Raw genomic sequence first — 46,297 nt, forward strand, 5'->3', positions numbered from 1 at the left:
CCCCGGCCGCGAGGCAAACCCACGGTGTTTTTCATAGATTAGACCCATGAAAAACAAAACTATTTGTTGCACTTCGATTTTGAAAGTACACATAAAGCCCTCGAATACGGAACATACGTCCGAGCCATTACGCTTCAAGGAAATGTCCTTCGGTGGTATGCAACCCTTGAAAAAGCGGTTGCGCAGTTCCAATCCTCCTGCATTATTACGAAAGCCGATGGCATAATATCGTTTGCCATGCACACGGTATCGGACCTCCTCGCAGTTGGGTATGGCAACGTGGGCATTGATTCCTCGTTCTTCCAGATAACCCAGCAGTCTTCTATTGAATAAGGGACGCTTCCAAATATCCTCAAAGACGGGTTCTTTCTCCACTTTTCTTTGCGGTTGCTCCAAAGCAGGTAGCGGACACGCTCCGCTCTTTGCAATGAAAGCTGCCCGCAGGAGAAAATCACCGCTTCCGATAAACTCTCCCGCCAAGTCGAAGATGTCGCCCCCTTTGCCGATTCCAAAGTCGAACCATACGTTTTTATTCGTATCGACCTTGAACGAGGGTGTCCGTTCCGTGCGGTAAGGGGCATTGTACCAAAGAATGTCGCCTTTTTGCTTTTTGGGCTGAATCCCCATTGCGTTCAGGAAGCCCGCAATGGGGATTTCTCTCATCTGTTGCACGTCCATCAGTCCAGCATGATTTTCAGCCCGACACCGTACTGCGTATGGAAACGTCCCGTAGAGCCTCCCCACAGGCAACGCTCCCTGCCATAGAGCAGTAACACGAATCTGTCCGTCAGATAGGTCTCCGTCTGCAAGGTAACGGCACCACCGTAGATAAAGCCGTCCTTATTGCGCAGCGTCGAGCCGTCAAAGAGCCGTTTCTCTCCGCCATTGACCGTCTCATAACCCGCCAAAGCGGAAATGCCTGCGGAGAGGAAGAAGGTCTTGCTGCCGTCCGAAAGCACACCAAAGAAGAAACCTCCCTCGCCCGTGAACTGCTCCGTAGGAATACCGCTTTCCCGATAGGGTTCGTATCTACGGAGATACTCCGCCCCGAACACCCATTGGTGTCCGCCTTTCGTGTAGGTGGCAAGCGCAGCCCCGAACGAGTATCCTGTCTCATTCTTTGAGGAAGCGGAATAAAAACCGTCCGCCATGCCTGCGGTCAGGCGTATGCCCTTCATCTTGGGCAGACAGCGTTGGGCGTGTGCCTGCCCTGCAAGGAGGGCAAGCATCACGATAAACAGGAAAAACAGATACTTTCTCATACTACTTCACTTTGAGTTCGTCAATTACTCTTGCACGCACAAGGTCTTCATTCTCCACGACAAAGGATTGGTGTCTTCCTCCGTTCTTCTCGTGCATCTCCACAATGAGATGCTTGTCGTCGGGGATGGTGAACTTCTGAAGCGTGAACACCGTGCGGCCGCTCTTCTGTCCCGGCACACAGGTAACATAGTTGTAGGCACGCAGCGGAAGCAGCACCTGCTCCTGCATGGCGGTCTGCTTGGCGACCTTCTTGTCCACGATCTTGAAAGTGATGAAGTCGATGTCGAACGGTACGTTGGACTTGTTGCGCAGTTCCGTATGGAAGTATAGCAGTCCGTTGTGCGAGTACACCCCCTTGAGCAGGTACTGAATACCGAAGGACTTGCTGCCGATGTGCTTCACCGTCCGCCTGTCCTCCTTGTGAATGGATTTCATGATGAGCCTTACCAGCATCGGGCTTTCGCTTCCGAGTTCCTTGAGATAGACCTCCATCGCGTTGTTCGGACGGTTTACGCCCGAACCGTCGTGGATGAAGTCCGCCATTTCCACATTCAGAAGCAACGGCTCATTGGCATACTTGACATTGAAGGTGTAAAATGCCCCGTCTTCGGTGATGACGCTCATGTTCGTCTCCTCACGGAAGTCCTTGACCGTCGCTTTCACACGGATAACGTTTTCCGCTCCGTCCGCCTTTCCCGCAATGAGATTGGGCGAACCCAAATCGACATAGCGCACGGCAGACGGAAAGATGATGTGCACCGTCTTGTCGTAGGTGATTTCCAAGCCGTGGGGCGGTATCATCCGCTCGAAGGCAATCTTTCGGGTCAGCCCCTGATAGAGGTCTCCGCTTGAAGTCGTTTCCTGTGCGTTGGCACAGATTGCGCCCAGCATCAGGGCGATGGCTAAAACTGTTCTTTTCATTTTTACTTTGGATTAAAGTGGTGAATAATAAATATGAATTACTTGTTTTCCGGTTGATAGAGCAATACCTTATAGCCTGCCTTCAAATGCACCTTGACGGTACGCATTTTCTTGGCGAAATACTGACTCGTTCCCTGTATCAGTCCCTTGCCGAGATCGGAGGCAAGCTGTGCCCCCGCATCGGTGGAGATGTTCACGCTGCTGCCTACGGACGTTCCCATGTTTGCGGCAATCTCCTTGGCGGCACTGCGCTCCATCGAGCCGGGAATGAATATCCCCGCCTGTCCGTCCGTGTCATAGACCGACAGCTCTACGGGTAGGATGTTCCCGCGATATTCCAGTGAGGTAATGAGTACGTTCAGACGTTCGCCCTGTACCTTTGCCACGCCGACGACAAGGGCATTACGCGGTATCTCCCTGTTTGACACCTGTATCGGTTCCAAGAGACGGAAACGCACTGTCTGACCTTCCATAACCGTCTGGTTGTTATGCACACAGGCTGAGATGGTGTTTCTCTCCGTCTGTGAGGCTGTCCCGATAGCAGTTTGAAATAGGAAATTTCTCTCCTTGACATATTCGGAGCGGAAAGTCGAGTCGCTCATCGGCTGCGCCAGAGCCGACACCACTTGCTCGCTCACAGGGGCAACGGGAAAAGCTGTCGCCTTGCCGTTTCGAGTGGTTGCAACCGCTTTCCTTTCGGAAGCCGTCTCCCCATCCGAAAGCAATGCCTTACTTGACAATTGCTGTCCACCGCCCGACGGCATATACTTTGCCGCCAACTGATAGGACTTTTCGAGCAGAGCCATCTGGTCGTTTACAGTTATGGCAGGCGACTGCTGTTCACTGCTTATGCGGGCTTCTAACTCTGTCAATCGGGCACGCAGTTCCTCTTTTTCAGGGTCTTCTCTCGGTGCCTCATAGAAACTGCCGAGCGTGCGGTTGATGTCTTGATAGGCGGATGCAGAGGCGTGGAATCCGGCTTGCGAAGCAGCGGTGTGAGAGCCGAAGCCGTTATCTCTTTCTGATGCGTCTGCCTTCAAAGCCAACTCTTCGGAACTCTGTGCCGGTTGTCCTCCTGTCATTTCACCGAACATGGAACTGAGGCTTTGCATCGCCTGACTTCGTTCCTGTTCCTTCTGTTCCATTATCTCCTTCTCGTAGGCTTTCTTCTTGTCACCGATCAGTTCGGCTGCCATCGGGTCGGGCACTTCCGTGTTGAAGCCCTTTACCTGTTTCTCCTCTTCTTTCTTCGAAGGAGCAAAGATGAGCCACATGGAGCCTGCAAAAAGCAGGAACATCAGGGGATAAATGACAAACTTCTTTCGCCTTTGTCTCTCTTCCTCCGTCAGCTCAGGTGAGGTGCTCGTATCGGAGGTTGTCTTTCTTTTGAATGGGTACATAATCGTAATACTTTAATAGGTTGATACTGTCGTTGGGATAGAGCCGCCTTACTTCTGGGGCTTCTATATGCTTGATTATCGGTAGCGATTCCTCTTCGGAGTGTCCGTCACAGAAGATGCGATACAAACCGTTGAAGAAAACATAGTTGGCAAGGATGGCGAAAAAGAGAAGCATCGTCAGGACGACACACAGCCTCAGATGAGTGGGGATGCGTCCGCACAGGCGACGGAGTCTTGCCTCCGCTCCCTCTTGCATCATTCGGAACAGACTTTTCTTTTTCATCGCTTACGGGTACTGATGTCCTTGTTCTCCACTATCTCGAATCCCTCGATATTGAATCCGTTCGGATTGTCGTCGCTGCGGCTCGTATTCAGCAGGCGGCAGATGGTGACGAGACTGCGCTCGGTCACGTTGGTGGCACGGATAATCATTTGTCGGGCATACGTCCGTACCGCATAGGGATAGCGGTCGAAGTCGCAAAGCACGCTGTCCACCTGCACGACCTGATTGATGTTTCCCGCCACGATACGGTTGTAATACCCTTTCTCGGAGAAATCCCGATAATAGTTGTAGGCACTCTTGTCCGCCAAGAGCAGCGCACGGGAGATATTCCCCTCAATGGCACTCTTGTCAGGCGAAAGGGTGAAGAACAACTCATGGAAGCGGCGCACGTGCTCTTTTGCCTCAGCAGGTCTGTTCTGCGACAGATCCTGCGACAGGGCGAGCATCAGCGACTTGCCGCCATCCAACACATAGATTTTCTGCCTCTGGGCTTCGGCAAAGGAGTAGGCACTCCATACCGAATAGCCCGCAAGGGCAGCACACAGGCAGATGACGACCAAGGTAAAGAGGCGTATCTGTCTGAAACTTGTTTCGATATTCTTTAATGACTTAAATTCCATAGTTTTTTAGTTTTGTTCCGATGGTTCGGATGATTGGTTTCCTCCCCGATGAAATAATTTCCCGGCTATCTCTCTTCCCTTGCTCCCTGCATAGTTCATCATGTTTCGTGCGTGTCCTCCGGCGAAACCGCCAATGGCTCCACCTACGGCACCTGCGATACCGGCGCCCTTTGCTGCAGCAAGTCCCACGTTCTTGCCGTAGTTACCTGCACCTCCTGCCTGTATCACCCAGCCCGCAACGGTCGGAATGGTAAAGTAACCGATAATACCGATAATCATGAAGACAAGGTACACGCCGTTCGAGGCATCTATCGTGTAGGTAGGGTCGTTTTGCAACTGTGTGATGTCGTGCTTGAGCATCAGTTCCTGTATCTTGGCCAGCATCGAGCTGAACAAGTCCGCCACCGGCAGCCACAGATAGATGGAGATATACCTCGTAAACCACTGCGTGAGGGTACTCTGAAAACCGTCCCACACGGAGATGGCAAAGGCTATCGGTCCCAAGATGGAGAGGACAATCAGGAAGAATGTCCGAAGCGTGTCAATAAGCAGAGCGGCAGCGGCGAAAAGCAGTTCTAAAAGTTCCCGCACCATATTGCGAATCGATTTCTTCAGATTATACATACCTCGCTCCACATACATCCCCGCCATCGTTGCCATGTCCGAGGGAGCGATACCGAGTTCATCCAGTTTCTTGTCGAACTCCTCGTTGCTGACCAAATAGGCTGTTTCGGGATTTTTCACCATCGCCTCGTACTCCAGCTTGTCCCGTAACTTGCGGTATTCGTCCAAGCTGAAGGTCTGCTTTTCGAGCATCTTGTGTGTACCCTGTACAATGGGACTGAGCACTCCGTTGATGGTGTCCAAGACCATCGGGAAAAAGAGGATACAGAGACCGAGCGCAAACGGACGGAGCAACGGATAGACGTCAATGGGTTCGGCACGGGCAAGCGTCTGCCATACCCGAAGTGCCACATAGAAGAGTGCGCCCAAGCCCGCAATGCCTTTGGCGACGCCTATCATGTCGCCGCACATCGGCATCATCTCCGTATAAAGAGTACGGAGAACTTGGTGCAGGTTGTCAAATTCCGCTCCCATACCTACCAATACCTTTCGTTATCCGTTCCATAGAGCGAGAGCACCCGGTCGGTGTCCTGCTGTTTCTTGGCTCTGAGATAGCTCACGGAGATGTTCTTGTTCGTGTAGTAACGCACGAGATTGCGGTAGTCCCGTACCTCCTTGTAGCAGCGATCCACCACGTCCATACGCTCCTTGTCGGTCATCTTCAGCGTGGTGATGTTCACCACCTGCTTCAGTTCCTTGAGCAGGTTGTTGCTTTCTCCGAGCAGTTTGGTATAGCCGTTGGCGATGGCAACCAGCTCCTCCGGGCGGAAGTTCGGGTCGGAGAGCATCTTTTTGTAGTTGTTCACATAGATGTCGGAGATTTCCCCGACCATCAGGATGGTCTCTTTCACCCGTTGGGCATCCCGCACGAGGTCGTTCACCTTTTTCAGGGCATCGTAGTACTTCTTGCTCTCATTATAGAGTTTCTCCACCTCCTTGAAGTTGTCGAGCGTGTTTTTGACCGTCTTGGAGGTCTGCACGATCTCCTTGGTCGTGTTGATGATGCTCTGTGCAAGGTTGGTAGGGTCAGTGACTACCCATTGAGCGTGTGCGTTGCCTGCCAAGAGGCAACCGCACGTGATAAGCATTAAAATTCTCTTTCTCATTTTACGTTGGATTTTAGTGTGATTATTCTTTACTATTCTTCTTCGGCGAGCTGCCTGACGGCAAGCTCCATGTTTCCGCCGAGTTGCCCGGCACGGGCGAGCACGCGCATCTTCTCGGTCTCTTCTGTCGTGTAGGTAAGGTATTCGGCTTTCGACACTTCGGTGGCATAGACGGCGGACTGCACGCCACCGAGTCCGATCCACACCTCCTTGTACGACCGTGTGGCATCGTTGCTCTGGTTGATGGAGAGTATCTGTCCCCGTTCCTTGTCCGTCAATCCCAAGAGTGCCTGTATCTGATCGAACTTGTTCATGTACTTGCGCTGGTCAAGCAGTATCTTGCAGTCGGAATTGTTGATGATGGACTCCTTGACTACGGGAGAGGAGATGATGTCGTCCACCTCCTGTGTCACCACGACCGCCTCGCCGAAGAACTTTCTTACCGTCTTGTAGAGGTATTTTATATACCCTGCCATATTCGCAGACGCAATAGCCTTCCAAGCCTCTTCGATAAGGATGACCTTCCGTATTCCTTTCAATCGTCGCATCTTGTTGATGAACAGCTCCATAATGATGATGGTCGTGATGGGGAATAGGATGGGATGATCCTTTATCGCATCAATCTCGAAGACGATAAAGCGGGCGTTAAGCAGGTCAAGCTGCTTGTCCGAGTTCAGCAGATAGTCGTACTCTCCACCCTTGTAGTACGGCTCCAGCACGTTGAGAAAATTGGCCAAGTCAAAATCCTTTTCCCTGACTTTTTTCTCACGAAGCAGAGCCGAGTAATCGGTGGTGAGGTATTCGTAAAAGCTGTTGAACGAGGGTACGATGCCGTCGTCCGTCTTGATGCGCTCGATAAAGAGCGACACGGCATTGGAGAGGGCGACCTCCTCCGAACGGGTGGCAGGCTCGTTGTCCTTTTTCCAGAGGGTCAGCAGCAGGGTTTTGATGCTCTCCCGCTTCTCCACATCGAATACCTTATCCGTCGTATAGAACGGATTGAAGCTGATGGGACTCTCATCGGAATAGGTGAAGTAGACCCCATCCTCGCCCTGTGTCTTGTGGCGTATCATCTCGCACAAGCCCTGATAGCTGTTTCCCGTGTCCACCAATACGATATGGGTGTTCTGTTCCCAGTACTGCCTCAAGAGGTGGTTGGTGAAGAACGACTTGCCTGAACCTGAAGGACCCAAGATGAACTTGTTTCGGTTCGTGATGATGCCTTGCTTCATCGGCAGGTCAGAAATATCCAAATGAATCGGCTTGCCGCTACGGTCTGCCATCTTGATGCCGAACGGCGAGAGTGAATCACGGTAGTTGGTCTCCTCGTTGAAAAAGCAGACCGCCTGCTCGATGAACGTGTAAAAGCTTTCTTCCGCGGGGAAGTCGGCTTCATTGCCGGGAATGCCCGCCCAAAAGAGCGTCGGCACATCTACCGTGTTGTGTCGTGGCTTGCACTCCATCAGTGCGAGCTGGCTGCCCACGTCGTTGCGAATACGGCAGAGTTCCTCCTCGTCCTCGCTCCACGCCAAGACATTGCAATGGCAGCGGACAGAGGTAAGCCCGAAGCTGTGCGCCTCGTTCAGGTACTCGTCGATCCATTGCTTGTTGATTTGATTGGAGCGGCTGTAACGGGAGAGCGAGTGCATGTTCCGTGCGTTCTTCTCGAAGCGTTGCAGGTTCTCCGCACTGTCATCAATCAGCACATACTGGTTGTAGATATGGCTGCACGGCAACAACAGCCCCACGGGAGCGGCAAAGGAAAGGCGGCAGTCGCTGCGGTCGGTGGAGAGACGTTCGTAACGCATATCCGTACCTACCAGTCCGGGCAGGTCTTCCGTATCGGAGAGGGTATGCAGGCAGAGTCGTTTGTCGCCGATACGCATCCGGTCGGCTCTCAGGTCGATGTCCTCCAAGACCGTCGTGTCGGAAAGGGAGAGCGAGAAATACTTCTCTATCAGTCCCGGTTTTTCCTCCGTGCCGACAATTTCTTCGTCCGTCAATCGAGTAAGGTGGACAAAACCGCTTTCGTTCATAATCCGCTCAAACTGCTCGGTCGCTTCGATGAACTTGCGGGCGGTATCCCTGTCTCGTACCTCCTTGGGGATGATGTGCCCACGGCAGAGCGTGGAAAAATTACTCTGCTGCCGGCTACGGTTCTTGGTCGTCTTGGTCAGGAACAGGTAGCAGGCGTGGTTCAGGAAGGGTCGCTCGTTGAAGTGTCGCTCGAAACTGCGGGAGAGGAAACTCATATTCTCCTTCTGCAAGTCAGGACGATAGTCCTCCTTGACAAACCAGTCCTGCTTGTGTACGACACTGTAGGTCGGCAAGACCTTGATAGCCTTCACCCAAGCCGAGTGGATGGCGGCATACTCCGCGCTCGTTACCGTATAGAGTTCTGGCAAGTCCACACGGAAGGCGACCGTGATGTCGGCATCCTTTGAGAGGATGCAGCTCTCTTCGACGGCAAGCAGCGGGAAGCGGTTCTCCAGCGTGGTGGCTTTCAGTACGTTTCTCATTCTTTGTCCTCCTTTCCTTTGTTCGTTCTTTTACGCTCTCTCCTCTTTCGTCTCGGCAGCTCCTTGTGTCGCAGCAGACGGGGAATGCGTCGTCGGTTGATGAGGTAGCGGGGATGGCTGTGCAGCGCGGAACGCTTCATCAGCCCGTGTTCCCCGTACTTCCTGTTCAGGGAGAAGGTCTGCCACACCAGAACGGATGCGGCAGTCCCTCCGAAGCCGATACAGATCCATTGATTGACACCCGCCATGTAGAGGATGACAAACAGCACGAAAAGGGCGAGCAGCCCTCCTGCGAAGATGAACAGGTATTGGCTTTTGAGTCCCTGAAACTCTACCGAGCGGCCGATTCCCTTGTTGATGGGATAGGTCTCCATAGGCTTAGAGGAAGAAACTACGAAGAATGGTGGCTGCCACGATGAGGAAAATACATGCCCCGAACCAGCTTGCGGCGGTCTTCGAGGTGTCGGGATCGCCGGACGAGAACTTTGAGTAGACCTTTACCCCTCCGATAAGTCCCACGACCGCACCGATGGCATAAATGAGTTTCGTGGCAGGGTCGAAATAACTCGTCACCATGTTGGTGGCTTGGTTGATGCCCGACAAGCCGTTGCCTTGGGCAAAGGCAGAGGAAATGGAAAGCAGCAGGACGGCTGCGATTAGAAAATGTCTTTTGGTCATAAATCTTTGTTTTGTGCCGAGAGGATTGGATAGGTCCTCCCGACGGATGAATACTGTTGTTACTTTCGGATGTTAGTGGTGGCTCTTTTAGGGTCAGCCGTACTCTTTTTCTTTCATTGCCTGTTGTATTAAAGGGTTCATACTATTGGGTCAAGACCGTTCGGAAGAGACGTTATGCCTTTTCGCCGCTGTAAAGTTCCTCGAAACGGGCACGGACGATTTCATCGATCGTGGCCGAGCGTTTCGCGTCGCTTCGGAGCGTTTCCATCAGGTGAGTTCCTTCCAATTCTTTCAGCGTATCGCCGGTCCTCTGTCGCTCTGCTTCGGTATGGGCGTGGCGGTGAATGACCGACAAGGCTTCCAGTACCCGTTCAAAATCAATTCCCGTGGCATATTCGCTTTCTCCCTGTATGGGAAGTTCCTCGTCCTCCTCTTCAAAGGGTGGAGAATCGGAGGACTCATACGTTAAAGGAATCTCATCTATGTCGGGCTGTTCATCCGGATCTTCCGATGGATCTTGTCCGTTTTCAGGAGCAAAAGTAGAAGCCTTTTTTGCTTCTGCCTCACCTTTTGGATAACTGCGTACTTGTGGCTTCGAGTGGCTGAGCTTGAAGCGACTTTTACCGATGATTTCAGCGTCACTGACCGTTTGGCAAGGCTTTTTCTTAATTGCTCTGTTCTTTCTTTTTCCTCGTTCATACAAGAGAAAAAGCAGCAGCCACAAAAGGTAGAGCAAGAGAAGGACAAGGACTATTCGGAACATAGGCGCTGCAGGATTTCGTGAAGTTCATCGCCCAACCCGTTGCATAGCTGACTCAACTTTCCTCCGTGAGGAGGGAAGAGGGTACATACTCCTCTTTTGCGTTCGGAAAGGAAAGGACGATACAAACGGGAGTGGCTCAATGAAGTCTGCATCAGCAAAGCTCCTGTTTCATCGGCAAGGGTGCGACAGCGTTCATCGGCATCCTCGCATTCCCAAGCCTGTATCATATTGCGGAGCAGGTAAAGTTCACGGATATTGCCCTTGCCCATCGTCAGTATCTGTTCTCCCAAGATGTCGATGAAATGGCGGACAGCTTCCATATCCATCGGACTGCCCGTAACGGGAAAGACGACGGCATCCATTGCTGAAAGCAGCTCTACTGTTCCTTCGGTACGCATCAATGGAGGGAGGTCGAAGAGGATGCAGCGAGGAGGATTGTCCGCACAGTGTCGCTCCACCCTGTTCAGGGCTTCCCGCACCGGAGTACAGATAATCGGATAAGGGGCATAGGCTGTCCGATGTTTCAGGCGCATCAGCCTTTGAGGATTCAGTTCTTCCGACTCTTGCTGCCGCAGACGGGCAATTGTATAGACGGGATGGTTGCAATCCACGACGACATCGTATCCTCTGTGGTAATGCAGAATGCTTGCGGCAAGTACCGTAAGCGAGGTTTTGCCGACACCTCCCTTGAGGGAAGCGATGGCGAGATAGATGGGGTTACTCATACTTTCTCTTTGCTTTGAGTGGGTGAATACTATGTCTTGATAAATCGTTTGTAATCGAAGTTACCTGACTGAACCTCTTTCGGAGCTTCTTCGGCAACGCGCTCCAGCAGTTCGCGGACACGTTCTCCTGCCGCTTTCTTAATCGCTTGGAACATCGGGGAGTCATGTATCTTATAGATGGTTTCGGCGGCTTTCGCGGCTTCTTCTATCGGAGCATTCTTACAGGAGAGGACACTGCCCATTTGTTGCAATTCTTCTGCTGTGATGCTTTCCGAAAGGGAGTGGCTTTCACCTTGGACTTCCACCAGTACAGATTCCTCTTCTTCGGGAATAGTTGGAGAGGTCGCTTCGGGCACTTCTGTTTCAGGACTCTGTTTTTGTTGTTGAGCTTCTTCAATGGGCAATTCAGCTAAAAGGACATTCTCCTCTCGGGAGGATTCCTTTTGGGGGATGCGGATGGTAACAACGACTTTCCCCTTGCCTCGTTCCCTGAAAAAGAGTTGCAAGTCACGGTAGAGTCTCACGGCACTCCGATAGCGTCCGTACAGGAAGCAGGCGATCTGCACGCTGCCGAGATAGGCTAAGCCTACCGACAGCAGAATAAAGATGACCTGCTTCATCGCTCGAAACGTTTACGGAACTGTTGCTCGAACAAGGCATCTATCTCATCGCGATGGGTGTCAAGATGATGACGGATGATGTTGTCGATGTAGGCGGAGAGAGGCAGGCTGTTGCCTGTGATTGTGCCCACGATGCAGGCAATCTCATCCTTGATCTGTTGGGAAACATAGACGGACACTCCCTTTTCCATGATATGCCGTTTCAGGAAGGTCTCCTCGTAATCGTTTGTTTCCGGTTTTTGCTTTTCCTTTCCTGTTTCCGAACGCTCTATCAGCGTGGTGGAATTACGGATAGTCACCTTGGAGGATACACTCTTGTTTTCCATGCGGGCTGTCTGCCCTGCATTCTGTCTTACGTTTTGCTTTTTCATCTTACAATAGTTTTTTGAATTTGAGTTCATTTAATCTGTTTATTTCGTCCTTATAGACTTCAAAGTGATGGAGGATGATGTTCTCGACATAGATACCGATGGTCATCTCCCTGTTTTTCATCGACATGACTATCTCTGCCAGCTTTTCCTGCAATTCTCTGGCGACATAGATGGTCTTACGGTCTTTCAGGTCGTTGCGGTAGATGAACAGGGATTCATAGTCTCCCTTCGGTATTCTGCGACGTGCACGGGAAAGAGGTCGTTTCACCTCCTCGGAAAGTTCTCTCTCTTCCTCCTGAGTTTCTTCGACAGACTCCTTTTCCTCGCAAGAAGCAGAGGGGGAACCCTCTTTCCGTCTCATGGGAATGCCCTGCGAGATCAGCTCCCTGATAGCATCAGGGTTTATTTTTTCTTTATGCTTCTCTGCCATACGCTTCCGGTTTTACAATGGACAGGATTTCTTCCACAAGTTCTTTCAGACGGCTGCCTCTGAGCAGCGTGCGGGAGGCGGGAAAGATGGTCGAACGGAAGAGGGTCGTACCCTCATCCATGATCTCCTTTTTGTAGCGGGTCGTGTTGGGGACTGCCGTCTTTAGGATGGGAAGTCCCAACTCGGCAATGACTTTCTCATACATCGCATAGAGGGGTGTTTTCTCTCTGCCGTCCACCATGTTCCAGAAGAGGAAAATCCCCTTGTTATCCGTATCCGCATTGTCAGTGACCGCCTGCTTGATAACGGCTGAAAAGCTCAGCGTGCTTTCCAAGGAGATACGGTCGGAAGAGATAGGCGTGAAGATGTAGTCCATCCCGGCAAGCGTGTCGATGACGCCCCTCGTGTTGATGGTACCCGGCAAATCGAAAAACACGAAATCTGTTTCCGATTCATTGTGTTCCAGATAATCCTGTACGACGCCTATGGCTTCGTCCGAGGTCGTACAAAGGATGTTGTAGGTAGGCTTTTGAAGCCGGGAGAATTGGGCGACCGCCAATTCCTGTAGCGAGCTGTTTGTTTCCAAGCCTTTGGCATCCCGTTTTCTCATCTCGTTGATGCTGAACTGCGGGTAGTCGCAATCCACGACAAGGACATTGTATCCGCAGACATAGTGCAGATAGCTTGCCGTCAGGACCGTAAAGGTCGTTTTGCCGACGCCTCCCTTCTGGGTGGAGAAGGCGATAAAAACAGGTTTCTTTTTCATTGTCTTTTAGAGTTTTGTTCTACATATGCTTCATCACGGGAATCTGCCCGTGTCAGTTGATTCATTCCAATACCGGTCTCCTCATCCGTTCGGATGTCCCGACGTTCGGGGAACTCTGTTTGTGCAGAGGGATATGTGCCGATGATGACGGCTGTCCCCGCCTGCATAAAAAGTGGAGTTGTCCATCCCTTCATTCAGGAATCCTATCGCGGATTTCCCTCTGCCTGCGTCAGGACAATTGTACCGTCGTTCGCAGATACATCCCTTCGATTGCATTGTCGAAGTTCCATACGTATTCGCTGTACATACCCTCGAAAAGGAACGCATCCCAATCAGGGACTTTTGCGATGGCGGACATCTTCGATTTGCTCTTCGACGGGGCAAATATAGATGCCTTCAAAGCTCTTTTCCCACCCTTTTTGCTAACTGCGTACTTGTGGCTCCGATTTGCGTATTTGTGGCTCCGTAAGAGGTAAGTGATTTAGGCACAAGGCTTAGTAACTTTGCACCCAAGCGGTAAACCGAAGTTTTCGAGGCATGAAGCGTTCTTTCTTGAGAGATTGGACTTCCGTCCTTTGCGGACGGATTTATTTGCGTCGAAGCAAATAGCAAGATATGTCCTGCGTTACTCGAAATAAATTCGGTAACTCAGAACTCTTGCTCTTGCAGAGGGCTGAAAAAACTCCGAAGTCGTTTTTTCTTGGAAGAGAGAATGCCTTGTCTTGAATGCCGGTGATGCCGTGAAACATTAAAATCCAAAGTAAAATGACAAAGAGACATGTGGGGAGACCCCTTAAAAGAGAGAGAGCAAGCCATTGCTGTATGGTTCGGTTTACGGACACGGAGTTTGCGCGTTTCCTGACGCTTTATGAACAGTCAGGAGTCCCGAAAAAAGCGCTTTTCATCAAAGCAAGGGTCTTTGATGAGACTTTCCGGGTGATAAAAGTAGACCGTTCACTGCTCGATTATTACCAAAAACTGACGAATTTGTACGGGCAGTTTCGCAGTGTTGGAGTGAATTATAACCAAACTGTAGTCGCTTTGAAGAGTAATTTCACCGAGAAAAAAGCCTTCGCCATGCTTGCCCAATTGGAGAAACTAACACTCGAATTGGCAGCCATCGGAGGTGAAATCGTACAACTCACCCGTGAATTTCAGGAAAAATGGTCGCAAAGATAAACTATGGAAGCTCCCTTTACGGCGCGTTGGCGTACAACGGAGAGAAGGTAAACGAAGGTGTCGCGAAGATTTTGGAGACCAACAAAGTGTTCTCTCCGGCTGATGGAACACACGATATATCCGCCTGTATACAGGACTTTATGGCATATATGCCAAGTCATGTCCTTACTAAAAAACCGGTTATACACATCTCCTTGAATCCGCATCCCGATGACACCCTTACCGATGAGCAGTTCTCTGCCATCGCACGGGAGTATATCGAAAAGATGGGCTACGCTAATCAACCCTTTATCGTTTATAAGCACGAGGACATAGACAGGCATCACCTGCATATTGTCACCTTAGCCGTCGATGAACGGGGAAAGAAGATTAACGACGGGAATAATTTCTATACCAGCACCCGTATTCTCAAAGAACTGGAACAGAAATTCGGTTTAATTCCTGCACAAATGCGGAAGGAAAAAGAAGCATTTTGGCTGAAAAAAGTCTGCTACGGCGACGGAGAGAATCTTAAAAAACAACTCGCTTCGGTTATCAAACCGGCAGCGAAGTTCTACCATTGTCCGAGCTTCAAAGAATACCGAGCCTTACTCTCCACCTATAATATATGCGTGGAGGAGGTCAAGGGGGAGGTAAACGGAAAGACTTATATGGGACTTCTCTACTTTGCCACGGATAACAAGGGGAATAAAGTCGGGAAAGTGTTCAAATCCTCTCTCTTTGGGAAGTCTGTCGGATATGAAGCCCTGCAAAACAGGTTCAAGGCTTCAAAGGAGAAACTGAAAGAAAAGCATCTTGCTCCCAAGACCAAAGCGGTCGTAGTCGGAGCATTGAGGCGTTCTGCTACGAAAGAGGATTTTCGGGCGAACCTCCATCGCAAGGGTGTTGATGTACTCTTCCGAGAGAACGAGGAAGGTCGGCTTTACGGCATCACCTTCATAGACCACAACAACGGCTGTGTGGTCAATGGCTCACGATTAGGCAAGGAACTTTCAGCAAACGCCGTTGCCGAATGGTTCTCTTGTCCGCATCCCGAACTGTCTACTCCTATACAGCAGAGTGAGAAAGGCAGTATTCCCCAAACTCAGACTTCGGACGGAGATTCCGTCTTGGGCGGTTTACTTGACCTGCCCTTGGAGACACACGGAACAGATTGGGAGGAAGAACAGTTCCGCAGACGGATGCAGCGTAAGAAAAGAAAACAACGTAAACTCTAAAAAACAGAAAGATTATGTCACAACAAGAAGACGATTTGAGGGCACTGGCGAAAATCATGGATTTTCTGCGTGCCGTAAGTATTATATTGGTAGTAGCCCACCTCTATTGGTATTGCTATGAAGCGATACGGTTATGGGGAATGAATATCGGTGTGGTGGATAGGATTCTGATGAACTTCCACTGCACAGCGGGACTATTTGGTAATATGCTTTACACCAAACTCTTTGCATTGGTACTGATGGGGCTTTCCTGTCTGGGCACGAAGGGCGTTAAAGAGGAGCATATCACGTGGTCGAAAATATGGGTATTTATGGGCATTGGCTTTGTCTTTTTCTTCCTCAATTGGTGGATACTTGCCTTGCCACTACCCATTGAAGCCAATGCAGCGCTCTACACCTTTACGATAACCATAGGGTATGTATGTCTGCTGATGGCGGGACTCTACATGAGCCGCCTCTTGAAGAACAACCTGATGGAGGATGTCTTCAATCAGGAGAACGAATCCTTTATGCAAGAAACAAGGCTCTTGGAAAACGAGTACTCGGTCAACCTTCCGACTCGTTTCTATTACCGAAAAAAGTGGAATAAAGGATGGATAAATGTGGTCAATCCTTTCCGTGCGGTATCCGTCTTAGGAACACCAGGCAGCGGTAAGTCCTATGCCATCATCAATAATTTCATCAAACAGCAAATTGAAAAAGGTTTTGCCATCTACTGCTACGACTTCAAGTATCCCGACCTCTCCACGATTGTTTACAACCATCTGCTGCATCACTCGGAAGGATATAAGGTCAAACCGAAGTTTTACGTGATCAACTTCGACGACCCTCGTCGGTCGCACCGCTGCAATCCGATACACCCCGATTTCATGAGCGACATTTCAGATGCCTACGAGTCGGCGTACACCATCATGCTCAACCTCAACAAGACGTGGGTGCAGAAACAAGGAGATTTCTTTGTGGAGTCGCCAATCGTACTCTTTGCCGCTATCATTTGGTATCTCCGCATTTTCGAGGGAGGAAAATATTGTACCTTTCCGCACGCTATTGAGTTTCTCTGCCGTAAGTATGAAGACATTTTCCCAATACTGACTTCTTATCCCGAATTGGAGAATTACCTTTCTCCTTTTATGGACGCTTGGCTCGGAGGGGCGGCTGACCAGTTGCAAGGGCAGATAGCCTCCGCCAAGATACCCTTGTCAAGGATGATCAGTCCGCAGCTCTATTGGATTATGACAGGAGATGATTTCACACTCGACATCAATAATCCCAAGGAGCCTAAAATCCTATGCGTAGGAAACAATCCCGACAGGCAGAATATCTACGGAGCAGCATTGGGATTGTATAATTCGCGTATCGTCAAGCTCATCAATAAGAAAGGGATGCTGAAAAGTTCTGTGCTCATTGACGAGCTGCCTACCATATACTTCAAAGGGCTTGACAATCTGATCGCCACCGCGCGAAGCAACAAGGTGGCGGTATGCTTGGGCTTTCAGGACTTCTCCCAGTTGAAGCGGGATTATGGCGACAAGGAGGCTGCCGTGGTGATGAATACCGTCGGAAACATCTTCTCCGGTCAGGTCGTCGGAGAAACGGCAAAAACCTTATCGGAGCGTTTCGGCAAGGTGCTTCAGAAACGGCAGAGCATGAGCATCACCCGCAATGACAAGACGACCTCCATATCTACGCAGATGGACAGCCTTATACCACAGAGCAAGATTTCCACGCTCACGCAGGGTATGTTCGTGGGAGCAGTTGCCGACAATTTCTCAGAACGTATCGAGCAGAAGATATTCCACTGTGAGATTGTGGTGGACAATGCAAAGGTGGCAAAGGAAACAGCCGCCTACCGACCGATACCCATTCTGACGGACTTCACAAATGAAAACGGAGAGGATATGATGGAGCAGGAAATCAAGGCGAATTATGAACGGGTAAAGACGGAGGTGCGGGAAATCGTGGAACGGGAGTTGCAACGGATTTCCGACGACCCGGAACTCTCCAAACTACTCAATACCAAGAAATAATGGCTGTTTTTCTTGGCTCTAAGGCTGGATTTTCGTACTTTTGAACACACAAAATGATGACACTATGAATTGTTTTAATCATACCCAAAAACCGGCGGTAGCCCAGTGTTCCGATTGCGGAAAGGGGCTGTGTCCCGAATGTGCGGAAAGGTATCAGCCGATACTCTGTACACCTTGTTTTCAGAAGAGGAAACGCAGTGAAATTTGGCGTAGCATCTTTAGCCTGTTGTTTCTCATCGCTTTGTTTTCCATAGGTTTCAAGTGGAACTTTTTGGCAACCAAAGGTTTTGAGGATATGAGATGGATGTCCGGATATGTGCTGATGGCGATATGGTCGGGCTATCTCTTCGTGGAGAAGTTCATTCCCTATAAGATGGTTGCTGGAACAAATGGACAGTGGATTGTTTACTATATTGTCAAACTGCTCCTCTTTGTCGTCATAGGAGTCTTCACCGCACCTTTCACCTGCCTGTGGGCAGTGTTCAGGGTAATAAAGGCTTTTCGGTAAGAGATGGTAATTCTCCAACTATTAGTTGGAGAATTACGAATCAACATTTTATGGACAGAATGAAAAACTTATAGAAAAATTTTGGCGGATAAAAAGAAATGCTTACCTTTGCATCAGATTATCGCCCTTAGGTGGAAAAGACTAAGGCTCGCCACTTCAGAAATGGGGTGGCTTATTTTTTTATATGGAAGTTATGGAAACAAAAGAAAAGCAAAGAGTTATCGTCTATATCGATGGATTCAACTTTTACTATGGACTGAAATCGACCACACGATGGCGGAAATATTATTGGCTTGACATTGTTAAATTATTTGAGAGTTTCATGCGACCCAATCAGGAATTGATTGCAGTAAAATACTTCTCTGCCAGACCTGATGATATAGAACAAAGCCGACGGCAGAATGCTTTTTTTCAGGCGAATAAAGAGAATCCGAAATTTCGTTTGATCTTGGGCAAATATCTAAAAAAAGAGATTACCTGCTTCAAGTGTGGGAATGTAATACATACTCACGAGGAAAAAGAAACAGACGTGAGAATTGCAACACAAATTGTTGCAGACGCCTATCAGAAAAACTGTGATGTGGCTATTGTCGTTTCTGCTGACAGCGACATGATTCCGGCAATTGAACTTGCGACACAGGCACGGCAGAAAGTGTTCGTGTATTTTCCTCCCAATCAGTATTCAAGCAACTTGGCTTCAATGGGTATCGGACAACCGACGCAATTGAAGCGTTACGAAAATCGGTTTCGCCAAAGTCTTTTACCTGATACCATCCATCTTGCCGTTTCTGACTATGACTTACAGATACCAGAAAAGTGGAAAGCGTATCAATAACAAGCAAAGTATAAGAACAAATTCTGCGACTATTGGTTGCAGAAAACGATGTAAAAAGGGAGACGCGGAACAATTCGGCGTCCCCCTTTTGCTTTAATATGAGGATTTACCGCTTCTTGAACTTGCCGCCTTTCAGGTCGCTCTCCACCATACGCTTGTTAAGTTTCTCTCGAAGTTCATCAAGGAAATAGGTACGGCTGTCATGCTTGCGACGCTTCATGTTCATATAGACATTGTAGCAGTTCTTGATTTCTATACCAAAGATTTAAGAAAAGGCGTCTGCCAATTCCTCCACTCCGATTTCTCCATCGTTGATACAGTCACAGGTGTCAAGGGCATAGAGTAGTTCCACTAAATCTACTACTTCGTCTGTCCAGCGAAACTTCTTGGCAGGAATGAGGGGAACGGTAGGTAAAACTCCCTGCATCCGCATATTCAACAGTTCCAGTTCTGTATCAATGACAGACAATAGCTCTGCCACATTTTTCCCCCGCCCTATCCGATGAGGGTTTATCTTGCAGAGATTGCAATCGGAAACGGGTATAACGAAGAATACGGAGTATAAAAATGTTATCGTTCTCTTCCGTGTTCAATTTAATGATCTCTTTTATCAAGTTATCAGTTGCATTCCGCTGCTCGTCAGCGGACGATTCATTCGAAGAGAGTACTCTGAATGAAAATGTCTTAACTAATCTTTCCATATGCATTCGATTTTGAATTGTTGATTGGTATATAGCAAAGTCAACTATCATGTCATGAGCCTTTTGTAGAAATCTTCTTTGTAAGTATTGCCGATACCGATTTCATATTTTCCGATGAATACGTCGTTGGTGTCGAACGATTCTATTTTCTCTAAGTTCACAACATAGGATTTGTTGATGCGGAAGAAAACAGACGGAGGCAGAAGTTCATGGATAGTGCGCAGGTACATCTTGGTAATGATGCGTCGATTTTCTGTTTGTATGATTACATAATCCTTTAAGCCTTCTATAAAGAGGATGTCGTCATATCTGATTTTGAAATATCTACGCTCTGATTTCACGAAGAAGAAATCCACATCTGCCTCCACACTTTCTTTCTCTGCATTGATGAGTAGGGTGTGATAGGCAGAAACCTTTTCCACTGCTTTACGGAAACGTTCTTCCTCGATGGGTTTGACGAGGTAATCGGTAGCGTTTACCTCATAGCTGTCCAATGCGTATTCTGAATAGGCTGTGGTAAAAACGACAAGTGTTTGTTGTGGGATTTTACGGGCAAAATCAAGCCCGTTTGTTCCAGGCATCTCGATATCAAGGAATATTAAATCCACAGGATTATCTTTTATGTATTCAGTCGCAGATTCTGCAGACTCAAAATTGCCGACAAGTTCCAGCATTGGACTCTTGCGTACCAACCTTTCCAATCCTTCTCGGGCGATAGGTTCATCATCGACGATAATACATTTTATAGGTTCACACATAAGCATACAGTATATTTATTTTCTTCTTCCGTAATGGATAAGGTATAAGACTTTCCGAATAGCAATTCTAGTCTCCGTTTGATGTTTTTCAACCCCAAACCTCCGTAATGATTCGATGTACGAGAAGCGGCCTTGGTGTTTTCGCACTGGAAGTGCAGTTGGTTTCCGAATGCGGCAAACGTGATGTGTATGTTTGTCTTTCCTTTGACTTCAACACTATGCTTGACCGCGTTTTCTACAAAGGGAATAAATAGTAATGGATATATAGATATATCTTCCACCACGCCCTCTGTCTTGATTTCGTAATACAAGTTTCCGTGACGTGTACTTTCCAGTTCCAAATAGTCATGCAAGAAGGAAATTTCATTCCGTATCAGAACTTTTTCTTGCGAGGATTCGGACAACTGATAGGCCAACAAATTTTCAAGCCGGGAAAGAATGGCATATGCCAGTTGTGGTTCTTGCTCTGCTTTAATGTTGGCATTATTGAGCGTGTTGAAAAGAAAGTGCGGATTTATCTGGCTTTTCAGTTGTTGCAATTCTGCTTCTGCCGTCGTCTTTTCCAATTCCGATACTCGACGGCTGTTTTCAGCCCAGCAACGAAACAGTGGTACTACTGAAGTAGAGGCTATCGTCAATCCCAACAATAACATATTTCCTGCGATATTGAAACAAAGAGAGGTCAGCCTGTAACTTTTGGGAACATCGTACAGGGTGTTTTGCACCAGTATGATAAAAAGCATCAACAGAAATACGCACAAACCGATTGAAGCGAAATATCCTGACAACTTATTGCGCAACAGGAAACGAGGAACCAGCAGGCGGGCGTTGGTATATACGGTGCAGGTGAAGACAATGAAATATGCCATCCATTCGTAAAACCTTGCATTCGTGAGCCGTTCGTGTACACTGCCAGTGTTATAGACCATTTCCATTGTCAAGACAACTATAATGCAAAGTAAAAGCAGGTTTCCCATTCTATGGAATCCTCCTGTTTGGATTTGTGTTCCAATCTTTTTATTTATCTCTTTCAATAATGCCATTCGATTCTTTATGTTTATTAATTCCCAAAAACTTTATCGAAAAATTTCTTGGAAAGCTTAGGAACTTTTCAAACTCGTTTTGTGTGAAGCGTTTTCTGGTCTTCTTGAGATGGTAAAAATGCGCTTACCCGTTTTGGGAGGATTGCTATTGTTTGTACAGGTACAGACAAGCGTGTCGGCGCATATTTCAATCTCAATTTCCATTCGGTCTTTTCCCGGTGAATTGAATAGATGTTCTTCTACAAACGATAGTAACGTCAATGGAGGAATAAAACAAATACCAGTCCTCATTTGGCAAGAGAGTGTGAAATCGGTGAGAGCCCCGCACTTCTTTTCCAAATTCAGGTAGTCTTTAAGGATTTTAATTTCGGAATTGAGTGGTACAACCGGATTGCTGCAATCGTATAGGCGATAGCGTACAATCCGGCTCAGTGTCAATAATAGCGGAGATACTTCCGGAGGTTCGGTCAGGCATAGTGCAGTTGCTTTTTTCAATTTAGCCAAAAGAAATTCCGATCCGATATTGTTTCTCAAATTTTCCAACTCAACGGTTAGTCTGCGAGTTCCGATTTGTTCCTCCATCTCTGTCATCTGAATCCAATGTTTGTAAAAGACGATTACAGTAATACTCGTCACCGACAATGCCAGTACCGAGAAATCGGAGAAGAAATCGACTGCTTTATTGCGTCCGTCAGAAAAAAAAGAATATGGACCGAAAGGTATTTGATACTTAAAATGAATGTAATACTCCAAGCCGATATTCGCTATCACGAATGTGAATATTGCAGCGAGCAAGACAGCTGCATATTGCACATACCTTTCTTGTTGTAGCAATTTAGGAATGAAGGTGTACATATTCAGATATATCAGCAACAGATAAGCTACTATATGCACAAATATAATACCACAAACATCTCCGCCTCGAATCTGTTCTCCATAGGTAATAAAAATATGGTTTGTGGAGATAATGCCGATGGAGATGATAAGCAGGAAATGGCGAGTCCATCTGTATTTCTTCTCCATAAGAAAATCATATAATACGCTTTGTTTCTTTCTCTCTTGCATATATATACTATTACTTTTTTGCCAAGTCTTCCATTATTTCAAAACACAATGCGTCTACATTTTTCGCATGAGGATGCAGAAAAGAAACATTGGAAAGAATAATGACTCCACTCTTTTCATTCATATCGAATACCATAGAGGAAGAAAAACCGCCCGTACCACCATTGTGCCAATATAAATCGTTTCCGTTATCTGCCTTTACGATATGCCATCCAAGTGCTACGCTAAGTTTGTCGTTTACTTTGAAAGTCGGTTTTCTTGTCATTGCAAGTTCTTTGTTGCCCATATCAAATTGAGCCTCTAAAAAACATGCCATATCGTTTGCAGAAGAAAGAATGCCACCGGCTCCTAAAAACACATCCGAATCCCATATCCAATTGCCGATAGGAACACCTGTGCGGCTTATTCCTTTGACAAGACCGGTTTCTACTAATCTTGCATCTGTATATGAATTGTTCATTTTGTACTTTTTGAAGATTTTATTGGAAACGAGTTCCGTGAAACTGCATTTTTCCATTTGACATAACGTATATCCCAACAAACCTGTTCCCAAATTTGAATACAGATATTCTTTCCTATCGGAAGAACAACATAATTGCAACTGATTTCTGAGGTAATACTCTAATTCAGAGTCGCTGTATTTCTGAAAAGGATTTTCCCGCTCTGCTTTTGTGCTGTCTGCCAGAAACTCTGAAAGTTGCAAATTGGAGGGATTTTCTCCCAATCCGGATGTATGATTTGACAGGCTTTCAAAAGTTATCCGCACATCATCCTTGAACGTATAAGGGTAAAATTTGTTTATGTCGTCTGTCTGTTTAATCTTCCTTTTAAGTATTGCATCGGCGAGTAATGTCGCCGTAAAGACTTTTGAAATTGAGCCAATCTCAAAAATCTTATCTTTGTTCTCAATATTTTTAATCGTGTCATTTTGCTTTATAATTCCATAAAAATGGGATATCCCATTTTTTATGAGCACGATGGATAGTTGAGTTTCATTAGACAAATCCTTTGTCTTTTCAAATATTTTTTGCGTCAGGTTTTCTCTCAAACCAGTTAAATCATTTACGACATTCTGTGAAAAAGTTATTCCATGTCCAAACAGGGTTATCAAAAGGAATAGCGCGATTTTTATTGTCATATAATCTTATAATGTATTAAACGTTATACTTGAGCATTTATTATAATCCGTATCGGATACCTATTGAAAAATAGGGAGATACGCCGAAATGTGGGTAGTTGTCTTTGCTGCTGAAGAAAGCCTTCAATGTCCGTGAACGAAAATAAGCTTCTCTTGATGCAACAATTCCTCCGACAATGGGGATAGAAATATATTGCCCAATTCTGAACTCTGGTTGAATACCTATATAACCATACTGCATCACGAAATACTTCTTGCTGCCATTTTTTTCTACTGCAGCCATAAGCCCTTTGGATTCTGCATGTATTCCCAGATAGAAACTCTTACTAAATCGTGTGCTGATTTCTGCCTCGAATGTATTATACATGGATAATTTGAATTTGTATTTTCCCTCTATTTTCCAATCCAGATATAAGGACGGAAAAATCATTGGATACCCCAGCGCATTATTCAACGCGATACCAGCCCCCCAGTCCAAATTCTTGTTTGCGTGTCTGATAAATAATACACCTCCCTGACCGAGAAACGAGCTGCCCGATATTTTGTTCAGATCGGATGTGTACATTCCAGCTCCTAAAATAGCGAGTATAGACCATTTCTCATTAAGTGGTCGCAGATGCATAACTCCCATTTGAGCATTCATAAGTTCTTTCTCTGTAAAATCCGATGGCATTTCTTTATTTTTCATGGAAGCGTATGTACCACCCAAAGCAACAATCCAAGCCGTCAGTCTCCCGTTTTCATTCTTTCTTACATATAAAGGAAGTCTCGCTGAGCCTTCAAAGGTCTGCAAGTTTCCTTCACCACCGATTTTATTGCCATTCTCATCTTTATATACAGATGAAGCAATATATTCTGACTTTAATTGAATCTGGGCAAACATATTCGCTTTTCCCGATAATAGGAACAGCATAAAAACATATATCCTAATTATTCTTTGATCCATAATAGTGTTATTTTGATACAAAGATACCGTATAAAACAATATGCTTTGAAGAAAATAGACAAACAGCAAGTTTTCAACATATGAAATGCTGATTCATGATATACAAGTTTTCTTTGTTGTTTGAATTATATACTTTTACCGATATGTATTGTTTAGGTATATTTAGATTATCCACATCTTTAGAAACTAATGGTAGTCTTTATCCATAATAGCCACTTCTATCCATATCGACGCCACAAGTACGCAGTTATTTCTAACTACTAACATGCACATTTTCTTTGATTTACCTTTGTTCGTGCACCGCTGTTGGTGCCATTAAATACATTGTAATATGGATGAAAAAATCAAAGACCAAGAAGTCCTTTTGGTCAAGGATCAGAAGGGCGAAAACCTCAAAGCCGTCACAGGTACGGACGAGAAAGGTGGGCTGAAAACCGTTCCGCCCACCGCCGAGCATGAACAGAGCTTCCTGAAGTTCGACAAGCACAGCAATGCGCTGGAGAATTTCCTTTCCAATTTCATGCGGCAGTTCAAGAACCCCACACCGCTGACTTTCTTCAAGGTTCCCTTTGAGAGTGCCGTAGCCAGTGCCCGCGTACTCTCGGAGATGCTCAAAGCACCGGATGTCCCATCCAATAAGGAGATGCTGGACTCCGCCCGTGTCAATCCTTCCGACTATGCGGAAGAGCAGAAACAGTCTTTTCAAGGCATCGACCCCGATAAGGTGAAGTGGGAGCAGTTCGAGCAGATGGGCGTAAGCCGTGAAAGTCTGGAAAAAGGCAAGCATCTTGATGACCTGCTTCAATACAGAAAGACTCCACTTGTTCCCATCAGCATCAAAATCGGGGAAGTCTCCCTCTACACCGATGCCCGTCTTTCTCTGAAAGCCTCAGGAGACGGGACATTCATTCCCGTTGTCCATGCCATCCGCAAGGAGCCTCAATTGGAGCGTGAGTTCTTCGGGCATACCTTTACCGATGAGGACAAGAAAGCACTCAAAGAAACGGGCAACCTCGGCCGTACCGTGGAGCTGAACTTTCCCGGCAAAGAGGAGCCTACCCGAAGTTTCGTAAGCATCGACCGCCTGACGAATGACATCATCGCCCTGAGTGCCGACCGGGTACGCATCCCCGATGAAATCAAGGACGTGAAGCTGAGCGACGAGCAGAAAAAGGAACTCTCGGAAGGCAAAAGCATCTACGTGGAGGGTATGACCTCCAAAACAGGAAAGCATTTCAATGCCAACCTCCAATTCAATGCCGACAAGCGGTCGATTGAATTTCGTTTCGGCTCTCCCAAACAGGAACAACGTCAAAGACAAGCCCCCGAAGGGCAGGAGCAAACGGAGCAGAAAGAACTGCGTGTCCCCAAGAAGATGCTGGGACGCGACATCTCTCCCGAAGAGCAGGCAAAGCTCAAAGCCGGAGAAACGGTCTATATGACCGGGCTTATCGACAAGAAGGGAGAGCCTTTCAATGCCTATGTACGTCCGAACTTCGAGAAGAACAAGTTCGACTTCCTCAAATGGAATCCCGACAAGTCCCAAGCCAAAGAGGTAACTCCCGACAATGCTTCCCGCACGCAAGTCGCCGTCAATTCCGAAGGCAAGACCAACGAGGCTACCAAGCATGTGAAAGAGCCACTCAAACAGGGGCAGACAGAACCTACCGCCCAGCAGGAACAAAAGGAAGAAGAGAAGAAGCGTTCCAAGGGAATGAAAATGTAATCCGCCACCACTAACATCCCAAAAGTAAGAACGAATGAAAGTCATCATAGCAGAAAAGCCGAGCGTCGCTCGTGAAATCGCCCGTGTCGTTCGGGCAACCAACAAGAAAGAGGGTTATATCGAAGGAGGCGGCTATGCCGTCACGTGGGCATTGGGACACCTGATAACGGCAGCCATGCCCGAAGCCTACGGCATCAAGGGTTTCCACAAAGAAAACCTGCCGATTCTTCCTCCCGTCTTTACCCTTATTCCCCGTCAAATTAAGGATGGAAAAGGCTACAAGACTGATCCGAGTGCCGTTGCCCAATTGAAAGTCATCGAAAAACTATTCCGAGCGTGCGAAGGCATTATCGTAGCCACCGATGCAGGAAGGGAAGGTGAGTTAATCTTCAGGTTCATCTACGAGTATCTCGGCATTGCCAAACCCTTCGACCGCTTGTGGATCAGCTCACTCACGGACAAAGCCATCAAAGAGGGGCTTGCCCGTCTGCAAAGCGGCGCAGCGTATGACAACCTCTATTATGCCGCCCGTGCCCGCAGCGAAGCCGACTGGCTGGTCGGCATCAATGCCACACAAGCCATATCCATTGCAGCAGGAAGAGGTACTTACTCATTAGGCAGGGTACAGACCCCGACCCTCTGTATGGTCTGCTCCCGTTTCTTGGAGAACAAGAAGTTCGAGCCACAGCCATTCTGGCAACTCAGCCTTGCCGTAAGGGAAGGTGATGAGAGCTTCCGCTTCTCCTCTGCCGACCGCTGGTTCGATAAGACGGAAGCCACCGCCCTGTACGAGAAACTCAAACAAGCTCCTTATGCCACTGTTGAGACCGTTGTGCGTAAGGAGACCAAACAGGAACCACCGCTTCTGTATGATTTGACCACTCTTCAGAAAGAAGCGAACAGCCGGTTCGGCTATTCGGCGGAACAGACCCTTTCCTTGGCTCAGAAACTCTATGAAAAGGCATACATTACCTACCCACGCACGGGCAGCCGCCATATCCCCGAAGATGTCTTTGCCGAAATTCCAGCTTTGATAGCATTTTTGCACGACCATTCCGTCTGGGGTGTCCATGCCCGCCGACTGACCGAACCGAATGCACATTCGGTGGACGGCAAGAAAGTAACCGACCACCACGCCCTGCTCATTACGGGCAAGAAGCCGATAGACGTGTTTGGAGAGGAAGCGGTCATTTACGATATGATAGCCGGACGTATGCTCGAAGCCTTCTCCACCCGTTGCGTAAAAGATGTCAGCACGGTTACTGCCGTCTGTGAAGAGGTGAAGTTCATCATCAAAGGCGAAATCATCAAGGAAGAGGGATGGCGCGCCATCCTCAAAAACAGCAGAAAAAAAGACAAGGAGCAGGCGGAAGCCGAAGAACGGGAAAGTCGGGAGAATGGAGAAGGCATCATCATCCCACAATGGGAGGAAGGCGAGCAACTTCCGCTCTGTGCCTGTTCGTTGGCACAGGGTACGACCAAGCCCAAGCCTCTGCACACGGAAAGTTCGCTGTTGGCAGCAATGGAGACGGCAGGCAGAGAGTTGGAGGACGAGGAACTGCGTGCGCAGCTCAAGGATTGCGGCATCGGCACGCCCGCTACCCGTGCCGCCATCATCGAAACCCTCTTTGCACGCGAGTACATGGTGCGCCAAAAGAAATCGCTCGTCCCTACGGAGAAAGGACTTGCCGTCTATTCCATCGTCAAGGAGATGAAAATCGGCAATGCCGAGATGACCGGACAGTGGGAAGCGGACTTGGCGAGAATCGAACGGGGAGAATTGAAAGAGCGGGATTTCCGCAAGGGCATCGAAAGCCATGCCACACAGATTACCGACGAACTCCTCTCCTCCAAAATCCTCTTTCCAAAGAAACAGAGCGACATCCATTGCCCCAAGTGCGGCAAAGGGTCATTGGTCTTCTATCCCCGATGTGCCAAATGCTCGGATGCCGATTGCGGGCTGACGCTTTTCCGCAGCGTGGCAGGCAAGAACCTCACGGACGAGCAACTGACGCAGTTGGCGGTGAACGGGGAGACAGGCATCATCAAGGGCTTCACCACCAAAGCGGGCAAGAGCTTTGAGGCTTCGCTCTCCTTGGACGGAGAGTTCAAGACAGTCTTTGTCTTTCCCGAACGCAAGAAAACGGGCAAATCCCGAAGGTAAATCCCCGTAAATTGCTAATTTTGCCACTGAAAGATGCGGTCATAAACAATCATCTTGTTTTTACTGCGGATTTTAGTGGTGGCACTCGGCGGGGACGTCGAGTGCCTTTGCATTATATACCTCACTAAAATCATTCAAAATGACAGCCATTCATTTTTCATACTACGAGCTTTCCCTGCTCTCTTTTCTTCGGGAAAGCCATCCCGAAAAAGCCGGTGACATCCCTTTTGTCAAAGAACGTGCGGCAGCCGCTTCCGAAGCCTATGCCGAAGCCTTTAATGCCGGTCTTCCCATAGCCGAATGTATCGGCATCGCCAATAAGACACTCTATGCGGGTCTGCACTTCTCCCGCCACGATACCATCTCTTCCGTGCTTTGGAACGAGTTCTCCGCCGAAGTGCCGCTCGAAGCGGTCAGGGAGACCGCCATCCGCCTACGTCCTCTCATCGAAGAGATATTCGCCAAGTATCCGATTTCGGACGAGTTCGCTTATACGCCCGAATACAACTCCCTCTATACGGAGATTACGGGTTTTGTTCAACTAAAACTCGAAGAAGATGGCAAGCTATAACAAGAAGGAACATCTAAGGGCAAACATAGAAGCCATCAAGACGGTCTTTGCCCTGCATCGGGAACAGCGCACGGCAACACCTGAAGAGCGCACGATATTGGAAGCCTATATGGGCTTCGGTGCATTGAAGTGTATCCTCTCTCCTGCCAACACGATGGAAGACATTGCCCGATGGAACAAGTCGGAGCTGGAGCTATTCCCCTTGGTGATGGAACTGCATCGCACCATTCGGGACAACACCACCTCCGAGTCGCAATACAAGAGCTATATGCAGAGCCTGAAAAACTCCGTGATGACCGCTTTTTATACTCCTGCGCCCATAGTGCGGGAGATGGCCGCTTCCTTACAGGAGGCAGGCATCGTCCCCAAGCGAATTCTTGACCCCTCGGCGGGGATGGGTGAGTTCATCCGTTCTTTTGATGGCATTGCAGCCGAAGGGCATACGACCTTCGGTTTTGAGAAAGACATCCTTACGGGACAGATGCTCTCCGCCCTGCATCCCGAAGACAAGATACGCATCCGGGGCTTCGAAGAAATCGAATCCAAGCTCAACGGTTCCTTCGATGTGGTCAGCAGCAACATCCCTTTCGGAGATGTAGCCGTCTTCGACCCTGTTTTCAGCAAGACGGACGAACCAGCCCGAAAGGTCGCCCGCACGTCCCTGCACAATTACTTTTTCGTCAAGGGGGTAGATATGCTCCGTGAGGGCGGCGTGCTGGCGTTCATCACCTCGCAAGGCGTCATGAATGCCCCGACGAACGAGCCTGTACGGGAGTGGCTGATGAACCATACCCGCCTTGTTTCGGCAGTTCGTCTGCCCAACAATCTCTTCTCGGAGAATGCAGGAACGGAAGTGGGTAGTGACCTTATCGTCCTGCAAAAGCAGAGCGAAAAGACAAGTCTGACCGAAGAGGAACAGCGTTTCATCAAGAGCGAGAAACGCCCCAGCGGAGTGCTGTTCAATACCTATCTGCGAAGTATGTCGCAAATCGTGCATACCGAATGGAAGCAGGATACCGACCCTTACGGCAAGCCTGCCATTCTGTTTCATCACAACGGTGGAGCGGAAGGCATCGCCACCGATATGGGAAAAATCCTGCGGGCGGATTTAGCCAAACGCTTGGATATGGCGTTGTACCAAAAGCATATCTTCATTCAGGAGCAACCCAAAGTTCCCGTTTCCATTTCTCCCGAAGTCAAGCAGGAAGAGCCAACGCTTACGCCTGCCACTTCGCAAGAAGAGCAACCACATCAAGAGGTGGTGCAACCGAGAGAGGAACTGACTGCGGAGCAACCCCGAAGCAGAGTCGCACCGCAGGTACAACTGCTCGACCTTTTCGGCAATGTTATCCCGGAGAAAAAGCCCAAACGAAAAACCGCCACTGTGAAACGTGCTGTGGTTTCCACTCCTTCTCCCACTATCGAAATAAAGCCACAAGAAACTGCTATGGGGTTACGGGACACGGGAGAGCTGTGGTGGCAGCAGGATAAGGAGAAAGGAATGCTGGCACGTCCCTATGAGGGAGTATGGCACGAACACCTCAGAGAGGGCTCTCTGCTTGCCTCGGACTTTCAAGTCGGAATGCTTGTCCTCGATATGGAGGACAACCGAATGTTCCAGCCCATAGACCTCCCGTCCCAAGAACGACAGAAAATGCTGCTCTACATAGACCTGCGTGACGCCTACCACGCCCTCTATGACTATGAAGCGGAACGTAAGGTGGCAAATGAATCCTTGCGACAGAATCTCAATGAACTGTACGACCGTTTCGTGCGACTGTACGGGCATCTGAACGACCGCAAAAACCACGAGCAGATCCTGATGGATGCCGGTGGTAGGGAGATCCTTTTCTTGGAACGGAAGGTGGATAAAGAAACGCTCAAAGCCGATATTTTCCATCAACCCGTTTCGTTCAGCCTGCACGAAGTGACAGAGGTGAGCAATGCCCAAGAAGCTCTCTCGGCTTCACTCAATAAATTCGGCACGGTGGACATCGAGTATATGCTGTCATTGCTTCCCGAAAGTTCCGAAGAGGAAATGCTCTCCGAGCTGCGTGGCAGGATTTACTACAATCCCTTGGAGGGAGAGTATGAAATTGCCGAGAAGTTCATATCGGGCAATGTGGTTGCCGCATCGGAGCGTATCGAACAATATCTCTTGGAGCATCCGGAGGACGCAAGGGCGCAAGCCTCCTTGCAGGCACTGAAGGATGCTATCCCCGAACCGATACCCTTCACAGACTTGGATTTCAACTTCGGGGAGCGATGGATTCCTGTAAATCTCTACTCCGATTATGCCTCGCACCTCTTCGACACGGAGGTGACGATACGCTACAATTCAAGTGCGGACGAATACTCCGTAGACGCACGGATGCACAATGCCAACATTTGGGACAGATTCTGTGTACGGGGACAGCATCGTCGCTACGACGGTATTGCCCTGATGAAGCACGCCCTGCTGAATACAACGCCCGACATCACCAAGAAAATCATGGTCGGTGACAAGGAGGTCAAGGTACGGGATACCGAAGCCATACAGATGGCAAACGCCAAAATCGACGAGATACGAAACGGCTTCACCGATTGGCTGAACGAGCAGAGCGATGAGTTCAAGCAGCGGCTGGAGAAACTCTACAATGATACTTTCAATTGTTTTGTGCGTCCTCAGTATGATGGTTCCCATCAGACATTCCCCGACCTTAATCTGAAAGGCTTGGGCATCGAAAGCCTGTACGACAGTCAGAAAGATGCCGTGTGGATGCTCAAGCTCAATGGAGGAGGTATCTGCGACCATCAGGTGGGAGCCGGAAAGACGCTTATCATGTGCACCGCTGCGTATGAGATGAAGCGACTCGGCTTGGCGAACAAGCCGATGATACTCGCTCTTAAAGCCAACGTGCAGGAGATAGCACAGACTTTCCAAACGGCTTACCCGAATGCCAAGCTGCTCTATCCGGGCAAGAACGATTTCACGCCTGACAAGCGGCAGCGGATTTTCCACGACATCAAGAACAACAACTGGGACTGCATTGTCCTCACGCACGACCAGTTCGGCATGATACCGCAGTCGGACGAGATACAGCAGAAAATCCTTCAGGACGAGTTGGACAGCGTGGAAGAGAACTTGGAAGTTCTACGTCAGCAGGGACGCAGCATTTCCCGTGCGATGGAGAAAGGGCTTGTCAAGCGGCAGATGAACTTACGGGCGAAGCTGGATGAAATCAAGTTCAAGATAGAGAACCGCAAGGACGATATAGTGGATTTCAAGACAATGGGTATTGACCACCTTTTCGTGGACGAGTCGCACACGTTCAAGAATCTGATGTTCAACACCCGCCACAACAGAGTGGCAGGGCTTGGCAACAGCGAGGGCAGCCAAAGAGCCTTGAATATGCTCTTTGCTATCCGAACCATTCAGGAGCGGACGGGGAAAGACTTGGGAGCCACTTTCCTTTCGGGTACGACCATATCGAACTCACTCACGGAGTTGTATCTGCTGTTCAAGTACCTGCGTCCCCAAGCCCTCGAAGCACAGCATATCAAGACCTTTGACGCGTGGGCTGCCATCTTCGCCAAGAAGTCGGTGGATTATGAGTTTTCCGTTACTAACGAAATTGTACAAAAAGAGCGTTTCCGCTATTTTATCAAAGTACCGGAGTTGGCGGCGTTCTATGCTCAAATCACTGATTACCGGACGGCGCAGGACATAGGCATAGACCGACCCGAAAAGAATGAGATTATGCACAATATACCACCCACACCTGAACAGGAGGAGTTCATTGCCAAGTTGGTGGAATTTGCCAAAACGGGGAATGCGGAATTATTGGGACGAGAGAAACTCTCCGATAGAGAGGAGAAAGCCAAGATGCTCATAGCAACGGATATGGCTAGGAAGATGAGCTTGGATCTGAGGCTCATTGACCCGAACAAGTACGGGGATCATGTGGATAACAAGGCTTCCCACTGTGCCGCCAAGATAGCGGAGTATTACCGCAAGTTTGACGTACAGAAAGGGACGCAATTTGTATTCAGTGACCTCGGCACTTACAAGCCCGGTGAATGGAATCCCTATAGCGAAATCAAGCGCAAGCTGGTGGAAGACCACGGCATACCCGCTCAGGAGATACGCTTCATTCAGGAAGCAAAGACCGATAAGGCTCGAAAGATGCTCATCGCAGGTATGAATGAAGGTTCAATCCGAGTGCTTTTCGGCTCTACGAGTATGCTCGGCACAGGTGTGAACGCCCAGAAACGTGCCGTGGCCATTCATCATCTTGACTGTCCCTGGCGTCCTTCCGACTTGGAGCAGAGGGATGGCAGAGCCGTGCGTAAAGGTAATGAGGTTGCCAAGTTCCATGCCGACAACAAGGTGGATGTCATCATCTATGCCGTAGAGAAGTCGCTTGACAGCTATAAATTCAACTTGCTGCACAACAAGCAACTCTTTATCGAACAGCTCAAAAACAACCGTATGGGCAGCCGTACCATCGACGAGGGAAGTATGGACGAGAAGTCGGGAATGAATTTTTCCGAATATGTTGCCATCCTCTCCGGAAATACCGATTTGTTGGAAAAGGCAAAGTTGGAGAAAAAGATTGCCGGTTTGGACAGCGAACGACAGGCGTTCATTCGCAGCAAGTCATCCTCCCGAAGCCGATTGGATGAAGTCGTGCGGACGGTGGACGGCAACAAGGAGTTGATTGCCCGTTTCCAAAGTGACTGGGATTTGTACCAAAGCCGTGTGCAGAAGGATAAAGACGGCAATATTCTTAATCCGATAACGCTCAAAGGGGTGGAAGGAAGCGACCCGAAACGCATTGCTGCCAAACTCGCGGAAATCAACGAGAAAGCCTGCACACGGGGAGAGTATTTCAATATCGGAACACTCTACGGATTTAACCTCGTGGTCAAGACGGAGTCTTCCTCCAAAGATCTTTTCGATCTTTCGCAGAACAAGTTCTTCGTGATGGGAGAAAGCGGAATGAAGTACAGCTACAACAACGGCAGGATAGCGGCAGACCCGCAACTAGCCTGTATGAATTTCCTGAATGCCTTGGAGAAAATACCCGGCTTGATTGAGAAGTTTAAGGCGGACACGGAAAAGATAGCCAAGGATATTCCTGTTTTGCAGGAGGTGGTGAATGGTTCTTGGAAGAAGGAAGAGCAGCTCAAAGACCTCAAAACGGAACTCGCCGCCCTTGACCGCAAGATACAGCTTTCCCTAAAACCGATTGAGCAGGGAGAGAGTGAGCAAGAAGGTGTGGATATGATGCAGGACAGCGAGAGAAAGACGGAAGAAATGGAACGGTCACGTCCGATTGAGCCGACTGTCACCGCTCCCTCCGTCAGCACCTCTGCGGCTCAAACCGACAAACCGTTGGAAAGCAGCGGGCAGAGTATCTCCGCTACACAGCCCTCGATGGACGGACTGCCGCCGTCTTTGGCGGAAAAGGTGTTCGTTGTCAGACCGAAAATATAATCTGTAATGTTATCATCACATTCAAACGGCAGCCCCCGACTTGTCATTACGACAAAACGGGGGCTTTGCTGTTGCGTAGAATCCATATCTACGTGTCTTTGGGTAATCTCTTCCTCTTGCGTTTGAGGTTCTCCGTAAAGTGAGTTTGCATAAAGGCGAGGATTTCCGATTCCAGATACCACGTCTTGTGATAGACGATATGGTAAGGAAGGGTTCCCGAATCTCGGTAGCGTTGCAGGGTGCGCTTGCTCACTTGAAGCATCATGCACACCTCTTGGTTATCCAGCAGCGGTTCTCCGTCTATCATCGGACGTTGGGGGATGTCGGGAGCCGTCTGTTTTAGGTCATCGAAACGCTTCATGATGCGTTCCATCCATTCAAGGAAGGTCGCTCTATCCAATAGTTCCATCCTTTATCCTCCTGCTTTTAAGTTCGAAGTTATGCCGTAGCTCTTTCAGGTTCTGAGGATTGCAGTACAGGCTCTTGTTCCGTATCGCCTCCTCGATGTCATGCAGGGCGTAGTAGCAACGCCCGTAGATCATCTTATAGCTGATTCTGTCCGCACTGCGCATACGCTGGAGGGTACGTTTGCTGATACCGAGTATCTCGGCTAACTCATCATTGGTGACAAGACGGTTCTCATACTCTATCTTTGCCTTTTCCTCTTTCTCCACATATCGGAGGATTTTCTCAATTTTGCCCATCAGTTCATGGTAGGCTTTGCTTTCGATTGTTATGACATCCATGACGCTTTGAATTTGATTATGCTGCAAAGTTCGGGAGTTAAAACCGTTCGGATTGTATGCTAAATATGTACTGAATAGAGATTTTTCTGTCTGCGTCCAAAAGCCACACGACAAAAGCATCCATATCGAAGCCACAAGTACGCAGTAAAGGAAATGTTGGTTTTGAATACTTACTCCGTAAGTACATTTGCACAAAGTGTAACATTAAAACGGACAAGAATATGGAAGTAATAACAATCGAGAAGAAAACGTATGAAGCCATGATGGAACGTTTTCTCATTTTGACCGCCAAAGTCGATGCCCTGTGTCGGGAATGCGACGAAAAGCGTATGGGCAGGTGGCTGGACAATCAGGATGTCTGCCAAATCCTGAACATCAGTTTGCGTACCCTGCAAACTTACCGCAGCAACCGAATGCTGCCCTATACGCAAATAGGGTATAAGATGTTCTACAAGCCGGAGGATGTCGGGAAACTGCTCGAACAATCCTCCGCTTTATGACCAATGAATAGTATCACCACTAAATCCGATGTAAAATATGGACAACGATGTAAAGACCAAGAACAACGAAGAGATTGCGCACTTTCTCAACGCGACCGACCGCATGATAAAGGGAATAGATGTCCTGCGGAAAAAGAACAGACCTCTGCTTAACGGGCATCGCTATCTGACGGACGATGAACTGTCCCGCCTGTTGCATATCAACCGGCGCACGTTACAGGATTATCGCAACATGGGAAGAATCTCCTTTATCAAGTTAGGAGGAAAGGTACTCTACAGGGAAGAAGATGTGGAAAAACTATTACAGGAGAATTATCGCCCTCGGTTTGAGAAGCCTTGACAGAGAAACAGACAGTAAGAAATTCTTCTCTTACTGCCTGTTCTTGCTGAAACGTAAGACATACTGTCTATAGCAATCTTTTTTTCAATTAAGGCTCACAGAAGAAGCTATTGACGGATTACAAATTCTCCATACCGAATTTGGCTATCTCATCTATAATCGGCAAGACTTTCTCTCCCAAGGGTGTAAGGGAGTATTCCACTCTGGGTGGAACTTCGGGATATTGTTTTTTCTTAATCAATCCCTTGCTACAAAGGAATTTTAATTCATCAATAAGCATTTTCTCGCTGATTCCGGGAATAGCACGTTTGAGTTCTCCGTAACGGATTATCCTGTGGTTGATTTGAAAGATAATAAGCAATGTCCATTTACCTGCAAAAATCTGCATCGATTTTCTTACCGGACATTCTTCATCTGAAATTTTCCTCTCCATAGCAAACTTTTTTATTCTTGATAATCAATAATTCTAACAATATAGTATGTATCATACTATATTGTATGTACTTGTATATTGTAGTGCAAAGATATAACTTTGCAGTGATTTCAACAATTAAAATACAGATTTATGGAAAAGAAAACAGAAAAAGTGAGCCAATTCTATACAGCTTTGGCACAGGGTGATTTTGAAACGATGGGGGCATTGCTCTCCGATGATTTGGTATGGCATCAGCCGGGAAAGGGTGCATTGTCGGGCATCTACAACGGTAAGCAGAATGTCTTTGCCCATTTGGGAAAGATGGCTCAATTGAGTAATGGGACATTCGCTATCGACCAAGTGGATTACGTAACGGAAAACGGAGATTTGGTCGTGGCATCTATCGGATTTGCTGTATCGGCAAGCGGACATTCGATGGAGATGAAGGGAGTAGATCTTTTCCGTTTTGAGAATGACCTGATAAAGGAGGTTTGGCTGTTCTCTGAACGAATTGGTGAAGAAGACCGATTCTGGACAGCTCTGGCACAAGGCTGATTGTTTATTCAAATTCACTAAAAACAGGCAGTAAGAAAAATGCTTTTTACTGCCTGTTTTCATATTTAGTTGTACCATCCGCCTTTGGTATAGCACATGAGTAGCGGAGGACTTGTTCTCTTCTCTTCGGTCACTCTTCCGATTATCCATTTACGGAAGTTCTTGGCTTCTGTAGAGGCAAATCGAAACGACAGCATCGTAATCATTTCAAGGTTGTATAAATCCACCGCACCGCCTTTGGAAAATAAGGTGCACATCACCTCGTCTTCCCTGAACAAACCCTCTTTGAAGATAGACTTGATGTGGCTGTTTATCTTACCGGAAAATACGCCGAGCAGGTCGGCTATTTCACAAGCCGACATCCAAACGGGAGTTGTCGGGATATGTACTTTTCCGTTCTCTCCAATGGTTATGATTTCTCTTTTCATCGCTCCTCCTCCTTATTATATCGTGATACCATTGAACTGCTCTATCTTACTCAGTTTATCGGAGAGTGCCGCCATGTCCCGACTTTCCTTTTCGTGGGTAATTTTGGCGTAAATCTGCGTGGTGCGGATATTTGTGTGTCCGAGCATCTTGGAAAGGGTTTCGATGGGAACGCCGTTGGTCAGGCAGATTTCCGTCGCCATAGTATGGCGGGCGAGGTGGAAAATACTTTCCATTCGAGGAATTGGAAGAATGTAGAGAATAAACCTGTAACGTGTTGTGAATTAGTTGATTTTCTATATTCTGCGAGTATGATAGGAAAGCAGTTCGACACGGAATATTGAATCCTTTCGGTTACCAAACCGTTATCCGTTGGTTTCCCTAGTGTGGTGAGGTAACGAAAAAAAGGAGAGATTTCTATGGAGAGGTTTCTATCTCACTATTCCACAATGTTTTGCTTGTCAAAGAACGCTTTAACAACGGGTAATTTTGTCCATAAAATTAAAGCGTATGACAATAGAGAAATTCAAGGTATTGCTCTACCTCAAAAAGAGCCGATTGGACAAGTCGGGCAAAGCTCCCATCATGGGACGTATCACCGTCAACCGTTCGATGGTGCAGTTCAGTTGCAAAATCTCCTGTACGCCCGATTTATGGAATCCTCGAGAAAGCCGTCTGAAAGGCAAGAGCCATGAAGCCGTGGAGACCAATGCGAAGTTGGACAAGCTGATGCTCTCCATCCACACGGCATTCGACACGCTTGTGGGAAGAAATGCGGACTTCGATGCGGAAGCCGTCAAGAACCTATTTCAGGGAAGCCTCGAAACGCAGATGACCCTGTTGGGAATGACGGACATCGTCTGTGAGGAACTGAGAAAGCGTATCGGGATAGACCGGGCAAAAGGGACTTACCCTGCCTATTTCTACACCCGGAGAACCTTGGCAGAGTTCATCGAAAAGGAGTTTCGCACCAAAGACGTTGCTTTCGGTCAGATGACGGAACAGTTTATCCACGATTACCAGAGTTTCATTTTGGACGAGAAAGGACTTGCCGTAGATACCTGTCGCCACTATCTGGCTATCGTCAAGAAAGTATGCCGAAAAGCCTACAAGGACGGTTATGCCGACAGATGTTTTTTCGCTCATTTCAGTCTCCCCAAACAAAAGGAGAAGACACCAAAAGCCCTAAGCCGGGAATCCTTCGAGAAAATCCGTGACTTGGTAATCCCCGAACATCGCGCCTCCCACATTTTGGCAAGAGATCTCTTTCTCTTTGCCTGCTATACGGGAACAGCCTACGCCGATGCAGTTTCCGTTATGCGTGACAATCTGTTCACGGATGACAATGGCGAGCTGTGGCTTAAATACTGCCGCAAGAAAAACGAGCTTCGTGCCTGTGTCAAGCTGCTGCCCGAAGCCCTTGACCTGATAGAGAAGTACCGGGATGATGCTCGTCCGACCCTCTTTCCAATGCTGTACCATCCCAACCTTCGCCGTCTGATGAAAAGCCTTGCGGTTCTTGCGGGCATTAAGGAAGACCTGACCTACCATGCCGGCAGGCACTCATTCGCATCGCTGATTACCTTGGAAGCCGGCGTTCCTATCGAGACCATCTGCAAGATGCTGGGACACTCCAACCTCCAGACCACACAGGTATATGCAAAGGTCACGCCCAAGAAACTCTTCGAGGATATGGACAAATATATCGAAGTGACAAAAGATTTGAAACTTGTATTATAACACCCCATAGATAATAAATGAATTTATGCGTAGCACATTTTCTTTACTACTCTATATCAATCGCAACAAGGTACGTGTGGATGGTACAACTTCCGTACTTTGCCGAATCTCCATCGACGGGAAAAGCACGACGATAACCACGGGTATTACTTGCAATCCCAAACAATGGAATGCAAAAAAAGCAGAGACCGCGGACGTGCGGACGAACAACCGCCTGAAAGAGTTTCGAAAGTATGCGGAGCGGCTCTATGATGAAATGCTCAAAGAGCAGGGTGTGGTCAGTGCCGAACTATTGAAAAACAGGATAGCAGGTCAGGCGGTCATTCCTACCCATCTGCTCCAAATGGGAGAAAGGGAACGGGAATGCCTTGCCGTCCGTTCCAAGGAAATCGACTCCACTTCGACCTACAGGAGTTCTCGGTATTACCAGAGCTATATCCGTGAGTTCTTGGACTCGAAAGGCAAGGCGGACATTGCCTTTTCGGACATCACCGAGGAATTCGGACGGGAATATAAGGTCTACCTGAAGCGGTACAAGAACTTCGGGGCATCGCAGACCAACCATTGCCTTTGTTGGCTGAACAGACTGATATATCTTGCCGTAGACCATGAGATTATCCGTGCCAATCCTTTGGAAGAGTTGGAGTATGAGAAGAAACCGCCCTCCAAACGAATGCACATCAGCAAAGCGGAACTCAAACAACTGCTAGAACTGAAACTGCCCGCCAATGACCCATTGAAGGAATTGGCTCGCAGGGCTTTTATCTTCTCCTGTTTTACGGGACTTGCCTATGTCGATACCCAACTGTTGTATCCACACCATATCGGGCGGACTGCCGACGATAGAAGATACATTCGCATCAACCGTAAGAAGACGAAAGTGGAGTCATTTATCCCTCTGCATCCGATAGCGGAGCAGATACTTGATTTGTACAATACGACCGATGACACGCAGCCGGTCTTCCCTTTGCCAAGCAGAGACATGATGTGGTTTGAGATACACGAACTGGGCGTCATTATCGGACGCAAAGAGAATCTGTCCTACCATCAAGCCCGGCACAGTTTCGGATCGTTCTTGATTTCCGAGGGGATTTGTACGGAGAGCATTGCCAAGATGATGGGACATGCCTCCATCACCAGCACGCAGACCTATGCGAAGATTTCAGAGAAGAAGATTGCAGAGGATATGGATAAGTTAATCGAAAGAAGAAAAAACAATGAATATTGAATTACTATGAAAAGAGAATTCATAACCATTGAGAAGAATGGGAACGTACACGTTCCTACGACTTCCATTTGGATGTCGGCTTGCGAAATAGCCGATTTATTCGGCGTATTTTCCGGCAAAGTAAACAGCCACATCAAGTCTATCTTCAAAGAAGGATTACTCAGAGAAGATGAGGTGATGCAAACGCTATTGTTTAAGGGTGGTGCAGTGGATTTATATAATATTGAAATGATAACGATGCTGTCATTTCGTTTTGCTTCTCCACAAGCCAAAAGTTTCCGTAAATGGATAATCAGAAGACTGACCGAAAAGAACAAGTCCTCCGCTACTTGTGTGTTATGGCAAAGGTGGATGGTACAGTTGAATATGAGAACAGGCAGTAAGATAAATACGTCTTACTACCTGTTCTTTTTTAGCGATCTTACTGCATCGACAGCAGTTTGCAATACATTCCGCCTTTTGCTTCGAGTTCGGCGTGCGTACCCTTCTCCATAAGTTGTCCCTTGTCCATCACGATAATCTGGTGGGCGTTGCGGATGGTTTGCAAGTGGTGAGCAATGACCAAGACCGTGCGGTTTCGGATAAGCGCAGACATTGCTTGCTGTATTTTGTACTCATTGACGGGATCGACATTACTTGTTATCTCGTCCAAAAGAAGGATCGGAGCATCCTTGAGGAAGGCTCGAGCGATGGAGAGGCGTTGCTTCTGTCCGCCCGACAACCCCAAGCCATTCTCCCCAATTTTCGTTTCGTAACCATCGGGCAAACTGACGATGAAGTCGTGTATCATCGCCCGACGTGCGGCTTCCTCGATTTCCCCCTGTGTGGCATTGCGGTTGCCAACCTTGATATTGTTGGCAATGGTGTCGGAAAAGAGGATAACGTTCTGCATTACCACACTGATTTTGCCGAGCAGATAATCGTAGTCCATTTCCAGTATGTCCACTCCGCCGATACAGATACAGCCCGCCTGCGGTTCCCAAAAGCGGAGCAACAGATTGGTAATGGTGGTTTTCCCCGACCCTGACGAGCCGACAAGAGCCGTTACCGTCCGTTCGGGTACGTTGAACGTGAGGTCTTTCATCTCGAACCCCTCTTTTTCATAGTGGAAACCGACACCATCAAACGAGAGGTCGAAGCGTTCCGCCGTTTTCGGTTGGTCGGGATCGATGATCACGGGAGCATCCAACAGACGGGAAATGCGTTCGTAGCTGTCCTTTACCTTGATGTAGTTCAGCCAATGACTCTCCATATTGACAAAAGGTTTGTAGAGCTCCTTCGAGACGATGACGAACATCAGGTAAGCGAAAAGGGAAAGTTCTCCACGCCAAGTCCACCAAAGACCAAGCGTTGCCATCAGAGCGAAAGCCAGTTCAATGAGAAAGGCATACCTGCCTACGCTTGCAGCTGCCTGCCGTGAGGTCTTCTTGCTGCTCTCTCCGAACTCGCTGACAGAACGGTCGAGCCTGTCACGGAACATTCCTTTTCCTCCGAAGACTTTCAGCACAGGTATGCCCTTGACGTATTCAACGAAGAGACTGACCATATCCGCCAGACCGTCCTGCGCCTCCTGCTGCGCTTTCGTCCCCGAACGGATGCCCCGATACAAGGAGAAGAGGGCAATAGGAAGGATGGCAATCATCGCCAACCCCATGTGCCAGTCCACACAGAACAGTCCGATGCCGAGTATCAGCGCCACGATGAAATCGGCGGACATCCGCGTCCAAAGGTGCCCCACAACCATTTCCATATTATCCACGTCTTTGTGTATGACGGTGCTTATCTCGCCCAGACGCTCATTGGTGTAGAAACCGAGCGAGAACATTTTCAGTTTCAATATGATTTTCTCGCGGATGCGTTCCACGAGGTCGAAGCCGGCAAAGTGTTTACTCATATCGGCTATGGCATTGGATATGGTTTTCATAACCAGCAGACCAACGAGTATCCACGCCGCCGAGACAAGCGAAACGCTTTCGCCCGAAACGTGGCGGTCGATAAGGAACAGGACAGTGAGCATTATCGCTGTGCCGCAAAGGGCATAAACCACGAAAAACAGTGCGGAGATTATCAGATGCCGCACTCCGCGAGCGGTCAATTCATTCAATATCTTGCGTATCATTGTTTATACCTCCTCTTTCAGTTGCCATTTGCTTACTCGTTCCTGTGTTTCCGTCATATTGCGATATAGTGGGCAGTTGTCCATCAATTCTCCGTGCGTTCCCGTCGCCACGATCTGCCCCTTGTCCATCACGACAATACGTTCCATCTCCTGAATAGTGTTGAGACGGTGGGCGATGGTGATGACGGTCTTGTTACGCTGCAATTCATCCAAAGCCTCTTGAATAAGTTTTTCATTTTCTCCGTCCAAAGCAGCGGTGGCTTCGTCGAGAATGACAATCGGCGAGTCTTTGAGCAACATCCGGGCAATAGAAATACGCTGTTTTTCTCCGCCGGAGAATTTTACGCCCGCTTCGCCTGCCAAGGTATCGTAACCATTGGGGAGTTCCACGATAAAGTCGTGTATGCGCGCCCTTCGCGCCACCGTTTCCACCTCCTCTTGCGTGGCGGAGGGCTTGCCGATACGGATATTGTCCCGAATGCTCGTGTTGAAAAGGAATACCTCCTGTTGCACCATCGAGAAGAAATCGGCAATGTTTCGTTCGGAGAGTTCCGCAAGGTTCTCTCCGCCCAGACGGACGGTTCCTGACTGCGATTGCCAGAAACCCATCATCAGACTTGCCAGTGTGCTTTTGCCTGACCCCGATTCTCCCACAATAGCCGTATGGCTGCCCTTGGGGAATTGCAAACTGACATCGGATAATGCACTGTCTTTCTTATTCGGGTAGGCGAATGTAACGTGCTCGAAACTGACATCGGTCTGTATAGCGTCCGTATCCTTATCCGCTGTGTCCTTTACCGGTACTTCGGTAATAGACTGCACCTTTGCCAGCGATTGCCCATAGACGATTCGAAAATGTTGGAACGTAGCCAGTTTGGCAAAGGAAGACGAGAACAGTCCTCCCAATATCAAGGCAAGAATGAAACGTGCCACGGTCAGTTCGCCCGAACTCATCAGCCATAGACCGACAAGAGTCATTACCACGATACCGCCCTCCAAGAACATCGTGATGAGCGTCATCGGTACGGTAACGCTGAACATACTCCGCTTCACCCAGCGGATATAATCGCGCATATTGCCAAGTACTCGTTCCGTGCGTGTTTCCTCGTGGCTGAATGCCTTGATAACCGGTATTGTAGCCACATATTCCAGGAGGTCTTCCGACATCTTCTGCGTACTTTCCATAAAGTGTTGGAAGCTCTTGCCCCAAAGCGTTTTGACTGCCATCTGCAAAAGAAACGCCAACGGTAGCAGCGATACGAGTGCCAGCCCCAGCCGCCAATCCAATACCATAACAATTCCCCATAGCAAGGTGGGGAAAAGCGTTGCCGATAGGATTTCGGGCAGTCCGTGTGCCAGATAAATCTCGATTTGCTCCACGTCGTGGTTGATGATATTCACCAAATCGCCCACCTTGCGCTCCTGAAAGAAACCGAGTGGCAACCGTTGCAAGTGGTTTACAATGCGCAACCTCAACCGTGTGAGGGCATTGTAAGCCGAGCGGTGCGCCCGCCAAATCGAAGTTCCGTAAAACACACTGCGAAGCAGGGCAAGCAGCACCATCGCCACTCCAGCAATCCAAATCATAGCAGAAGTGAGCGTACCATCCATCAGCCTGTCTACCGCCCATACCACAAGCAGCAGAGGCAGTGTGCCGAAAACAAGATGCAGTATGACCACCGCATTGGAGAGCAGGCTACGACTCTCCCGTTCCTCATCGAGAGGCTTGATTTTTTGTTTATCCATATATGTATCGTTTTGATTTTCTAAGGTGCAAAAGTACGGAGACGCACAGGGGTAAAATAACCCGAATGAACATTACACTACCCGAAAACGATAACCTGACACATATAAAACTCAATAGGGGTATAGGTCTGGATAGTAGGGATATTTCTTTATTCGATAGTCGGGTAATTTTGCACGAGTTTTCATAAACAGATAAGATATGTCAATCGACTCAATAGTTCATTTATACAAAAGAGTGCTCATCGTCAGCTCCCTATTGCTGTGGGCCTATCCGATGTTTGCACAACTGCATTCCATCGAAATAAAAGTTATTGATGCAGAGAATGGAAACAGTATAGAATTTGCCACGGTGCAATGGAAAGGTCTGAACGAACCTTCGTACAAGAACGGTACAACCACCAACAGAAAAGGGGTGGCGAAACTAAATATACCTGCCCATCAAAAACTGGTACTAAAGGTGAGTTATGTAGGTTATCAGACAATTACCGACACGATTACGGCAAATGAGAAGCGTCATACCCTGAAGTTACGTCCGGAATCGACGGAATTGGCAAATGTGGTAGTCTTCGGAAAAACAAAAGCACAGGTTATCAGAGAGTCGCCCGAAGCGATTTCAGTGATAAACGCAAAGGAATTGCAAGGTCGTTCCGTTTCTTTAGAAACCATCTTGAACAAAACCATCGGCTTGAAGGTCGGGCAGACAGGTGGATTGGGAAGCAGTTCGAGGATTATTGTTCACGGTTTGGAGGGAAACCGTATTCAGATTCTTTGGGATGGTATTCCGATGAATACTTCAGACGGAGCCTTTTCGCTTGATGAAATTCCGATAGACATTATCGAACGGATAGAGGTCTATAAAAGCATTATCCCTGCACGTTTCGGTTGCGATGGCTTGGGTGGTGCCGTCAATATCGTCACGAAGGAGTTCAGCACGGACTATTTGGATGCTTCGTACGAACTTGGTTCTTACCAGACACACAAGGGAAGTGTCTTCTCGCGCAAGAACTTTCCGAAGAGCGGTATTCTGCTCGGTGCGGGAGGGTATTATGCTTCTGCAAAGAATGATTACTCATTTAGAGTTCCCGAAAGAGAAAACCTGTTGGTGAAGCGTGACCACGACCGTTTTCGTTCGTATATGCTGAAAGGGAAAGTCGCTTTCACGAAACTTTGGTTCGATGAGATTAGTACCGAGTTCGGGTATTACAACCGTTTCAATGAGATACAAGGAGTATTGAAGAATATCCAGCACGCTGAAAACAAATCCGGGATGTTTATGCTCGAAAACAAGCTGATGAAAAGCGGGATGCTGAACAACCGCCTTAACTTCGAGTCGCATTTCTCCCTATCGCATACAACGAACAATTTTGTGGATACGGCACGGGTGAATCACGATTTCGAGGGAAACATATATCCGAGTCCAAACGGGCAGGGAGAAACGGGAGATGTCCCCCACAGCTCAAATGACAAAGGTTTGGAAATCAACGAACGCATTAACCTTGATTGCAGATTGTCCGCCAATTACGAAACGGGCTACTATACCTACAATACCAAGACGGGCGAATGCTCCCAAACACCCATCATCACTACCGTGGGAGTACCTTCAAGTTTAGTCGCGTTTGAGTAACCAAATACGATATACGGAAGAACTCATAAGAAACCCATCAAAATCACCTAAGCTTTCAGCTGATTACACCTAAGCTTTTATTCAAAAGCTTAGGAGCTTTTTATAATAAATCAAGTACATTTGCGTTATCGAACAAGAAGCCTTTGTCGAAAGTCAATACCTCCGAATTCGGCAGGGGGGAAGTAAAAGGAGGAAAAACTATTGAACTATGGCTAACAAACCATTACAGTTCGTTCTTGTAGAACGCAAATTGAACGTCGGCGCAAATGCCGGTAAAGTCGTGCAAATCGCCCAACCAACGGGTAGACATCGAGTGAGTTTCCGCAATTTTTGTGAGCGTGTGGCGAAATCGACCACATTCAACCGTCAGGAAGTGGAAGCCGTATTGAACTACGCCACCGAGATTGCCAGA

The 46,297-nt window shown here is 48.1% G+C and carries 42 protein-coding genes and 5 pseudogenes; 17 read left to right on the plus strand and 30 right to left on the minus strand.

Annotation, left to right across the window (positions count from 1 at the left end; genetic code table 11):
• The 17 genes from EII14_RS05630 to EII14_RS05710 form a co-directional block, all read right to left on the minus strand.
• Positions 1-678: CHC2 zinc finger domain-containing protein (locus EII14_RS05630; RefSeq protein ID WP_233569388.1), on the minus strand; the 678-nt coding region annotated here is incomplete at its 3' end.
• Positions 678-1,262, minus strand: coding sequence for a conjugal transfer protein TraO (locus EII14_RS05635; RefSeq protein WP_124931581.1), 585 nt, complete (start codon positions 1,260-1,262; stop codon positions 678-680). The genes EII14_RS05635 and EII14_RS05630, both read right to left, overlap by 1 nt.
• Before the next feature lies 1 nt (position 1,263).
• Positions 1,264-2,184 carry a conjugative transposon protein TraN gene (gene traN, locus EII14_RS05640; RefSeq protein WP_124931582.1) on the minus strand — a complete coding sequence of 307 codons (921 nt, stop codon included), beginning with the start codon at positions 2,182-2,184 and terminating at the stop codon, positions 1,264-1,266.
• Positions 2,185-2,222: 38 nt separating this feature from the next.
• Positions 2,223-3,584, minus strand: a complete 1,362-nt coding sequence (traM, locus tag EII14_RS05645; protein WP_124931583.1) for a conjugative transposon protein TraM — start codon at positions 3,582-3,584, stop codon at positions 2,223-2,225.
• Positions 3,535-3,867: a TraL conjugative transposon family protein gene (locus EII14_RS05650; RefSeq protein ID WP_042226202.1), complete on the minus strand. Its 333-nt coding sequence runs from the start codon at positions 3,865-3,867 to the stop codon at positions 3,535-3,537. The genes traM and EII14_RS05650 overlap by 50 nt, the downstream gene beginning before the upstream one ends.
• A complete protein-coding gene (gene traK / locus EII14_RS05655) occupies positions 3,864-4,487 on the minus strand; it encodes a conjugative transposon protein TraK (RefSeq protein ID WP_124931584.1) in 624 nt (207 codons plus the stop codon). Before traK ends, EII14_RS05650 begins: the two co-directional genes overlap by 4 nt.
• A gap of 6 nt (positions 4,488-4,493) precedes the next feature.
• Positions 4,494-5,585, minus strand: coding sequence for a conjugative transposon protein TraJ (traJ, locus tag EII14_RS05660; RefSeq protein WP_124931585.1), 1,092 nt, complete (start codon positions 5,583-5,585; stop codon positions 4,494-4,496).
• A 2-nt stretch (positions 5,586-5,587) separates the two neighbouring features.
• Complete coding sequence (locus EII14_RS05665) at positions 5,588-6,217, minus strand: DUF4141 domain-containing protein (protein ID WP_199733880.1); 630 nt, start codon at positions 6,215-6,217, stop codon at positions 5,588-5,590.
• Between the two features lie 32 nt (positions 6,218-6,249).
• Positions 6,250-8,736, minus strand: a complete 2,487-nt coding sequence (locus tag EII14_RS05670; RefSeq protein WP_124931586.1) for a TraG family conjugative transposon ATPase — start codon at positions 8,734-8,736, stop codon at positions 6,250-6,252.
• Positions 8,733-9,110 carry a DUF4133 domain-containing protein gene (locus EII14_RS05675; protein WP_124931587.1) on the minus strand — a complete coding sequence of 126 codons (378 nt, stop codon included), beginning with the start codon at positions 9,108-9,110 and terminating at the stop codon, positions 8,733-8,735. The genes EII14_RS05670 and EII14_RS05675 overlap by 4 nt, the downstream gene beginning before the upstream one ends.
• A gap of 4 nt (positions 9,111-9,114) precedes the next feature.
• On the minus strand, positions 9,115-9,414 hold the full coding sequence (locus EII14_RS05680) for a DUF4134 domain-containing protein (RefSeq protein WP_004332848.1): 300 nt from the start codon (positions 9,412-9,414) through the stop codon (positions 9,115-9,117).
• A gap of 172 nt (positions 9,415-9,586) precedes the next feature.
• Positions 9,587-10,177, minus strand: coding sequence for a conjugal transfer protein (locus EII14_RS05685; RefSeq protein WP_124931588.1), 591 nt, complete (start codon positions 10,175-10,177; stop codon positions 9,587-9,589).
• Entirely contained in the window at positions 10,165-10,902 is a 738-nt protein-coding gene (locus tag EII14_RS05690) for a ParA family protein (RefSeq protein ID WP_124931589.1), read from the minus strand. The genes EII14_RS05685 and EII14_RS05690 overlap by 13 nt, the downstream gene beginning before the upstream one ends.
• 29 nt (positions 10,903-10,931) lie before the next feature.
• Positions 10,932-11,522, minus strand: a complete 591-nt coding sequence (locus tag EII14_RS05695; RefSeq protein ID WP_124931590.1) for a hypothetical protein — start codon at positions 11,520-11,522, stop codon at positions 10,932-10,934.
• Entirely contained in the window at positions 11,519-11,893 is a 375-nt protein-coding gene (locus EII14_RS05700; protein ID WP_040580296.1) for a DUF3408 domain-containing protein, read from the minus strand. The genes EII14_RS05695 and EII14_RS05700 overlap by 4 nt, the downstream gene beginning before the upstream one ends.
• A gap of 1 nt (position 11,894) precedes the next feature.
• Positions 11,895-12,323, minus strand: coding sequence for a DUF3408 domain-containing protein (locus EII14_RS05705; RefSeq protein ID WP_124931591.1), 429 nt, complete (start codon positions 12,321-12,323; stop codon positions 11,895-11,897).
• Entirely contained in the window at positions 12,307-13,089 is a 783-nt protein-coding gene (locus EII14_RS05710; RefSeq protein ID WP_124931592.1) for a ParA family protein, read from the minus strand. The genes EII14_RS05705 and EII14_RS05710 overlap by 17 nt, the downstream gene beginning before the upstream one ends.
• Positions 13,090-13,854: 765 nt before the next feature.
• Between EII14_RS05710 and mobA the strand changes: the two genes are divergently transcribed.
• From mobA to EII14_RS05740, 5 genes are all read left to right on the plus strand, one after another.
• Positions 13,855-14,268, plus strand: coding sequence for a conjugal transfer protein MobA (gene mobA, locus EII14_RS05720; RefSeq protein WP_370242014.1), 414 nt, complete (start codon positions 13,855-13,857; stop codon positions 14,266-14,268).
• Entirely contained in the window at positions 14,253-15,485 is a 1,233-nt protein-coding gene (gene mobB / locus EII14_RS05725; RefSeq protein WP_124931593.1) for a conjugal transfer protein MobB, read from the plus strand. The genes mobA and mobB overlap by 16 nt, the downstream gene beginning before the upstream one ends.
• A 14-nt stretch (positions 15,486-15,499) precedes the next feature.
• Positions 15,500-17,512: a conjugal transfer protein MobC gene (mobC, locus tag EII14_RS05730; RefSeq protein WP_124931594.1), complete on the plus strand. Its 2,013-nt coding sequence runs from the start codon at positions 15,500-15,502 to the stop codon at positions 17,510-17,512.
• Between the two features lie 304 nt (positions 17,513-17,816).
• The gene (locus EII14_RS09480; RefSeq protein ID WP_233569389.1) at positions 17,817-18,020 is read left to right on the plus strand and encodes a permease of the drug/metabolite transporter; all 204 of its coding nucleotides are present in this window, start codon (positions 17,817-17,819) and stop codon (positions 18,018-18,020) included.
• A 184-nt stretch (positions 18,021-18,204) separates the two neighbouring features.
• Positions 18,205-18,855, plus strand: a complete 651-nt coding sequence (locus EII14_RS05740) for an NYN domain-containing protein (RefSeq protein WP_124931596.1) — start codon at positions 18,205-18,207, stop codon at positions 18,853-18,855.
• Positions 18,856-18,961: 106 nt separating this feature from the next.
• Here EII14_RS05740 and EII14_RS05745 read toward each other — a convergent pair.
• The 6 genes and pseudogenes from EII14_RS05745 to EII14_RS05775 form a co-directional block, all read right to left on the minus strand.
• A pseudogene (locus tag EII14_RS05745) lies at positions 18,962-19,288 on the minus strand (RteC domain-containing protein).
• Between the two features lie 315 nt (positions 19,289-19,603).
• Positions 19,604-20,302, minus strand: coding sequence for a LytTR family DNA-binding domain-containing protein (locus tag EII14_RS05755; protein WP_179858700.1), 699 nt, complete (start codon positions 20,300-20,302; stop codon positions 19,604-19,606).
• The gene (locus tag EII14_RS05760) at positions 20,299-21,357 is read right to left on the minus strand and encodes a sensor histidine kinase (protein ID WP_124931597.1); all 1,059 of its coding nucleotides are present in this window, start codon (positions 21,355-21,357) and stop codon (positions 20,299-20,301) included. The genes EII14_RS05755 and EII14_RS05760 overlap by 4 nt, the downstream gene beginning before the upstream one ends.
• Positions 21,358-21,414: 57 nt before the next feature.
• Entirely contained in the window at positions 21,415-22,422 is a 1,008-nt protein-coding gene (locus EII14_RS05765) for a histidine kinase (protein ID WP_124931598.1), read from the minus strand.
• A 10-nt stretch (positions 22,423-22,432) separates the two neighbouring features.
• Positions 22,433-23,560: a serine hydrolase gene (locus EII14_RS05770; protein WP_124931599.1), complete on the minus strand. Its 1,128-nt coding sequence runs from the start codon at positions 23,558-23,560 to the stop codon at positions 22,433-22,435.
• A gap of 40 nt (positions 23,561-23,600) precedes the next feature.
• Positions 23,601-24,506: a DUF6268 family outer membrane beta-barrel protein gene (locus EII14_RS05775; protein ID WP_124931600.1), complete on the minus strand. Its 906-nt coding sequence runs from the start codon at positions 24,504-24,506 to the stop codon at positions 23,601-23,603.
• Between the two features lie 331 nt (positions 24,507-24,837).
• On the opposite strand from EII14_RS05775, the gene EII14_RS05780 reads away from it, so the two are divergent.
• The 4 genes from EII14_RS05780 (at position 24,838) to EII14_RS05795 (ending at position 34,446) form a co-directional block, all read left to right on the plus strand.
• The gene (locus EII14_RS05780) at positions 24,838-26,232 is read left to right on the plus strand and encodes a DUF3945 domain-containing protein (protein WP_124931601.1); all 1,395 of its coding nucleotides are present in this window, start codon (positions 24,838-24,840) and stop codon (positions 26,230-26,232) included.
• A 34-nt stretch (positions 26,233-26,266) separates the two neighbouring features.
• Entirely contained in the window at positions 26,267-28,396 is a 2,130-nt protein-coding gene (locus tag EII14_RS05785) for a type IA DNA topoisomerase (protein WP_124931602.1), read from the plus strand.
• A gap of 139 nt (positions 28,397-28,535) precedes the next feature.
• Positions 28,536-28,967, plus strand: coding sequence for a DUF1896 family protein (locus tag EII14_RS05790; protein WP_124931603.1), 432 nt, complete (start codon positions 28,536-28,538; stop codon positions 28,965-28,967).
• Positions 28,954-34,446, plus strand: a complete 5,493-nt coding sequence (locus EII14_RS05795) for a helicase-related protein (protein WP_124931604.1) — start codon at positions 28,954-28,956, stop codon at positions 34,444-34,446. Before EII14_RS05790 ends, EII14_RS05795 begins: the two co-directional genes overlap by 14 nt.
• Before the next feature lie 88 nt (positions 34,447-34,534).
• On the opposite strand, the gene EII14_RS05800 is transcribed toward EII14_RS05795, so the two are convergent.
• Positions 34,535-34,855 (minus strand): helix-turn-helix domain-containing protein, encoded by a 321-nt coding sequence (locus EII14_RS05800; protein ID WP_124931605.1) that lies wholly within the window; start codon positions 34,853-34,855, stop codon positions 34,535-34,537.
• Positions 34,839-35,192 (minus strand): helix-turn-helix domain-containing protein, encoded by a 354-nt coding sequence (locus tag EII14_RS05805; RefSeq protein ID WP_124931606.1) that lies wholly within the window; start codon positions 35,190-35,192, stop codon positions 34,839-34,841. Before EII14_RS05805 ends, EII14_RS05800 begins: the two co-directional genes overlap by 17 nt.
• A gap of 221 nt (positions 35,193-35,413) precedes the next feature.
• On the opposite strand from EII14_RS05805, the gene EII14_RS05810 reads away from it, so the two are divergent.
• Entirely contained in the window at positions 35,414-35,692 is a 279-nt protein-coding gene (locus EII14_RS05810; RefSeq protein ID WP_124931607.1) for a helix-turn-helix domain-containing protein, read from the plus strand.
• Positions 35,693-35,729: 37 nt separating this feature from the next.
• Entirely contained in the window at positions 35,730-36,032 is a 303-nt protein-coding gene (locus EII14_RS05815; protein ID WP_124931608.1) for a helix-turn-helix domain-containing protein, read from the plus strand.
• 118 nt (positions 36,033-36,150) lie between these two features.
• On the opposite strand, the gene EII14_RS05820 is transcribed toward EII14_RS05815, so the two are convergent.
• Complete coding sequence (locus EII14_RS05820; RefSeq protein ID WP_124931609.1) at positions 36,151-36,465, minus strand: helix-turn-helix domain-containing protein; 315 nt, start codon at positions 36,463-36,465, stop codon at positions 36,151-36,153.
• Between the two features lie 132 nt (positions 36,466-36,597).
• On the opposite strand from EII14_RS05820, the gene EII14_RS05825 reads away from it, so the two are divergent.
• The gene (locus tag EII14_RS05825) at positions 36,598-37,002 is read left to right on the plus strand and encodes a nuclear transport factor 2 family protein (protein WP_124931610.1); all 405 of its coding nucleotides are present in this window, start codon (positions 36,598-36,600) and stop codon (positions 37,000-37,002) included.
• A 65-nt stretch (positions 37,003-37,067) separates the two neighbouring features.
• On the opposite strand, the gene EII14_RS05830 is transcribed toward EII14_RS05825, so the two are convergent.
• Positions 37,068-37,430, minus strand: a complete 363-nt coding sequence (locus EII14_RS05830) for a hypothetical protein (RefSeq protein ID WP_124931611.1) — start codon at positions 37,428-37,430, stop codon at positions 37,068-37,070.
• Between the two features lie 15 nt (positions 37,431-37,445).
• A pseudogene (locus EII14_RS05835) lies at positions 37,446-37,652 on the minus strand (tyrosine-type recombinase/integrase); the annotation flags it as partial.
• 286 nt (positions 37,653-37,938) lie between these two features.
• On the opposite strand from EII14_RS05835, the gene EII14_RS05840 reads away from it, so the two are divergent.
• The 3 genes and pseudogenes from EII14_RS05840 (at position 37,939) to EII14_RS09485 (ending at position 40,760) form a co-directional block, all read left to right on the plus strand.
• A complete protein-coding gene (locus EII14_RS05840; protein ID WP_124931612.1) occupies positions 37,939-39,168 on the plus strand; it encodes a site-specific integrase in 1,230 nt (409 codons plus the stop codon).
• A 25-nt stretch (positions 39,169-39,193) separates the two neighbouring features.
• A complete protein-coding gene (locus EII14_RS05845; RefSeq protein WP_124931613.1) occupies positions 39,194-40,396 on the plus strand; it encodes a site-specific integrase in 1,203 nt (400 codons plus the stop codon).
• A 6-nt stretch (positions 40,397-40,402) separates the two neighbouring features.
• Positions 40,403-40,760, plus strand: a pseudogene (locus tag EII14_RS09485) (hypothetical protein).
• 57 nt (positions 40,761-40,817) lie between these two features.
• On the opposite strand, the gene EII14_RS05855 reads toward EII14_RS09485, so the two are convergent.
• Together EII14_RS05855 and EII14_RS05860 are read right to left on the minus strand one after the other, a co-directional pair.
• Positions 40,818-42,515, minus strand: coding sequence for an ABC transporter ATP-binding protein (locus tag EII14_RS05855; RefSeq protein WP_124931614.1), 1,698 nt, complete (start codon positions 42,513-42,515; stop codon positions 40,818-40,820).
• 3 nt (positions 42,516-42,518) lie between these two features.
• Entirely contained in the window at positions 42,519-44,261 is a 1,743-nt protein-coding gene (locus tag EII14_RS05860) for an ABC transporter ATP-binding protein (protein WP_124931615.1), read from the minus strand.
• Positions 44,262-44,460: 199 nt separating this feature from the next.
• On the opposite strand from EII14_RS05860, the pseudogene EII14_RS05865 reads away from it, so the two are divergent.
• Both EII14_RS05865 and EII14_RS05870 read left to right on the plus strand, forming a co-directional pair.
• Positions 44,461-45,801, plus strand: a pseudogene (locus EII14_RS05865) (TonB-dependent receptor plug domain-containing protein); the annotation flags it as partial.
• A 292-nt stretch (positions 45,802-46,093) separates the two neighbouring features.
• Positions 46,094-46,297: pseudogene (locus tag EII14_RS05870) on the plus strand (histidinol phosphate phosphatase); the annotation flags it as partial.

Source organism: Alloprevotella sp. OH1205_COT-284 (assembly GCF_003859795.1).
GTDB lineage: Bacteria > Bacteroidota > Bacteroidia > Bacteroidales > Bacteroidaceae > Alloprevotella.

Excerpts from the sequence above, each read along its gene's own strand:
- EII14_RS05635 (WP_124931581.1), bottom strand. The coding sequence starts at position 1,262 with ATGAGAAAGTATCTGTTTTTCCTGTTTATCGTGATGCTTGCCCTCCTT.
- traN (WP_124931582.1), bottom strand. The coding sequence starts at position 2,184 with ATGAAAAGAACAGTTTTAGCCATCGCCCTGATGCTGGGCGCAATCTGT.
- traM (WP_124931583.1), bottom strand. The coding sequence starts at position 3,584 with ATGTACCCATTCAAAAGAAAGACAACCTCCGATACGAGCACCTCACCT.
- EII14_RS05650 (WP_042226202.1), bottom strand. The coding sequence starts at position 3,867 with ATGAAAAAGAAAAGTCTGTTCCGAATGATGCAAGAGGGAGCGGAGGCA.
- traK (WP_124931584.1), bottom strand. The coding sequence starts at position 4,487 with ATGGAATTTAAGTCATTAAAGAATATCGAAACAAGTTTCAGACAGATA.
- traJ (WP_124931585.1), bottom strand. The coding sequence starts at position 5,585 with ATGGGAGCGGAATTTGACAACCTGCACCAAGTTCTCCGTACTCTTTAT.
- EII14_RS05665 (WP_199733880.1), bottom strand. The coding sequence starts at position 6,217 with ATGAGAAAGAGAATTTTAATGCTTATCACGTGCGGTTGCCTCTTGGCA.
- EII14_RS05670 (WP_124931586.1), bottom strand. The coding sequence starts at position 8,736 with ATGAGAAACGTACTGAAAGCCACCACGCTGGAGAACCGCTTCCCGCTG.
- EII14_RS05675 (WP_124931587.1), bottom strand. The coding sequence starts at position 9,110 with ATGGAGACCTATCCCATCAACAAGGGAATCGGCCGCTCGGTAGAGTTT.
- EII14_RS05680 (WP_004332848.1), bottom strand. The coding sequence starts at position 9,414 with ATGACCAAAAGACATTTTCTAATCGCAGCCGTCCTGCTGCTTTCCATT.
- EII14_RS05685 (WP_124931588.1), bottom strand. The coding sequence starts at position 10,177 with ATGTTCCGAATAGTCCTTGTCCTTCTCTTGCTCTACCTTTTGTGGCTG.
- EII14_RS05690 (WP_124931589.1), bottom strand. The coding sequence starts at position 10,902 with ATGAGTAACCCCATCTATCTCGCCATCGCTTCCCTCAAGGGAGGTGTC.
- EII14_RS05695 (WP_124931590.1), bottom strand. The coding sequence starts at position 11,522 with ATGAAGCAGGTCATCTTTATTCTGCTGTCGGTAGGCTTAGCCTATCTC.
- EII14_RS05700 (WP_040580296.1), bottom strand. The coding sequence starts at position 11,893 with ATGAAAAAGCAAAACGTAAGACAGAATGCAGGGCAGACAGCCCGCATG.
- EII14_RS05705 (WP_124931591.1), bottom strand. The coding sequence starts at position 12,323 with ATGGCAGAGAAGCATAAAGAAAAAATAAACCCTGATGCTATCAGGGAG.
- EII14_RS05710 (WP_124931592.1), bottom strand. The coding sequence starts at position 13,089 with ATGAAAAAGAAACCTGTTTTTATCGCCTTCTCCACCCAGAAGGGAGGC.
- mobA (WP_370242014.1), top strand. The coding sequence starts at position 13,855 with ATGACAAAGAGACATGTGGGGAGACCCCTTAAAAGAGAGAGAGCAAGC.
- mobB (WP_124931593.1), top strand. The coding sequence starts at position 14,253 with ATGGTCGCAAAGATAAACTATGGAAGCTCCCTTTACGGCGCGTTGGCG.
- mobC (WP_124931594.1), top strand. The coding sequence starts at position 15,500 with ATGTCACAACAAGAAGACGATTTGAGGGCACTGGCGAAAATCATGGAT.
- EII14_RS09480 (WP_233569389.1), top strand. The coding sequence starts at position 17,817 with ATGTCCGGATATGTGCTGATGGCGATATGGTCGGGCTATCTCTTCGTG.
- EII14_RS05740 (WP_124931596.1), top strand. The coding sequence starts at position 18,205 with ATGGAAGTTATGGAAACAAAAGAAAAGCAAAGAGTTATCGTCTATATC.
- EII14_RS05760 (WP_124931597.1), bottom strand. The coding sequence starts at position 21,357 with ATGGCATTATTGAAAGAGATAAATAAAAAGATTGGAACACAAATCCAA.
- EII14_RS05765 (WP_124931598.1), bottom strand. The coding sequence starts at position 22,422 with ATGCAAGAGAGAAAGAAACAAAGCGTATTATATGATTTTCTTATGGAG.
- EII14_RS05770 (WP_124931599.1), bottom strand. The coding sequence starts at position 23,560 with ATGACAATAAAAATCGCGCTATTCCTTTTGATAACCCTGTTTGGACAT.
- EII14_RS05775 (WP_124931600.1), bottom strand. The coding sequence starts at position 24,506 with ATGGATCAAAGAATAATTAGGATATATGTTTTTATGCTGTTCCTATTA.
- EII14_RS05780 (WP_124931601.1), top strand. The coding sequence starts at position 24,838 with ATGGATGAAAAAATCAAAGACCAAGAAGTCCTTTTGGTCAAGGATCAG.
- EII14_RS05785 (WP_124931602.1), top strand. The coding sequence starts at position 26,267 with ATGAAAGTCATCATAGCAGAAAAGCCGAGCGTCGCTCGTGAAATCGCC.
- EII14_RS05790 (WP_124931603.1), top strand. The coding sequence starts at position 28,536 with ATGACAGCCATTCATTTTTCATACTACGAGCTTTCCCTGCTCTCTTTT.
- EII14_RS05795 (WP_124931604.1), top strand. The coding sequence starts at position 28,954 with ATGGCAAGCTATAACAAGAAGGAACATCTAAGGGCAAACATAGAAGCC.
- EII14_RS05800 (WP_124931605.1), bottom strand. The coding sequence starts at position 34,855 with ATGGAACTATTGGATAGAGCGACCTTCCTTGAATGGATGGAACGCATC.
- EII14_RS05805 (WP_124931606.1), bottom strand. The coding sequence starts at position 35,192 with ATGGATGTCATAACAATCGAAAGCAAAGCCTACCATGAACTGATGGGC.
- EII14_RS05810 (WP_124931607.1), top strand. The coding sequence starts at position 35,414 with ATGGAAGTAATAACAATCGAGAAGAAAACGTATGAAGCCATGATGGAA.
- EII14_RS05815 (WP_124931608.1), top strand. The coding sequence starts at position 35,730 with ATGGACAACGATGTAAAGACCAAGAACAACGAAGAGATTGCGCACTTT.
- EII14_RS05820 (WP_124931609.1), bottom strand. The coding sequence starts at position 36,465 with ATGGAGAGGAAAATTTCAGATGAAGAATGTCCGGTAAGAAAATCGATG.
- EII14_RS05825 (WP_124931610.1), top strand. The coding sequence starts at position 36,598 with ATGGAAAAGAAAACAGAAAAAGTGAGCCAATTCTATACAGCTTTGGCA.
- EII14_RS05830 (WP_124931611.1), bottom strand. The coding sequence starts at position 37,430 with ATGAAAAGAGAAATCATAACCATTGGAGAGAACGGAAAAGTACATATC.
- EII14_RS05840 (WP_124931612.1), top strand. The coding sequence starts at position 37,939 with ATGACAATAGAGAAATTCAAGGTATTGCTCTACCTCAAAAAGAGCCGA.
- EII14_RS05845 (WP_124931613.1), top strand. The coding sequence starts at position 39,194 with ATGCGTAGCACATTTTCTTTACTACTCTATATCAATCGCAACAAGGTA.
- EII14_RS05855 (WP_124931614.1), bottom strand. The coding sequence starts at position 42,515 with ATGATACGCAAGATATTGAATGAATTGACCGCTCGCGGAGTGCGGCAT.
- EII14_RS05860 (WP_124931615.1), bottom strand. The coding sequence starts at position 44,261 with ATGGATAAACAAAAAATCAAGCCTCTCGATGAGGAACGGGAGAGTCGT.